Annotated in this window: 47 protein-coding genes (1 of these 47 only partly in view); 15 read left to right on the top strand and 32 right to left on the bottom strand. The window is 67.4% G+C overall.

Going from position 1 to position 43,543, the window contains the following annotated elements; genetic code table 11:
• The 4 genes from QMG28_RS13240 to QMG28_RS13225 all read left to right on the top strand — a co-directional run.
• On the top strand, window positions 1-255 hold a 255-nt coding region (locus tag QMG28_RS13240), incomplete at its 5' end, for a hypothetical protein (RefSeq protein WP_281842782.1).
• A gap of 37 nt (window positions 256-292) precedes the next feature.
• Complete coding sequence (gene pdhA / locus QMG28_RS13235) at window positions 293-1,282, top strand: pyruvate dehydrogenase (acetyl-transferring) E1 component subunit alpha (protein ID WP_281842781.1); 990 nt, start codon at window positions 293-295, stop codon at window positions 1,280-1,282.
• Window positions 1,283-1,295: 13 nt separating this feature from the next.
• Window positions 1,296-2,666 (top strand): pyruvate dehydrogenase complex E1 component subunit beta, encoded by a 1,371-nt coding sequence (locus QMG28_RS13230; protein ID WP_281842780.1) that lies wholly within the window; start codon window positions 1,296-1,298, stop codon window positions 2,664-2,666.
• Window positions 2,667-2,676: 10 nt separating this feature from the next.
• Window positions 2,677-3,975 carry a pyruvate dehydrogenase complex dihydrolipoamide acetyltransferase gene (locus tag QMG28_RS13225; protein WP_281842779.1) on the top strand — a complete coding sequence of 433 codons (1,299 nt, stop codon included), beginning with the start codon at window positions 2,677-2,679 and terminating at the stop codon, window positions 3,973-3,975.
• Window positions 3,976-4,039: 64 nt separating this feature from the next.
• Here QMG28_RS13225 and QMG28_RS13220 read toward each other — a convergent pair whose 3' ends face one another.
• The gene (locus tag QMG28_RS13220) at window positions 4,040-4,618 is read right to left on the bottom strand and encodes a Tll0287-like domain-containing protein (RefSeq protein WP_281842778.1); all 579 of its coding nucleotides are present in this window, start codon (window positions 4,616-4,618) and stop codon (window positions 4,040-4,042) included.
• A gap of 391 nt (window positions 4,619-5,009) precedes the next feature.
• Window positions 5,010-5,819 (bottom strand): serine O-acetyltransferase, encoded by an 810-nt coding sequence (gene cysE / locus QMG28_RS13215; protein WP_281842777.1) that lies wholly within the window; start codon window positions 5,817-5,819, stop codon window positions 5,010-5,012.
• A gap of 76 nt (window positions 5,820-5,895) precedes the next feature.
• Here cysE and QMG28_RS13210 point away from each other — a divergent pair, with 76 nt between their 5' ends.
• Window positions 5,896-6,234, top strand: a complete 339-nt coding sequence (locus tag QMG28_RS13210) for a TraR/DksA family transcriptional regulator (protein ID WP_281842776.1) — start codon at window positions 5,896-5,898, stop codon at window positions 6,232-6,234.
• 67 nt (window positions 6,235-6,301) lie between these two features.
• Here QMG28_RS13210 and infC read toward each other — a convergent pair whose 3' ends face one another.
• Complete coding sequence (gene infC, locus QMG28_RS13205) at window positions 6,302-6,946, bottom strand: translation initiation factor IF-3 (protein WP_434784444.1); 645 nt, start codon at window positions 6,944-6,946, stop codon at window positions 6,302-6,304.
• A 97-nt stretch (window positions 6,947-7,043) separates the two neighbouring features.
• Here infC and QMG28_RS13200 point away from each other — a divergent pair, with 97 nt between their 5' ends.
• Both QMG28_RS13200 and QMG28_RS13195 read left to right on the top strand, forming a co-directional pair.
• The gene (locus QMG28_RS13200; RefSeq protein ID WP_281842775.1) at window positions 7,044-7,790 is read left to right on the top strand and encodes a hypothetical protein; all 747 of its coding nucleotides are present in this window, start codon (window positions 7,044-7,046) and stop codon (window positions 7,788-7,790) included.
• 92 nt (window positions 7,791-7,882) lie between these two features.
• Entirely contained in the window at window positions 7,883-9,037 is a 1,155-nt protein-coding gene (locus QMG28_RS13195) for a tetratricopeptide repeat protein (RefSeq protein ID WP_281842774.1), read from the top strand.
• On the opposite strand, the gene QMG28_RS13190 is transcribed toward QMG28_RS13195, so the two are convergent.
• The 19 genes from QMG28_RS13190 to QMG28_RS13100 all read right to left on the bottom strand — a co-directional run bounded on the left by QMG28_RS13190 (window position 9,034) and on the right by QMG28_RS13100 (window position 23,789).
• Window positions 9,034-9,318, bottom strand: a complete 285-nt coding sequence (locus QMG28_RS13190; RefSeq protein WP_281842791.1) for a helix-turn-helix domain-containing protein — start codon at window positions 9,316-9,318, stop codon at window positions 9,034-9,036. The two genes, QMG28_RS13195 and QMG28_RS13190, sit on opposite strands and share 4 nt — an antisense overlap.
• Window positions 9,319-9,384: 66 nt before the next feature.
• Complete coding sequence (locus QMG28_RS13185; protein WP_281842773.1) at window positions 9,385-9,600, bottom strand: hypothetical protein; 216 nt, start codon at window positions 9,598-9,600, stop codon at window positions 9,385-9,387.
• A gap of 61 nt (window positions 9,601-9,661) precedes the next feature.
• Window positions 9,662-9,943 carry a DUF7742 family protein gene (locus tag QMG28_RS13180; RefSeq protein WP_281842772.1) on the bottom strand — a complete coding sequence of 94 codons (282 nt, stop codon included), beginning with the start codon at window positions 9,941-9,943 and terminating at the stop codon, window positions 9,662-9,664.
• Between the two features lies 1 nt (window position 9,944).
• Entirely contained in the window at window positions 9,945-13,883 is a 3,939-nt protein-coding gene (locus QMG28_RS13175) for a baseplate multidomain protein megatron (protein WP_281842771.1), read from the bottom strand.
• Window positions 13,884-13,886: 3 nt separating this feature from the next.
• Complete coding sequence (locus QMG28_RS13170; RefSeq protein WP_281842770.1) at window positions 13,887-14,324, bottom strand: NlpC/P60 family protein; 438 nt, start codon at window positions 14,322-14,324, stop codon at window positions 13,887-13,889.
• On the bottom strand, window positions 14,321-15,208 hold the full coding sequence (locus tag QMG28_RS13165; protein ID WP_281842769.1) for a phage/gene transfer agent baseplate hub protein: 888 nt from the start codon (window positions 15,206-15,208) through the stop codon (window positions 14,321-14,323). Before QMG28_RS13165 ends, QMG28_RS13170 begins: the two co-directional genes overlap by 4 nt.
• Window positions 15,208-15,840, bottom strand: a complete 633-nt coding sequence (locus QMG28_RS13160; RefSeq protein WP_281842768.1) for a DUF2460 domain-containing protein — start codon at window positions 15,838-15,840, stop codon at window positions 15,208-15,210. Before QMG28_RS13160 ends, QMG28_RS13165 begins: the two co-directional genes overlap by 1 nt.
• A 12-nt stretch (window positions 15,841-15,852) precedes the next feature.
• Window positions 15,853-16,515, bottom strand: coding sequence for an RcGTA-type gene transfer agent tail tape measure protein (locus tag QMG28_RS13155; RefSeq protein WP_281842767.1), 663 nt, complete (start codon window positions 16,513-16,515; stop codon window positions 15,853-15,855).
• A gap of 6 nt (window positions 16,516-16,521) precedes the next feature.
• Window positions 16,522-16,722 carry a rcc01693 family protein gene (locus QMG28_RS13150; protein WP_281842766.1) on the bottom strand — a complete coding sequence of 67 codons (201 nt, stop codon included), beginning with the start codon at window positions 16,720-16,722 and terminating at the stop codon, window positions 16,522-16,524.
• Entirely contained in the window at window positions 16,719-17,042 is a 324-nt protein-coding gene (locus QMG28_RS13145) for a gene transfer agent family protein (protein WP_281842765.1), read from the bottom strand. The genes QMG28_RS13150 and QMG28_RS13145 overlap by 4 nt, the downstream gene beginning before the upstream one ends.
• Before the next feature lie 2 nt (window positions 17,043-17,044).
• Window positions 17,045-17,458, bottom strand: coding sequence for a phage major tail protein, TP901-1 family (locus QMG28_RS13140; RefSeq protein WP_281842764.1), 414 nt, complete (start codon window positions 17,456-17,458; stop codon window positions 17,045-17,047).
• 28 nt (window positions 17,459-17,486) lie between these two features.
• A complete protein-coding gene (locus QMG28_RS13135) occupies window positions 17,487-17,897 on the bottom strand; it encodes a DUF3168 domain-containing protein (RefSeq protein WP_281842763.1) in 411 nt (136 codons plus the stop codon).
• Window positions 17,894-18,232 (bottom strand): head-tail adaptor protein, encoded by a 339-nt coding sequence (locus QMG28_RS13130; RefSeq protein WP_281842762.1) that lies wholly within the window; start codon window positions 18,230-18,232, stop codon window positions 17,894-17,896. The genes QMG28_RS13135 and QMG28_RS13130 overlap by 4 nt, the downstream gene beginning before the upstream one ends.
• Entirely contained in the window at window positions 18,229-18,822 is a 594-nt protein-coding gene (locus QMG28_RS13125; protein WP_281842761.1) for a head-tail connector protein, read from the bottom strand. The genes QMG28_RS13130 and QMG28_RS13125 overlap by 4 nt, the downstream gene beginning before the upstream one ends.
• A gap of 156 nt (window positions 18,823-18,978) precedes the next feature.
• Window positions 18,979-20,163, bottom strand: a complete 1,185-nt coding sequence (locus tag QMG28_RS13120) for a phage major capsid protein (RefSeq protein WP_281842760.1) — start codon at window positions 20,161-20,163, stop codon at window positions 18,979-18,981.
• Window positions 20,160-20,741: an HK97 family phage prohead protease gene (locus QMG28_RS13115; RefSeq protein ID WP_281842790.1), complete on the bottom strand. Its 582-nt coding sequence runs from the start codon at window positions 20,739-20,741 to the stop codon at window positions 20,160-20,162. The genes QMG28_RS13120 and QMG28_RS13115 overlap by 4 nt, the downstream gene beginning before the upstream one ends.
• A gap of 55 nt (window positions 20,742-20,796) precedes the next feature.
• The gene (locus QMG28_RS13110; RefSeq protein WP_281842759.1) at window positions 20,797-21,975 is read right to left on the bottom strand and encodes a phage portal protein; all 1,179 of its coding nucleotides are present in this window, start codon (window positions 21,973-21,975) and stop codon (window positions 20,797-20,799) included.
• Window positions 21,976-22,159: 184 nt separating this feature from the next.
• Complete coding sequence (locus tag QMG28_RS13105; RefSeq protein ID WP_281842789.1) at window positions 22,160-23,521, bottom strand: DNA-packaging protein; 1,362 nt, start codon at window positions 23,519-23,521, stop codon at window positions 22,160-22,162.
• Window positions 23,433-23,789 (bottom strand): hypothetical protein, encoded by a 357-nt coding sequence (locus QMG28_RS13100; RefSeq protein WP_281842758.1) that lies wholly within the window; start codon window positions 23,787-23,789, stop codon window positions 23,433-23,435. The genes QMG28_RS13105 and QMG28_RS13100 overlap by 89 nt, the downstream gene beginning before the upstream one ends.
• Before the next feature lie 395 nt (window positions 23,790-24,184).
• Between QMG28_RS13100 and QMG28_RS13095 the strand changes: the two genes are divergently transcribed.
• The 3 genes from QMG28_RS13095 to QMG28_RS13085 all read left to right on the top strand — a co-directional run bounded on the left by QMG28_RS13095 (window position 24,185) and on the right by QMG28_RS13085 (window position 30,327).
• The gene (locus tag QMG28_RS13095) at window positions 24,185-27,073 is read left to right on the top strand and encodes a hypothetical protein (RefSeq protein ID WP_281842757.1); all 2,889 of its coding nucleotides are present in this window, start codon (window positions 24,185-24,187) and stop codon (window positions 27,071-27,073) included.
• A 93-nt stretch (window positions 27,074-27,166) separates the two neighbouring features.
• A complete protein-coding gene (locus QMG28_RS13090) occupies window positions 27,167-28,387 on the top strand; it encodes a PAS domain-containing protein (protein WP_281842756.1) in 1,221 nt (406 codons plus the stop codon).
• A 53-nt stretch (window positions 28,388-28,440) separates the two neighbouring features.
• On the top strand, window positions 28,441-30,327 hold the full coding sequence (locus tag QMG28_RS13085) for a monovalent cation:proton antiporter-2 (CPA2) family protein (protein WP_281842755.1): 1,887 nt from the start codon (window positions 28,441-28,443) through the stop codon (window positions 30,325-30,327).
• 6 nt (window positions 30,328-30,333) lie between these two features.
• Here QMG28_RS13085 and cobT read toward each other — a convergent pair whose 3' ends face one another.
• Window positions 30,334-31,353 carry a nicotinate-nucleotide--dimethylbenzimidazole phosphoribosyltransferase gene (gene cobT, locus QMG28_RS13080; RefSeq protein ID WP_281842754.1) on the bottom strand — a complete coding sequence of 340 codons (1,020 nt, stop codon included), beginning with the start codon at window positions 31,351-31,353 and terminating at the stop codon, window positions 30,334-30,336.
• A gap of 73 nt (window positions 31,354-31,426) precedes the next feature.
• On the opposite strand from cobT, the gene cobS reads away from it, so the two are divergent.
• Entirely contained in the window at window positions 31,427-32,182 is a 756-nt protein-coding gene (cobS, locus tag QMG28_RS13075; protein ID WP_281842753.1) for an adenosylcobinamide-GDP ribazoletransferase, read from the top strand.
• Window positions 32,183-32,263: 81 nt separating this feature from the next.
• Here cobS and QMG28_RS13070 read toward each other — a convergent pair whose 3' ends face one another.
• The 5 genes from QMG28_RS13070 to QMG28_RS13050 form a co-directional block, all read right to left on the bottom strand.
• A complete protein-coding gene (locus QMG28_RS13070; protein WP_281842752.1) occupies window positions 32,264-32,773 on the bottom strand; it encodes a CarD family transcriptional regulator in 510 nt (169 codons plus the stop codon).
• Window positions 32,774-33,050: 277 nt separating this feature from the next.
• A complete protein-coding gene (gene fdxA / locus QMG28_RS13065; RefSeq protein ID WP_281842751.1) occupies window positions 33,051-33,383 on the bottom strand; it encodes a ferredoxin FdxA in 333 nt (110 codons plus the stop codon).
• A gap of 51 nt (window positions 33,384-33,434) precedes the next feature.
• A complete protein-coding gene (locus QMG28_RS13060) occupies window positions 33,435-33,788 on the bottom strand; it encodes an RNA-binding S4 domain-containing protein (protein WP_281842788.1) in 354 nt (117 codons plus the stop codon).
• 42 nt (window positions 33,789-33,830) lie between these two features.
• Complete coding sequence (locus QMG28_RS13055) at window positions 33,831-36,752, bottom strand: helicase-related protein (RefSeq protein ID WP_281842750.1); 2,922 nt, start codon at window positions 36,750-36,752, stop codon at window positions 33,831-33,833.
• Between the two features lie 18 nt (window positions 36,753-36,770).
• Window positions 36,771-37,322 (bottom strand): tetratricopeptide repeat protein, encoded by a 552-nt coding sequence (locus QMG28_RS13050; protein ID WP_281842749.1) that lies wholly within the window; start codon window positions 37,320-37,322, stop codon window positions 36,771-36,773.
• 148 nt (window positions 37,323-37,470) lie between these two features.
• On the opposite strand from QMG28_RS13050, the gene QMG28_RS13045 reads away from it, so the two are divergent.
• From QMG28_RS13045 to fghA, 4 genes are all read left to right on the top strand, one after another.
• Complete coding sequence (locus tag QMG28_RS13045) at window positions 37,471-37,761, top strand: SCP2 sterol-binding domain-containing protein (protein WP_281842748.1); 291 nt, start codon at window positions 37,471-37,473, stop codon at window positions 37,759-37,761.
• A gap of 2 nt (window positions 37,762-37,763) precedes the next feature.
• A complete protein-coding gene (locus tag QMG28_RS13040) occupies window positions 37,764-38,708 on the top strand; it encodes an alpha/beta fold hydrolase (protein ID WP_281842747.1) in 945 nt (314 codons plus the stop codon).
• 69 nt (window positions 38,709-38,777) lie between these two features.
• Window positions 38,778-39,887: an S-(hydroxymethyl)glutathione dehydrogenase/class III alcohol dehydrogenase gene (locus tag QMG28_RS13035; RefSeq protein WP_281842746.1), complete on the top strand. Its 1,110-nt coding sequence runs from the start codon at window positions 38,778-38,780 to the stop codon at window positions 39,885-39,887.
• Window positions 39,887-40,732, top strand: coding sequence for an S-formylglutathione hydrolase (gene fghA / locus QMG28_RS13030; protein ID WP_281842745.1), 846 nt, complete (start codon window positions 39,887-39,889; stop codon window positions 40,730-40,732). Before QMG28_RS13035 ends, fghA begins: the two co-directional genes overlap by 1 nt.
• Window positions 40,733-40,806: 74 nt before the next feature.
• Here fghA and QMG28_RS13025 read toward each other — a convergent pair whose 3' ends face one another.
• The 4 genes from QMG28_RS13025 to QMG28_RS13010 all read right to left on the bottom strand — a co-directional run.
• Window positions 40,807-41,718 carry a pirin family protein gene (locus QMG28_RS13025; protein ID WP_281842744.1) on the bottom strand — a complete coding sequence of 304 codons (912 nt, stop codon included), beginning with the start codon at window positions 41,716-41,718 and terminating at the stop codon, window positions 40,807-40,809.
• 103 nt (window positions 41,719-41,821) lie between these two features.
• A complete protein-coding gene (locus QMG28_RS13020; RefSeq protein ID WP_281842743.1) occupies window positions 41,822-42,457 on the bottom strand; it encodes a TadE/TadG family type IV pilus assembly protein in 636 nt (211 codons plus the stop codon).
• Window positions 42,458-42,470: 13 nt separating this feature from the next.
• Complete coding sequence (locus QMG28_RS13015) at window positions 42,471-42,992, bottom strand: TadE/TadG family type IV pilus assembly protein (RefSeq protein ID WP_281842742.1); 522 nt, start codon at window positions 42,990-42,992, stop codon at window positions 42,471-42,473.
• Window positions 42,993-43,025: 33 nt separating this feature from the next.
• Window positions 43,026-43,543, bottom strand: the 3' portion of a protein-coding gene (locus tag QMG28_RS13010) for a Tad domain-containing protein (RefSeq protein WP_281842741.1). It continues 1,195 nt past the right edge of the window; 518 of the gene's 1,713 nt are visible here — the last part of the coding sequence; its start codon lies beyond the right edge, outside the window — the gene reads right to left on this strand; its stop codon occupies window positions 43,026-43,028.

Raw genomic sequence — 43,543 nt, 5'->3', positions numbered from 1 at the left:
GGTTTTCCGGTTTTCCGGTTTTCCGGTTTTCCGGTTTTCCGGTTTTCCGGTTTTCCGGTTTTCCGGTTTTCCGGTTTTCCGGTTTTCCGGTTTTCCGGTTTTCCGGTTTTCCGGTTTTCCGGTGAAACGGGCCACTCGGCCGAGCGGCGCGCAAGCCCTCAAATGCCGCTATTCCCCACCCGCATGGCAGCTTTCCAGCCCCCGAAGCAAAACCCCCTCGCCTGCCCGGGCATTTTGCGGTATAAAATAGTTTAATACTAAACCAATTCACTCACCCGTGAGGAGGATGCGAATGGCCGCCGCCAAGAGCACAAAGAAATCAAACACTTCCAAGGAAGAACTGCTCACCTATTACCGCGAGATGCTGCTCATCCGCCGATTCGAGGAAAAGGCCGGCCAGCTCTATGGCATGGGGCTGATCGGCGGGTTCTGCCACCTCTATATCGGCCAGGAAGCCGTGGTGGTCGGGCTCGAAGCCGCCGCCGAAGAGGGCGACAAGCGCGTCACCTCCTACCGCGACCACGGCCATATGCTCGCCGCCGGGATGGACCCGAAAGGCGTGATGGCCGAACTCACCGGCCGCGAGGGCGGTTATTCCAAGGGCAAGGGCGGCTCGATGCACATGTTCTCGGTCGAGAAGCACTTCTATGGCGGTCACGGCATCGTCGGCGCGCAGGTGCCGATCGGCGCCGGCCTCGCCTTCGCCGACCGGTACAAGGAAAACGGCCGCGTCACCTTCACCTATTTCGGCGATGGCGCGGCGAACCAGGGCCAGGTTTACGAAACCTTCAACATGGCCGCGCTGTGGAAGCTGCCGGTGATCTTCGTGATCGAAAACAACCAATATGCCATGGGCACGGCGCAGGGCCGTTCCACCTCCACCCCCGATATCTACACCCGTGGCGAAGCCTTCGGCATCCCCGGCGAAGCGGTCGACGGGATGGATGTGCTGGCGGTGAAGGAGGCGGGCGCGCGCGCCGTCGCCCACTGCCGCGCCGGCAAGGGCCCCTATATCCTTGAGATGAAAACCTACCGCTACCGGGGCCATTCGATGTCGGACCCGGCCAAGTACCGCACCCGCGAGGAAGTCCAGAAAGTGCGCGAAACGCAGGACGCCATCGAACATGTGCGCGAGCTGATCCTGCAGGGCAAACATGCGGGCGAGGATGAGCTCAAGGAAATCGACAAGGAAATCAAGGGCATCGTGAACGAAGCCGCCGATTTTGCCCGCGAGAGCCCGGAACCGGGCCTCGACGAGCTCTGGACCGACATCTACGCCTGAGGAGACATCACAGATGGCAACCGAAATTCTCATGCCAGCCCTCAGCCCGACGATGGAAGAGGGCACGCTGGCGAAATGGAACGTGAAAGAGGGCGATACCGTCACCGCCGGGGACGTGATCGCCGAGATCGAAACCGACAAGGCGACGATGGAATTCGAGGCGGTCGATGAAGGCATCGTCGGCAAGATCCTCATCGCCGAAGGCACCGAGGCGGTGAAGGTGAACACCCCCATCGCCGTGCTGATCGAAGAGGGCGAAAGCGCCGAGGATGCCGCGGCCTCCGTCACCGCCGCCCACGACGTCACCCACGAACAGGGCGCGGGCCATCACCCGGAACCGGCGGCGGCCAGGCCGGTGGAGACCGTGGTGCCGAGTGATCCCGAGATCCCCGAGGGCACCAAGATGCGCGAGATGACGGTGCGCGAGGCCCTGCGCGATGCGATGGCCGAAGAGATGCGCGCCGATGACAGCGTGTTCCTGATGGGCGAGGAAGTGGCCGAATACCAGGGCGCCTACAAGGTCAGCCAGGGATTGCTCGACGAGTTCGGCGCCAAGCGGGTGATCGACACGCCGATCACCGAGCACGGCTTCACCGGCCTCGCCACCGGCGCGGCGATGGGGGGCCTGCGCCCCATCGTCGAATTCATGACCTTCAACTTCGCCATGCAGGCGATCGACCACATCATCAACACCGCCGCCAAGACGCGCTACATGTCGGGCGGGCAGATGTCGGTGCCGGTGGTGTTCCGGGGCGCTTCGGGGGCGGCTGCCCGCGTTGCCGCCCAGCACAGCCAGGATTACGCGGCATGGTATGCGCATATCCCCGGCCTGCATGTCGCCATGCCCTACTCCGCCGCCGATGCGAAGGGCCTGCTGAAAACCGCGATCCGCTCGGATACGCCGGTGGTCTTTCTCGAAAATGAACTGCTCTACGGCCATTCCTTCGAGGTGCCCGAGCTTGACGATTACGCCATTCCCTTCGGCAAGGCGCGGATCTGGCGCGAGGGGACGGACGTGACGCTGGTGAGCTTCGGCATCGGCATGGATTACACGCTGAAAGCCGCCGACAAGCTGGCCGAACAGGGCATTGCAGCGGAGGTGATCGACCTGCGCACCCTGCGCCCGCTCGACACCGCCACCGTGATCGAAAGCGTGAAGAAGACCAACCGCTGCGTCACCATCGAAGAGGGCTGGCCGGTGGGCTCCATCGGCAACCATATCTCGGCGGTGCTGATGCAGGAAGCCTTCGACTGGCTCGATGCGCCGGTGATCAACGTCGCCGGGAAAGACGTGCCGATGCCCTATGCCGCCAATCTCGAAAAACACGCGCTGATCACGGTCGACGAGGTGGTCGAGGCCGCCAAATCCGTGACCTACCGGTAAGGAGGGAGAGATGCCCACACAAATCCTGATGCCCGCGCTCTCTCCCACGATGGAGGAAGGCACGCTGGCCAAATGGCTGGTGAAAGAGGGCGATACCGTCGCCTCCGGCGATGTGATCGCCGAGATCGAAACCGACAAGGCGACGATGGAGTTCGAAGCCGTCGACGAAGGCACGATGGGCAAGATCCTCGTGGCCGAGGGCAGCGAGGCGGTGAAGGTCAACACCCCCATCGCCGTGCTGCTCGAAGAGGGCGAAAGCGCCGACGATATCGGCGATGTCGAGGCAGCACCAGCCCCCGCCGCGGATAGCAAAGCCGAAGAAAAGGCCGCGGAAAAGGCGCCCGAAGCCCCTGCCCCGGCAGCGGCCCCCGCCGCGCCGCAACGCGCCGATGGCGCGCGCATCTTCGCCTCGCCGCTGGCGCGCCGGATCGCCAAGGACAAGGGGCTCGACCTGGGCGAAATCGCCGGCTCCGGCCCGCGCGGGCGGATCGTGAAGGCAGACGTGGAAACCGCAGAGCCGGGCCCGGCCAAAGCCGCCGCCCCTGCCGAGGCGGCCCCGAAAGCCACGATGCCCGCCGGCGCCGATGCCGCGCAGGTGATGAAGATGTACGAGGGCCGCGCCTACGAAGAGGTCAAGCTCGACGGGATGCGCAAGACGGTCGCCGCGCGGCTCACCGAGGCCAAGCAGACCATCCCGCATTTCTACCTGCGCCGCGATATCCTGCTCGACGATCTGCTCGCCTTCCGTGCCCAGATCAACGCCCAGCTGGAGCCGCGCGGGGTGAAGCTCTCGGTCAACGATTTCATCATCAAGGCCAGCGCGCTGGCGCTGCAACAGGTGCCGATGGCCAATGCCGTCTGGGCCGGCGACCGGATCCTGAAGCTCACCCCCTCCGACGTGGCGGTGGCCGTGGCGGTGGATGGCGGGCTGTTCACGCCGGTGATCCAGGATGCCGAGGTCAAATCGCTCTCGGCCCTGTCGGCGGAGATGAAAGACCTCGCCACCCGCGCCCGCGACCGCAAGCTGATGCCGCATGAATATGTCGGCGGCAGCTTCGCCATCTCCAATCTCGGCATGTACGGGATCGAAAACTTCGATGCCGTCATCAACCCGCCGCACGGCGCGATCCTCGCCGTGGGTGCCGGTGTGAAAAAACCGGTGGTGAAAGAGGATGGCGAGCTTGGCGTGGCCACGGTGATGAGCGTGACGCTCTCGGTCGACCACCGGGTGATCGACGGCGCCCTTGGCGCCGAGCTTCTCGCCGCGATCAAGGACAATCTCGAAAACCCGATGGCGATGCTGGCCTGACCAAGCCCCGCCAAGGGCGCAGACAAACGCCCCGGCCTCGACGCGAGGCCGGGGCTTTTTTGCGTCAGTCCAGTACCTTGGTGAGCGTGAACACCCCGCGCATCTGGCCGAGCGCGAAGCCCCGCGCCATGTCGTCCGGGTAGAGTTCGGCCAGCCTGGCGACCACGTCGGGCTTCACCTCATCGCCGCCATGGCAGTTGAGGCAGGCCTCGCCGGTGGGGATCGCCTTGACCATGCGGAAGACGCGCGTGCCGTTTTCCTCGACGATCTCGGCCTTCGCCAGTGTCTCGGCGGCCTCACCCGCCGCCTCGCGGGCCACGAAATCCTCGATGGCGGCGGCGGTATAGGCGTCGGGCGCATTGTCCGGGCTGCGCAGCTTGTGGCTGGAGCGCCCGATCGTCCAGGCGCTGTCGGCAGAGGCCGCGGCGGCAATCGCCGGGGCCTTTTCGTTGCAGACCGATATCGCGTTGACCGGCCCGCCCGCCTGAATCGCGGCGCGCAACTCGCCCTGCAAGGTGCCGGAGAAGCTCTGGATCAGCGCCCCGGCCTCGCCGGTCAGCGCGTCGATGTCATCCGCCGCCATGGCGGGCAACGCCATGCAACCCAGCGCCCCGACAGAGGCCGCCATCATCAATCGTTTCATGTTTGTCTCCCATGAAGTTACCTCGCGCGCTTCGTGACCATGCCACGGATAGGTTACGCCCGCCGGCGCGGGTTCCGTCGCGCAAATGGCGCGCTGCGACAAACTGTCTGGGCCAATGGCGCGCGACAGGCCAATTTTCAGGGATGAGCGGCGACAAACAAAAAACCCCGCCGGCTGCGGTTGGGGCAATCCGGCGGGGTAAATTTCATCGGTCTCAGACGACCGCAATCGCCACAAGGAACAGGGCCGAGAAGCCGGCCACGGTGGCGATCCACATACGCAGCATGTTCGTCTCCCACGTCAGTGAACGGGCGGAGACTGGAGCGAGTCGCAAAGCCTGTCATCAACCAGTGTGAAATCAGGAGGTTATCGGCGGAACTTCGCCAAAAGGTCAGCAGCCTTCATCGAGTGTCTGACGCATTTCGGCGGAGGGATGCTCGCAGCCCGCGCCGCCCACCACCTTGGCGGGCACCCCGGCCACGGTGGTGGCGTCGGGCACATCTTCCAGCACGACCGAGCCCGCCGCGATCCGCGAGCAGCAGCCGACACGGATATTGCCCAGCACCTTGGCGCCTGCCCCGATCAGCACCTCGTTGCCGATCTTGGGATGCCGGTCGCCGTCTTCCTTGCCGGTGCCGCCGAGCGTGACCGAATGCAGCATCGAGACATTGTCGCCGACCACCGTTGTCTCGCCGATGACGATGGAATGGGCGTGGTCGATCATGATCCCTTTGCCGATCTTCGCGGCCGGGTGAATGTCGATCCCATAGACCTCGGAGGCGCGCATCTGGTGGAAAAAGGCCAGATCCTTGCGGCCCCGCTTCCACAACCAATGCGAGACGCGGTAGGCCTGCATCGCCTGGAATCCCTTGAAATAGAGGATCGGCTGCAGCAACCGGTGGGTGGCCGGGTCGCGTTCCAGCACCGCCATCAGATCGGCGCGCGCGGCCTCGGCCAGAGTGGGATCGCTGGCATAGGCTTCATCGGCCACCTCGCGCAGCACCAGCATCGACATCTCGTTCGACGCGAGCTTGGCGGAAATCCGGTAGGACAGCGCCTTTTCCAGAGAGCTGTGATGCAGCACGCAGGAATGGATCAGCCCGCCCATCAGCGGCTCACGGCCCACGGCCACCTCGGCCTCGGCGGTGATCCGGTCCCAGACCGGATCAATGACAATCGGTTTTGCGCGGGTCTCGGCCATGCGGCCCTCCTGTTCTTGCCGGGCTTATATACGACAGATATGGTCGGATTTCCAAACGCAAAGGCGTGACACCGCGATGGATCAGGAAAAACGCGCCGGATACCGCGCACGGCTCGCCGCGATGCTGGCCGGGCTCGACACCGAAGACGCGCTCGGGGCCGAGGGGCAGAAGACCGTCGAGCTCGATCAAGGCGCCGTCGGCAGGCTCAGCCGGATGGATGCGCTGCAGGGCCAGGCGATGGCCCACGCCACCCAGGCGCGCCGCGCCGCCACCCGCCAGCGCATCGCCGCCGCCCTCGCGCGGATGGACGAAGGCGAGTTTGGCTATTGCACCGAATGCGGCGAAGAGATCGCGCCCGGGCGGCTGGATTTCGATCCGGCCATACCCACCTGCATCTCCTGCGCGCAGGGCTGAGGCGCATCGCGGCGCAAAAAAGCCCCCGCCAACCAGCGGGGGCTTCCGGCATCCGGTCAGACCCGGATTATTTCGACAGCGGCCCGATCATCATGATCATCTGGCGGCCTTCCATCTTCGGCATGTTCTCGACCTTGCCGAGTTCCTTCACATCCTCGGCCACCCGTTCGAGCAGCTCGCGGCCAAGATGCTGGTGGGCCATCTCGCGGCCACGGAACCGCAGCGTCACCTTCACCTTGTCGCCTTTTTCAAGGAACTTCACCACGTTGCGCATCTTGACATCGTAATCATGCGTGTCGGTGTTCGGGCGGAACTTGACCTCTTTGATCTCGATCGTCTTCTGCTTCTTGCGGGCCTCGGCTTCGCGCTTCTGGGTCTCGTACTTGAACTTGCCGAAATCCATGATCTTGCAGACCGGCGGGGCGGCGTTGGGCGAGATTTCGACCAGGTCGAGGCCGGCTTCTTCCGCGAGCTGCATTGCGCGCTCCGGCGTGACAACACCGATATTTTCGCCTTCGGCTCCGATCAGCCGGATTTCAGGGGCGCGGATTCGGTCATTGACCCGGGGGCCAGTATCACGAGTCGGCGGGGCATTGTGCGGTCTGCGGGCTATGGTGGCGATCCTTCTGTGGTTTTCGCAAGTCTTCGGGCGCAGAAGGTAAAGCCCGGACCCCCTGCTTTCAAGCCGATTTCTGCCAAGGGGAAGCGGCATGCAAGGCTCCCCTTGCTCTTGCCCCGTGGAAACGGTTTGAACGATGCAGGAGAGACGGGGCGCGGGGTGCGCCCTGCCGGACAGAGAGGATTGGGTCATGAACAAGACGTGGATTGCAATTATCGTAATCGCCGTCGTGGCTATCGGCGGCTACGCCTGGTGGAACGCCCAGAATGACAAGCTGATGTCGGACCAGGCTCAACCGGTCGAACCGGCGGCGTCGACCGAGACCGAGACCGCGCCGCAGGACGATGGCGCGGCGGCCGAAGAGGAAACCGGCTCGATCGCCGACGAAGCGGCTGAAGCCGTTGAAGACGCTGCCGGCGCGGCGGCCGATGCGGTCTCCGATGCCGTCGAGGGCGCGGCCGAAATGGCGGACGATGCGGCAAACGCCGTTGAAGACATGGCCGAGGAGGCCACCGACGCGGTGACCGGCGCCGCCAGCGACGCCGCCGATGCGGTGGGCGAAGCCGTCGATGCGGCGGGCGATGCGGCCTCCGACATGGCCGACGACGCCGCCGGGGCCGCGAACGACGCCATGGATGCGGCCGATGACGCGATGGACGCTGCCGGCGATGCAATGGACAGCGCCGGCGACACGATGGAGAGTGCCGGCGACACGGCGGCTGACACCGCCACCACGATGGCCGACGAAGCGATGTCGGTCACCGATCTGCTGTCGCCCGAAAGCTTCGACGCGGCCAAGCTCATCGAGACGGTGCGCGCCAGCGATCTCGGCGAGGCGCAGAAAACCGCGCTGATCGGCGCGATCGAGCAGGCCGGCGACAACCCGGATCTCATTCCGGGCGTGATCGACCAGATCAAACAGGCAATGGGGCTCTGACCGCCCTGCGGGAGCCGGGGCAGCCCGGCTCCCGAACCCATGTTGCACCCACTGCGCGCTGGCCATAGGGTCGCCGCGTCGAGGGAGTGATGATGCGCGATTTGAAGCCTGGGATTCTGTTTTCTGTCATAGCACTGGCTGTTGCCGCCGCGCCCGCCTCGGGGCAGGACGGGTCGGCGATTACCAATCCCCCATCCGCAGGCGCGCCGGGGCTGGAGCATGACATCACGCTGACCGTTCCCCTCTCGCCTGAGGTGGACCCTGCCATCGCCGACGACGTGGCCTATATCGTCGCGGCGGGCTGGCTGGCGAAAGGCCCGCCACCCGCGGTGGACGGCCCGGCTGACGCGGCCACCAAGACGCCGCGCGCAGCGGCAACCGAAACCGCCCCCCTTCCCGTCCCCGACAGCGCCGACGCCACGCCAGAACCCCCGGCGATGCCGGGCGAGCCTGAAGAAAGCTATGCGCTCGGCCTCGCTCTGGTGGCCAACGGCGCCGAAGCCGACGCCGCCACCGCGATCAACGCCTTCCGTATCGCCGCCGAAGCCGGGATCGCCGGCGCGCAGTTTGAGCTGGGCTGGGCCTACGAGACCGGGCGCGGCACCGATGCCTCGATCCCCGATGCGGTGCGCTGGTACGAGAAGGCCGCGGCGGCGGGCGAGGCGCGGGCGATGAACAATCTGGGCTGGCTGCTGGCGCAGGGCCAGGGCCTGCCGCGCGACGTCGCCCGGGCCCTCGCGCTCTACACCGAGGCAGCCAATGCCGGCGAGGCGAGCGCGATGGGCAACCTCGCCTGGATGATGGAAAACGGCATCGGCATGGCGCAGGATCTCGACGGCGCCGCGCGCTGGTACCGCCGCGCCGCCGATGCGGGCGATACCCAGGCGATGCTGAGCCTCGGCAATCTCTATCTGGTGGGCGACGGCGTGACGCAGGATACATCCGAGGCCATCGCCTGGTTTGCCCGCGCCCGCGCGGCGGGCCGGGTCGAGGCGCTCTCCTATATCGGCGAGGTCTTCGAAAAATCCCCCGACCGGCGCGATCCCGACCGGGCCGCCGGCTTCTACCTGCGCGCGCTCGAAAGTGGCGATAACTGGCCCGAAACCCGCGCTTCGGCCGCCTGGGACGGCGACACCGCCATCGCGCTGCAACGCCTGCTCGCGGCCCGCGCGCTCTATTCCGGCCCGCTCGACGGCAAGGTCGGCCCCGGCACCCGCGCCGCCATGCGCCGGCTGCGCTCCAACTAGGCGGCGCGCTGCGGGCCGGACGACCGGCTTGCCTCGCCAAGCCGCAACGCGATGGCGAGCGCTTGGGTCAACTCCGTTACACTGAGGCTGAAGACCACCTCGGCACCGCGCCGATGCCGGCGCAGCAGACCGCCGCGTTCCATCTCGCGCAGATGATGGGCGAGCGACGAGTCTCGCAGCCGGGTACGATCGGCAAGCCTTCGAAAGCCACGCCCGGCCCCCGGATCCTGCGCGAGAAGACGAAAGATCATCGCCCGCCGTGGATGGGCAAGGGCCTTCATGCTGCGTGCCAGGGATTGGTCGTCAATCATCGTAAACCTTTCCGAATGTACATGGTTCGTTCCGGATCAATTCATGACGGGAAATGGTTTCGGAAAGATTGACAGGGCAGGAAAACCGGCGAAGCGGATCACATTCCGGTTTTCCGGTTTTCCGGTTTTCCGGTTTTCCGGTTTTCCGGTTTTCCGGTTTTCCGGTTTTCCGGTTTTCCGGTTTTCCGGTTTTCCGGTTTTCCGGTTTTCCGGTTTTCCGGTGAAAACTGCTCCTACATCATTGTTTGTCAATAACTTTCTCAAGCACGCTGAAAGCCGCGTCCCGGCGAGAGACCCTTTAATACAGCCAGTCTCACCGCGCCCGCGCCACCAACGCCTGCAGCACCAGCCCCAGGCACGCCGCATAATCCGGATCGTCGAGATAGGGCTCGGCCATGCGCGGACGCGACATCGCCACGCTCATCAGGCTGCCGCAGCCCAGATGCGGATGCGCGCGGCCGGTCGTCTTGCGGTAGCTATCGGCCCGGTCCGCCTCTTCCAGCATCCTGGCGAGGAGCATGGGCCGCGCCTCCGGCGGGGCGGCAAGCAGCGCCAGCCCCGCCATGGTCAGATCGCCGTGCAGAACCGGGCGCATCTCACCCCGCCACCGCGATCCGGCGGAACGGGCCGGAGCCGACCCGCGCCGAAACCTGCGCCACCTCGATGGCGAAGGGTCCGCTCACCCCATCAGCCGCGCGCATCGCGGCGCTGTATGTCCAGGCCGGGGCCGTCACCTCGGCCTCGCGCAGCACACTCTGCCCCACCATCACCCGCAGGGTGTAGCGTTCGGCCTCCTCGCCCAGCGGCACCTCTGCCGAAAGCCAACCGTCACCGTCGATCCGGGTGCGGCGGATCCAGCTCACCGCCAGATCGCCGCCCGCCCAGCGCGCCGTGAGGTGCACCGGCGCGAGCGGCCGCAGCCCCACCCCCTCGAAGGCATGGGCCGCGTGTATATAGGTCTCGTCGTCATAGCTGCGCGCGGCGGGGCCGATGCGGAAATCGCGTTCCAGCCCGCGCAGGCCAGCCGGGTGCGGGATCTGCGCGACCGCACCATCGAGCATCACCAGGTAGGAGCCGGCGGGCCAGACTTCCGGCATCAGCGCATCTGTCCCCGCTTGCCCGCGCAGCCGGCCGGTGATCTCCCACAGGTCCTCGTCCACCAGCTCGGCGGTGGTGAACTGAAACACCTCCCAGTTGCCGGGGCTGCCATCGCCGATGGCCGCCGCATTGGCGCCGGAAAGCACCCGCGACAGCGCGGCGGACGACAGATCGCCCGAACTCATCCGCACCCGCAGCGCCGGGCCACGGTCGATCACGCCGGCGCGCGCGCGGGGCAGCGCCGTCTCGCTCACTCCGATCCGGGCGGCCACGCCGGCCAGATGGATCAGCTTGTAGCCGGCCTCCCCCTGGCCGCGATACACCGCGACCGGCCCCGGCCAGGGCAGCGCCGTCACCGCCAGATGCGGCGCATGGGGCACCTCCTCGCCACTCAGCAGCGGCAGATCGAGGAACAGCGGCAGCACCGGCACGGGCGGGGTGTAATCCGGCATCTCCACCGCCAGCTCCAGCGCCTCGGCGGGGCGAAAAACGCCCGGCTCCACCCGCACCGCGCGGGCAAGCGCGCCCATCCCCTGCTCCAGATGGTCAATGCGGAAATTGCCCGCCCCTCCGGGCAGATCGAGCCGCACCACATCGCCCGCGCGCCAGCCAAGGCCGGAGGGCGGCAGGGCGAAGCGCGCGCCGTCGCGCGCCACCCGCGCCTCGGCCAGCCAGCGCTCGGTGATCGCGCGCCCCTCGGCCCCGGTGAGCACCATCGCCAGCTCGCTTTGAGACACCGCGTGCGTTGCCTCGTCGGGAAAGATCGCCTCGACGGCCCGGGTCTCGTAGCCCGCATCCGCCTCGATGAAGTTGAGCCGCACCCGCCCCGCCGTCTCGGCCTCCGGCGCACGGGAGACTTCCATATGGCCTTCCAGTTCCTCGTTCAGCGCCAGCCGCGCCTGATCGAGCCCGCCATCGGCCAGCCCGGTGCGGCTGAAAAACGTCAGAACGCCATCGCGCTCGGCGGCTTCGAAGCCATGCGCCAGCATCAGCGGCTGCAGCGCGTTGCGCCCGCCCGTCACCTCGTTCACCGCATAGCCGCGCACCACGCCGTAGAGGCGCGACACATCATGCGCCGCCACACCGGAACGGGTGCAGATCTCGCTCGCCACCGAAGCGAGCGAGCGGTTCGCCTCACGCCCGTTCAGCCAATGGCCGCGCCGGTAATTGTCACCGTCCGACCACAGGCCCCGCCGCGCCGGAAACCACGGGAAGGGCCGCGCGTCCCAGGCCCAGACATGGGCGCGGCTCATATCGAGCATCCGCACCCCGCTTTCGGCATCCACCGGATTGTTGGCCGGATCGGCCCAGAACTCGTTCAGCGCCCGCAGATAGCGCATCTGGATGAAGTCGTCGCGCGTGCCGTCGGAGTATTTCGGCAGGGTCGATTCCGAGCTTTTCGGGTCGAGGAACTTGTTGGGCTGGTTGGTGCCCTTGTCGATCGCGGCGCAACCGATCTCGGTAAACCAGATCGGCTTCGATCCGGGCACCCAGTCGGTCGGTTGCGCCGCGCGCGCGCCGTCTACCCGCTGGTGATGGGCATTCCGCCACCAGCCCGGCAGATCCTTGTAGCGCCAGACCCAGGGTTCGTCATGCGCGCCATCGGTGATCGGCGTGCGCAATTGTAGCGCCTCGGCCTCGGGGGCGTGATAATACCAGTCATAGCCCTCGCCGCCGAGGATATTGGCCTTGAGATAGTCGAGATCGTAGATCGAGCCCCAATGCGCGTCGGCGTGATCCGCCCCGTCACGCCAGTCGGAGAGCGGCATGTAATTGTCGATACCGATGAAGTCGATCTCATCATCGGCCCAGAGCGGATCGAGGTGGAAGAACAGATCGCCATTGCCCGGGTGAAAGCCGAAATATTCCGACCAGTCGGCGGCATAGGAGATCTTCACCCCCGGCCCCAGCACCGCGCGCACCTCGCCCGCCAGCGCGCGCAGCGCCGCCACCGCCGGGAACACATCGCGCGCGCTGCGGATCTGCGTCAGCCCGCGCAGCTCGGAGCCGATCAGAAAGGCATCCACCCCGCCCGCCGCCTGGCACAGATGCGCGTAATGCAGGATGAACCGCCGGTAGGACCATTCGTCCGGCCCGCTGTAGCTCACATCATTACCGGAAACGGCGAAGTCGCCCCGCGTGGCGGTGCCGAAAAACGCCGCCACCTCCGCCGCCGCCGCGCCGGTCTGGTCGGGCGACCCCGCCACACCGGGCGCGCGCGAGGTGGTGATCCGCCCGCGCCAGGGCAGCACCGGCTGGCCGCTGTCGCCCGTCCAGGGGTTCAGCAGCCCGTTGCCCGCCATCTGCGTCATCAGGATGAACGGGTAGAAGGTCACCGCCTTGCCCGTCTGTTTCAGCGCCCGGATCGCCTGCACCACCGAGCGATCGGTGGGGGTGCCGCCATAGACGGGCCTGCCGCCATCGCGCGGCACCAGCCCCGCGCCCGCGCGCCCCAGCCCCGATACGCGCCACGGCATCTCGTGCCCGTCATCCTCATGGCGCTCCACCAGCGGCCTGATCTCGCATCGGTGGCAGCGCAGATCGTCGCCGAACCACGACACCACGAGCGAGGCCGCCTCCAGCCCGGGCAAAGCCTCGTCGAGCATCTCCAGCGAGGCGGCGAAATCGGTCTTGCCGAGCGGCGTGTTCTCGTTCAGCGGGCGTTTCTCGCCCGGCTTCGTCCCGGCATGGATCCGGCGCGTCGCCAGCGCGTATTCGCCGGTGCCCGGAATGATCGCCACCGCCTTCGTGCCCCGCGCGATCTCGGCCACTTCGTCGGGCTGCTCGGGGCGGATTACCTCGAAATTCAGCACCGGCACCCGGTTGCCGAAGGCGGTGATGTCGAGATCCTCGATCACCACATAGGCCACGCCGCGATAGGCCGGAACATTGCCCGCCCCCTTCACCGCCTCGATCTTCGGATCGGGCATCTGGCTTTCGCTGCCGGGGTAGACGCGCATGTTGAGCCGCTCCGGCGCGATCTCGTCGCCATCGGCCCAGACCCGGCCCACCCGGGTGATCTCGCCCTCGCAGAGCGCGATGGCCAGGCTCATCGTGTAGCGGTACTCCACCGTGGTCGTGCGGCTCGTCCCCTGCGCGGCGCCGGTCAGCACCCCCTTGCCGGAGCCGCCGTCGCTTTCCTCGCTGACGGTGGCATGCTCCTTCACGCCGGAACTCCAGATCACCTGCCCGCCCATCCGCATCCGGCCATAGACCCGGGCAATCGGCGCGCCCTCCGACACGCCGGTGAGGCGGAAGCGGTCCACCTTGCCCTGCTCCACCGTTTCCGAGCCGCCGCCCATCACCGCCTGGTCGATCATCGAGCCGGCAATCGCACCCGCCGCCCGTCCGATCACCACCGACGAAAGCCCGAGAAATCCGCCGCCGACAGAAGCCCCGATCGAGGCGCCCACCGCCGAGAGAACAATCGTCGCCATGTCTTACCCCTTTGAAGGAAACCTGAAATACGCCACGACCCGCCGCGCCCAGGGCGGCGTCAGCGGGCTTTCCAGCACCGCATGGCCGGAATAGGCATGGATAAAGCTGGGCGCCGCCCCGGTTTCGGCGAGAATACCCAGATGCTTGGCCACCGCGCCGCGCCGCATCCGGAAAACCATCACGTCGCCCGACCGCTCTGCGCCGGGAGGCACCGGATCGAGCCAGGCCGCTGCCGCACGCAGCAAAAGCTCCTCGCCCCCCGCCTCCGACCAGTCGGGCGTATAGGCAGGCACCGCCACCGGCTCGCCGCCCAGCACCTCGCGCCACACGCCCCGGATCAGCCCGAGGCAATCCGCCCCCGCCCCCCGGCACGAGGCCTGATGCACATAGGGTGTGCCGATCCAGCCGCGCGCCGCCGCCACGATCGCATCGCCACTCATTTGCCGCCCCGCTCGCTCGCCACGCCGGTACGCCGCACCGGCAGGGAAACCTGCCGATCCTCGCCCGGAATATCCGGAAAGCCCCGGAAGTTCAGAAGGTTGCCAAACTTCGCCTTGCAGGTGGCGGCGGTCTTGTCGCAGCCGGCCTCCAGCCGCACGGCATCGCCCGGCGCAATCTCCGCCCGCAGGCTCTCCCACAGCTCGATGCCGCGCAGCCCGCCGCTCAGCGTATCGCGCCGGATCACGCCCACGAGCCCCGCCGCCGCGCCGCTCTCGACCACCAGCCGCCCGCGGGCAAACCAGCCATCGGCAAAGCCCGCAAACCCGCCCAGCCGCATCACCCGCTGGTCCTCAAGCGCCAGAACCTCGCCGCTGCCGGAAAACGCCGGATTGCCCAGATCAGCCCGGCAGGCCCCATCGCCCAGAACGGCGGCGCATTGGGTCTGGTAGACCCGGCCCTGAAGCCGGTTCAGCGCCTCGCTCAGCCCCACCAGTTCGGCCTGAAACGCACCGCCCGCCCGGGTGATCTCGCCCAGCGTGCCGCGAAACTGCATCACCCGCTGCTCCGGCGCCGCCCAGTTGACGAGCCACGCCTCCACCGCCGCGCCGTCGAAGCGCCCGGCGCGGATATCGGCCTCGCTCACCGCCGCATCCGACAGCGCCCCCAGCGCCTCGGAATTGTCGATGGACAGCCCGGTGGTCTGCTGCAAGGCCCGCGCCGTCAGCCCGGTATCGGCCTTGAAGGCGATCCCGCCAAAGGCGATGTCGCGGTCATGATCGGTGAAGCCGTAAACCGTGCCGTCGCGCCGGGTCAGCGCCCAGCAGCGCGCCAGCGTGGTCACGCCCGTGTCCAGATGCGCCTGGAATGCGTCCGCCAGCGCCATCAGATCCGCAGCTCCACCACCGGCACCGAGGGCACATCGCCCGCCTGAAACGAGGCGACCGAGGTCTGGATCCGGTCAGTGTCGAAGCGCACCGGCACGTCGAACTCGAAGCCCGCCGTAATATCCGCTCCCGCGGCGGGCGCATCGGCAAAAGTCACGATGCCGGTGGTCTCGTCCACCGTGTAATGCACCGTCTCGATCAGCGGATCGCCCTGAAGCCCGAGCTTCACGCTGCCCGCCACCGGCTTCCGGATCGGGCGGGCATAGCCGTGCGCGCCCGATTTGTAGGTCTTGATCAGTTGAAACGCCGTGGTCTCGCCATCGCCCCAGGCGATAAGCTGGTCCTGATAGGCCGCCGCCCTCGACGGCAGGCCCGATTTGAAGTCGGCCCAGTCCTTCCAGCGAAAGCCGAAAAGCTGGCCTTGCCGCGCCTCGAAAAAGGCGATCAGCACCTCCACATCGTCGAGCGAACGCATCGACACGCCCGCATCGTAGCGCCGGCGCGAATGCGCCCAGGGCGTGTTGCGTTCCTCGTAGCCATTGGCCAGCGTCACCACCTCGGTGCGCCGCTCGGGGCCGCCCACCGAGCCGAAGCTCAGGCTCGGCGGAAACCGGATTTCATGAAAATTCATCGCCTCGCCTCCTCAGTTGTAACGCTGGCCGCGCGCGATGGCCCGGCTCACCTCGGCCGCGATCTGGCCCTTCGAGCGGCGGAACCCTTCGGCATCCGGCGTCGAGATATTCATCGTCACGTTCACCGGCCGGCCGCCGCCCTGCACCTGCACCCCAAGCTTGCCATTGGCCCCGCGCGCCAGCGGCATGATCGCCTCCGGCCCCGCCTCGCCCATCAGCCCGGTGCCGCCGCGCATCGGAAAAGTCACCGGCCCCGAAACGATCCCGCCCCGCGCAAAGGGCATCACCCGCCCCTGGCTGAAGGCCGCGCCGTTTGCATAGGGCAAGAGGCTGTTCATCAGCCCGCCCACCGCCTCGGCCAGAAGCCCGCCCGCATGGTCGGTCACCGGCTTCACCGAAGCGTCGTAGACCGTGTCGATCATCGCCTGACGTACCGACTGGAGCGCGTCGCTCAACGTCAGGCTGCCATCCACCAGCCCATCCACCGCGCCTTTCAGCCCGCGCGAAAACCCGCCCGAGAGCACGCTCACATCGGTCGAGATTTCATCGACCGTCGCGCCCATCTTCTTCAGCTCGGCGCTGAAGGCCGCCGTCATCTCGCCCGCATCCTGCAAACTGCCCTTGAGCGAGGCCATTTCGTCGTCGAACCCGTCGAGGAACTCCAGATCAGCCATGTCCCGTTACTCCGTATCCTGCCCCGACCCGTGGTCGGGAAATGCCCGCGCCAGCTCTTCCAGCCGCGCCCGGCCCAGCGGCGATTCCGCCCCGTCCCGGCCCAGCAGCACCAGCAGCTCCGCCGGGGTCAGCGCCCAGAACTCCGCCGGTTTCAGCCCCAGCCCGCGCAACCCCAGCCGCATCAGCCCGGCCCAGTCGAACCTCACTGTTCGGCCTCCGCCGGGCCGAAAGCCCGCGCCAGCAACTGCCCCGCCGCCTGCGCCGCCGCCACCGGCCCGCCGGCGATCTCGGCGGCCAGCAGATCGCCCGCACTCCCCCGCCAGCCGCCACCACGCAGCCCCGCCACGATCAGCGCCAGCACGTCGCGGGTGGAGAAATCCCCGCCCTCGAACCGCTCCACCAGCGCCACCAGCGAGCCCGTCTCAAGGCTCTCCTCCAGCTCCGCCAGCGCGCCGAGGGTAAGCTTCATCACCCGCCGCTCGCCGTCGATCACCAGCGCCACCTCGCCCGCCCAGGGATTTGCCATGCTCAGAGCGCCGTGAAGTCGAGCGCGCCCGCCGAGGCCATCGACAGCTCATAGCTCGCCTCGCCGTTATAGCTGCCCGCATAGTCGATCGAGGCGATCATGAACGGCCCCTCGATGATCCCGAAATCGGGCACGATCACCTGAAAGCGCGGCACCTCGCCGTCGAAGAAGATCTGCCGCGCCCGCTCGTCGGTGGCCGCATCGCGAAACACGCCCGAGCCCGAGATCGCCGCCGATTTCACCCCCGCGCCGCCGAGCAATTCACGCCAGCCGCCCTGGCTTTCGAGGCTGGTCACATCCACCGTCTCGGCGTTGAAGCTGATCCGCGTGGCCCTGAGCCCCGCGATGGTTTCGAAAGAGCCCGCATTATCCATGTCGAGCTTGATGAGAAGATCCTTGCCGTTCTGCGCGGTCATGGTGAAAACTCCGTTTGAGAATAAGTTGTTAGCTGTCCTGCACCCGGGCGCGGAACTTCAGGTCGATACGACGCATATCGGCGTCCTGAACCCGGCGCGCCCGCGCGCGGTAGAAGTTGAGATAGACCAGCGCGCCGCGCGCGAGCGGCAGTTCGGCATCCACCAGCGCATCCGACACCGCCGTTGCCACCTCCTTCGCGGTCGAAAACCCCGCCGCATCGGTCACCACGCTCACGGTGATCTCGTGCAGCGCGCCATGCCCGGTCTTGTCCGACGCCTCGCGCACGTCCTCGGGGCCAAGGCTCACATAGGTGCCCGAGACGATCCCCGGCGGCACCGCGTCATAGATCGCCCCCGCCACCAGCCCGCCCAGCACCGGATCGGCCACCAGCGCCTGATACACCGCCTGTTGCAGCGCCACCGCCACGCCATAGCTCATTGGCTCACCTCCTCTTGCGCGAAACAGCTCAGGTACTGCGCGCCCGCATCCGCCTCGGTGACGGCGAGAATGCGAAACACCCGTTGCCCGGCGCGAAACCGCTGCTCCGGCACGGGGCGCGAAGGCGCGCCCTCCGGCGCCGCCCGCACCGTGATGCGCAAGGGCAGCGTCGCCACGGTCATGAGTTCCACCGCCCGCTCGCGCCCCGCCCCCGGCCTGATTTCGGCCCAGAGCGTGCCCAGCACCTCCCAGGTGGTGGCAAAGCCCCCGGCCCCGTCCGGCAGCCGCACCGGCGCTTCCAGCACCAGCTTTCGGTTCAACACCGGCCCTTTCACGCCGCACCTCCGCCAAACAGCCGCACATTGCGCCAGCGCGCCATCAGCGCCTGCGCCGCCTGCGGCAGCGCCTCGCCCGCCCCGGTCCCCCGGTTCTCGTAGAATTGCGCGGCAAGGAGCAAAACGGCCTGCGCCAGATCGGCGGGCACCGCCTGCCAGTCCGGGCCAAACCCGGCCTCGAAGCCGATCACCGCGCGCCCGCCCACCGGGATCACCGGCAGGCTCAGCCCCGCCGCCACCAGCGCCGGGCGGTGCAGATCTGTCTCCAGCCGGTAGCGCGTAGACGCGATCGCCTCCTCCTGGTCGTGGCGGTCGAGGATGCTGAGGCCGGTGATCGCGCGCACTGGCGCGACGGGCAGCACCTGCCGGGCAAGATCGCGCCAGGCGGTCACGCTCCAGCTGAAGCTGCGCGCGATCAGCGCCTTGCCGGTGCGCGCCTCCACACTGGCCAGTGCCGCGCGCAGATAGGCGTCCAGCACCTCGTCCTGCACCCCGTCATCGGCAAACCCGGTGCCAAGCCGCAGGTGGTCCTTGAATTGCGCGACCGGAAGCGCCGTGCCCGGCACCGGGGTCTGCTCGGTTAACATCATGGTTCTTCTCCGAAATTCGGGCCCCTCGCATCGCGGGTGAGGTGGGCGCGCCGCCAGCGTCGCTCGGACGGAGGGGAGCAGCTAGACAACGCCGGCCATCCGGCGCGCCCACCATCCGCGCCCGCCAGAAGCAGGCGCGGAGCCGGTCGCCGGGCCTCAGGAGGCCGACAGTTTCATCAGCTTGATCGCGGCAAAGTCGCTCACATCGCCGCCGACGCGCTTGGTGGCGTAGAACAGCACATGCGGCTTGGCCGAGAACGGATCGCGCAGGATGCGGGTATCGGGGCGCTCGGCCACGGTGTAGCCGGCAGCGAAATTGCCAAACGCGATGGGTGTGGCATCTGCGCCGATATCGGGCATGTCCTCGGCGATCAGCACCGGATAGCCCATCAGCCGCGCGGGTTCCCCCGCCGCCAGACCGTCCGACCACAGGAAGCGGCCATCGAGATCCTTCATCTTGCGCACCGCGCCCGCCGTCTTCGAATTCATCACGAAGGAGGCGCCGGCACGGTATTCGGCATCGAGCGCATAGACGAGATCAATGACCGTATCGGCATCGAAATCGCCCGACACGCCGGAGGCGACATAGCCCAGCGCCCCCCAGACCCAGGCCGCATTCGCCACGGCCGGGTGGGTGAGGAAGCCGGTGGGCTTGTCCACCCCGTCGCCATTGATGAAGGCATCGGCTTCAGCGCGGGCGAATTTGTCGGCGATCCGGCCCGCCAGCCAGCTCTCGATGTCAAAGGCGGCATCGTCGAGCAGGCGTTGGCTGGCCTTAGGCAGCGCCGACAGCTCGTGCAGCGGGATCGAGATCCGCTCGATGCTCGGCGTCGAGGTCTCGCTCACCGAGCCGGACTCGGTGGCCCAGCCGCTGCCCACCTCGCCGTGGTCGATCAGCACGTCATAGGAGGTGGCCTCCACCTTCACCACATTGGCGATGGCGCGGATCGAGGCGGTGGAGGAAAGCACGCTGGCGATGCTCGCCGCCGTCTCCGGATCGACGAGATAGCCGCCATCCGAGGCCACGGCGGTATTCAGCGCCTTGCCTTCCAGGTGCAGCCCGCGCAGCCCGTCATCATCGCCCGAGCGCAGATAGGCTTCAAACGCTTTCTTGTGCGGCGCATCAAGGTCGTGCCCGGCCGCAAGCGCCGGGCGCACAGTGGTGAGGTTTTTCCGATCCAGCATGGTCAATCGCTCTTCCTGGTTGTTGATCCGTTTGTGAATGTCGTCGTGAAATGCTTTGATATCGCTGATGAAACCGGCCAGCGCGGTCTTCACCTCCGCAGTCGGCGCCGGCAGGGCAGCGGCCCCGTTCTGAGCGGTATTCGCCTCGTTGCTCATGATTTGTCCTCCACAGGGGTCAGATCGCTGGCGCGGAACCCGTCGGCCAGCATCCGGCGCGCGCCGTCAAAAACGCCCGCCAATTCGCGCAAGGCACACGCCTCCGGGCTCTCGCCCTTGGCCCCCACCCGCGCACTCGGCAGCATCGGGAAGGTGACAAGCGACACCTCCCAAAGCTCCAGCTCGGTCAAGAGCCGCCGGCCCTTGTCGTCCTTCGTGGCCTTCACCGTGCGGTAGCCGATGGAGAGCCCGTCAATCGCCCCCGCCCCGATCAGCGCCGCCGCCTCGCGCCCCTTCGCCACATCGGCGAGGATACGGCCCTTCACGAACAGCCCCCGCCCGTCCTCGCGCACCTCGTCCCAGACGCCGATGGGCTGGGCCGGATCGTGCTGCCAGAGCATCTTCACCTGCCCACCCCGGGCCGCGAGCGCGGCGAGCGAGCGGGCATAGGCTCCCGGCGAAACGATATCGCCGCCCCGATCCACCTCGCCGAAATAGCTCGCATAACCTTCGATCTTCAGCCCGTCGGCCACCGCTTCCGTGTCGCCCAGCGCCACGAACTTATGTTCAAGGCCCATCTCGTTGAAATCGCCCATGTTCTTTCCTTGTTTCATGATCGGAACAGCCCCCGGATCAGGCCCCGCCCAGCTTCGGCAGCCCCAACAGCCCCCGCTTTTCGTCCTCAGTCAGAAAATCCGCCGCGCTCACCCGCGCCCATTGCTGGTCGCGCTCCGCCGCCAGCGCCGGCACCTGGTCGAGATCGGGCTTCAGCGCCACCGCCTCGCCGGAGAAGCCGCCCAGCCAATGGCCGAGCGCCGCGCTCACCTTGCTCACCAGCGGCAGCACCGTGAGCCGGTAGAAGGCCCGGTTGGCCTCCTGATAATTGGCGTAAGTCATGTCGCCGGGGATGCCGAGCAGCATCGGCGGCACGCCGAAAGCGGTAGCAATCTCGCGCGCGGCGGCTTCCTTGACCTTCTGAAATTCCATATCCGAGGGGCTGAACCCCATCGGCTTCCAGTCCAGCCCGCCTTCCAGCAGCATCGGCCGCCCGGCATTGCGCGCGCCCATGTGATAGGCTTCCATCTCCGCCAGCAGCCGGTCGTATTGCTCGGGCGAAAGCGTGCCTTCCCCGTCGGCCCCGGAATAGACGATCGCCCCCGAGGGCCGCGCCGCATTGTCCAGTAGCGCCTTGGACCACGCCGAGGCGGCATTGTGCACGTCGATCGCGGCGGCGGCAGCCTGCAGCGCCGACAGACCGTAATGGTCGTCCTGCGGGTGGAACGCCTTGATATGACAGATCGGCGCCGCGCCCTCGCCCAGCGTAAAGCGGTGCCTCTTCGCCCCCACCGTGTAATCGTAAGCCACCGGCCAGCCATCCGGCCCCGGCACCAGGCTCATCCGGTCCGAGCGCAGCACATGCAGCTCCGCCGGCACTCCCGTCTCGCCGCCTACCGCTTCCACATAGGCATTGCCCGAGAGCAGGATCTGCCCGAACAGCGCCTCGAACAGCTCGGCGCGGCCCTGAAGCGGGTTGGGCCGGGCGATCAGATCGAGCACCGGATGGGCCTCGAACCGCGTCGTGGCGTCCTGCAGCACGAGCGGCAGCGCGGCGGCGGCCTCGGCGATCAGCTTGACGGCCCGAAAGCCCACCGGGTTACCGGCAAACCCGGCGCGCGTCAGGCTCGCCGTGTCGCGCGGGCTCCAGGCCACCCGGCCCGAGCCGGCATAGGCGATCACCGGGCCGGTGGCCGATGCCTTCGCCTCCGGCGCACCCGCCGCCCCATCCCGCCTGAAAAAGTCAAACATCGCCATCCCGTCTCGCTCCTCGTCTCGCCTGTCCGGGCCGGCGCGCCGGCACAGCCCTCCCGCCCGGCCAGGGCGCATCGCCCCGGCCGCCGCTCGTCTCATCTCATTCGGTGTCGCGCCTGCCCTGGCATCACCGCCGGGGCTCAATGTCGCGATGGGGGCACTTTCCCACCGCCGGTTAAAAAAGTGTTTAACCCAGCGCGCGCAGCTGCGGATTGCCACTCCGTTTGCGCGCCGGCACGATCAGCACTTCGTGAATCGCCCAGACCAGCGCATCCACCCGGTCCGGGCTGCCCTTACCCTCGTAGCCATGCGCCGTCATCCGGCACATCTGGTCTTCCAGATCGGCCAGCCCGCGCAGATGCTTCACCCGTCCCTGCTCGTAAAGCGCCGCCACCGGCTCGGCCCGCGCCACCTTGCCCTTGCTCGCGCGCACCGCGCGAAACGGCACCAGCGGGTCGATCTGGCGGATCAGCTCTTCCACCAGATCGCCGCCCTGGTTGACCTCTGCCACCAGCCGCTCCGCCCCGTGCTGCTCCATCGCCGCCAGCGCCGCCTCGGCCCAGACCGTGGGCCTGACCGCCGGCAGGCTCGCATCCTCCAGCACCACCGCCTGCCACTCCCGTGGGCCGCCCCTTGTCACCACGCCCACCACGACGATCCCCGCCTCGTCCGAGCCCTTGTGCCCGGTCACCGGCGGATCGACCGCCACCACCACCCGGTCGAAGTCCGGCGCGATATCCAGCCGCGCCGCCTCCAGCCCCGCCGAGGTCCACAGCGCCCCTTCGGCGTCCTCGATCAGCAGCCCTTCCAGCTCCTGCCGCCCCTGCCGGGTGCCGCCGTAGCGCGCCTGCACCTCCGCCAGAAAGCTCCGCGCCAGATTCGCCCGGTTTGCTTCGGTCGGCGCATGGGTCGTCACCGTCGAGGGATTGGCGAGGATCGCCTTCAGGATGCCCACATTGCGCGGCGTGGTGGTGATCACCTGCTGCGGATGCTCGCCCAGCCGCAGGCCGAATTGCAGCATGTCCCAGGCCTCTTCGGCCTTCTTCCACTTCGCCAGTTCGTCAACCCAGGCGGCATCGAATTGCGGCCCCCGCAGCGCCTCCGGCTCATGCGCCGAAAACACCTGCGCCACCGCGCCGTTAGGCCAGACCAGCCGCCGCCGTGTCGCCTCCCAGACCGGGCGGCGGTCCGGCGGCGAACAGGCGAGGATGCCACTGTCGCCAAACACCATCACTTCGCGCGCCTGATCCAGCGTCTCACCCACCAGCGCCACCCGGGCGGCGCGGCCCGGATCGCCCGGCCGCGCCCCCTCTACCTGCATTCGCACCCATTCGGCCCCGGCGCGGGTTTTCCCCGCGCCGCGCCCGCCCATGATCACCCAGGATCGCCAGTCGCCCTCCGGCGCAAGCTGATGCTCCAGCGCCCAGAACTCCCACAGCCACGGCAGCGCCAGCAGCGCCTCATCCGTCAGCCCCTCCAGAAACGCCGTCCGCTCCACCACGCTCGCGGAGGCGATCAAGTCTGCGCCCGATCTCAGCGCGCGCCGCATCGAGGTCGAGCCCCGCGCCGCCGCCGGATGTGTCACCAAGTTTGCCATCGAGTTTGTCAATGCGCTGCCTTTCGTCAAATACGGTCTGGATTGCCTTGCGCAGATCGGCGGCAAGAGCCTTCGCCTTGCCCTGCGCCCCGTCCTGCCGGGTTTCGATCTCGCCGATCACCTCATCCAGCGCGGCGAGCACCCGTGTCAGGTTGCGGGCCGCCAGTCCGAGCATCTCGGCGTGATCGTTGTCCTGTTGATCCGGGCCTTTTGTGTTCATTCTTCTTGTTTTTGCCTCTCTGTTTGCCCTCCGCGCCGGACATGAAAAAACGGCCGCGGCGAAAACGCCGGGCCGTTGAGTCAGATCTTCTAGCTTGGCAGAATAGCTACCCTGAGGCGTTCCAAAAGTCAATCTCACCCGCTCTGGTTGCGTTCTGGCGGTTTACACAAAATCAACGCCGCGCGACCAAATCCCCCGCGCCGCGCGCCGCGCCGCCAACCGCGAAATTCCCCGCCTTTCCCATATGTTCGCCGCCGTTCCCCGCGTGAATCGGACGGAACCCGCCAAGTGCCCGCAACCGCCCGGCTTGGTCTTTCCTTGTCCGTCTGACTGCGATAGGTTCCAACACGCGCCCGGAGCCCCGTGGCGCGGGGGACGTGTACGGCCGTTAGCTTATGAAACCGAATTTCGCGCTCGATCTCAGCCATGAGGGCATCAACCTTCTGCACCGCTCCAAGGGCGGGTGGACGCTGGTGGGCTCCGTCGCGCTGGACGATCCCAACCTGAGCAGCAACCTCGAAGAGCTGCGCCGCTCGGCGGCAATGCTGGAAAGCGGCGGCTTCACCACCAAGGTGATCGTCCCCAACAGCCAGATCCTCTACACCACCCTCGCCGCCCCCGGCCCCGACGACATTGCCCGCGAAGTCCAGATTCGCGCGGCGCTCGACGGGCTGACGCCCTATCCGGTAGGCGATCTGGTCTTCGACTGGCGCGCCCAGGGCGACGAGGCCCGGGTCGCCGTACTGGCGCGTGAGACGATGGACGAGGCCGAGGCTTTCGCCGCCGACTACAAATTCAACCCGGTCAGCTTCGTCGCCCGCCCGCCGCGCGGCGAGTTTTCCGGCGAGCCCTTCTTCGGCAAAACCCGCGCCGCCACCCGCCTGCTCGCGCCCGGCGAGCGGATCGAGCCGGATGCCAGCCCGGTGCCGCAAAACCCGAAGGCCAAGGAGCTTCCCGCCGAGGCCCGGATTGACACGCCACAGGACGACATGGCGCCGCCCGCGCCGGAGCCTGCCCCCGAGCCTGAGCCGGTCGAAACACCCGCCGCGCCGGGGCCGGACCTCGACGATCCCTTTGCCGAACTCGACAAGCTCGCCGCCGAACTGTCGGGTGACGGCGAAACCGGCGCCGCGGCGGACCCCGCACCAAAGACCCCGCCCCGCCCCAAACGCAAGGCAGACGACACACCCCGCGTGGCCGCCCCGGTGCTTGCCCCCTTCCCGCCCACGCCGGACGACGAAAGCAGCAAGCCGCGGCCCTTCATGCCGCAGCCCGAAGCCAAGGCGAAGCCTGCCAAACCCAAGCCCGCGCCAAAGGCCGACGAACCCCGCTTCGTCCCCCCCGCGCCGCCCGCCGACGAAGCGATTACCGAGGATACGGCCTCCGTGGCGCCCGGCCCGACTGAGAGCGATACAGGCCCCAGCGAACCGGTCCCGTCTTTCAGCAGTATCCGCCATACGGATGACAGCAAGGCGGGCAACGACGCCTCCGCCAACCGCCTCGCCGGGCTGAGCCCGCGCATCGGCGCGGTCGACACCGACGACGATGCCGACAGCGCCGCGCCGCGCATTCCGCCCGCCCCGGTGCCCTCGCATGACCGGATTCGCGCCGGCATGGCCGATGCGCTGTCCAAACCCCTGCCACGCCCCGGCAAATCGCCCGAGCCCGAGCCGAAGGGCTCCGGCCTCTTCGCCCGGCTCTCCGGCTCCGCCAGCACGGCGGCGGAACGCGCCGGCACCGCCATGCGCGACCGCAACGCGCGCCGCACCGAAGAAAAGGCCGCAGCCGCCGAGGCAAGGGCAGCCGAAGCGGCGCAAGAGGCAGCGGTTGCGGAAGCCAGACCGGCGCCGGAGCCGAAACCCCCCAAGCCCGAGCGCAAAGGCCGCTTCGGCCTCAAGCGCCCCCCGACCGAGGCCGATACACGGCGCAGCCGCGAAGCCGAGGCGATGACCGTTTTCGGAGCGCGCCGCGCGCAGACCACTACATCGCGGCCGAAATACCTTGGCCTGATCCTGACGCTCGTGCTCCTGCTGCTGATGGCCGCCATCGCACTCTGGTCCACCTTCCTGGTCGATGACGGCGAGGTCAGCCTGTTCAACCCCGGCCCCGGGGTCGCCACCGAAACCGCCGATGCGGAAGCGCTGCCGACGCCCGAAGACGAGGCCGTCGCCGATGAGGGGGCGGAAGCCGTTTTCGCCAATACCGCCGAGGTGCTCTCGCCCGAGGCTGCCGAGGCGCGCTATGCCGCGACCGGAATCTGGCAGCGCGCGCCCGATGCCCCGAGCCCGCCCGAATCAACCCGGCTCGATCAGCTCGATATCGCCGGCCTCGCCCCGGTCGAGCCGAGCCGCCCGCCCGCTTCCCTGCCCGAACCCGCAGACGGCGGTTTGCGCGAGGCGGCGCTGGCCGATCCGGTGCCGCCCCCGCCGCCCGGCACCACCTTCGACCTCGACGCCGACGGTCTCGTCGTCGCCACGCCGGAGGGCGCGCTCAGCCCCGCCGGCATTCTGGTCTATTCCGGCCGCCCCGCCGTGGTGCCCCCGGCGCCGCCCGCCGGGCTGTTCCCCGAAGCGATCACCGAGCCCGCACCGGACCCGGCCGCCGAAATCGTGCCGGAGGCCGAAACCGAAGCCGAAGCCGCCGACGCCCAGCCGATTGCCGCGCTCGACATTCCGCGCACCCGGCCGCGCGCGCGCCCCGCCGATCTGGTCCCGCCGCCGGCCGAGGAAGGGGCCGTCGCAGACGGCACCACCCCGGATGGCGACGCCCAGCTCCTGCGCCCCAACGCCCGCCCCGACGACGCGCTGCCCGAAACCGATACCGCCGCCATCGACGCCGCGATCGAAGACGTGGTGCAGGCCGCGCTCGTCAACCCGACCGAACTGGCCGTTGTGGCCTCTGCCGTGCCGAGCCACAGGCCCTCGAATTTTGCCACCATCGTCGATTCGGCCATGGCCAGCGCCTCCGATGGCTCCGCTGTGGTCGCCGCATCTGCCCCCGCGGCCGCAGCGGCGACCGTCACCCCCGCCATTCCCACCAGCGCCTCCGTCGCCACCCGCGCGACCACCGAAAACGCGCTGAACCTGCGCGAGATCAACCTGATCGGCATCTATGGCAGTTCGAATTCCCGCCGCGCCCTCGTCCGGCTGAAAACGGGCCGCTACGTCAAGGTCGAGGTCGGCGACCGGCTCGATGGCGGCCAGGTCACCTCGATCTCGGCCAACCGCCTGACCTATCAGAAGGGCAGCCGCACTTACGCGCTTGAAGTTCTGCCGCTGGGCTGAGGCCGGACCAGGCTTAACCGCACGGTAACCGCTCTGCCCTATGCAGGGGCTGCGGGGCGATGACGCGCTTCGCCGATCCAGCGGAGTTGGCCCGTGAGTTTTGTCGAAAAGCGCAAGGAATTCCGCCCGGCGCGGGGCGAGGCCCCGTTCGGGCTGGACGAGGTGTTCTTCTCGCGCACCGATCCGCGCGGCGTGATCCAGGCGGGCAATTACGTGTTCCGCCGCGTCGCCGCCTATGAGTGGAGCCAGTTGATCGGTGCCCCGCACAAGGTCATCCGCCACCCCGACATGCCGCGCGGCGTCTTCTGGCTGATGTGGAACCGGCTACAGGCCGGCCAGCCAATCGGCGCCTATGTCAAGAACCGCGCACAGGACGGCCTGCATTACTGGGTCTACGCCGTGATCGCCCCGATCGACGGCGGGTATCTGTCGGCCCGTATCAAACCCACCAGCGCCCTGCGCGACCGGATCGAACGGGAATATGCCATGCTGCGCGCCGCCGAGCGCGACGATGGCCTGACGCCGGAAGCCAGCGCCGAACGCCTCTGCGCGCGCCTCGGCGAGCTGGGCTTCCCCGATTACGAAACCTTCGCCGCCCACGCTCTGGGCGAAGAGCTTCTTGAGCGCGACCGCGGCCTGTCGCTGCCCGGCGATCCGCGCATGTGCGCGCTGCGCATGATGCGCGACGCCGCCAGTCACCTGGTCGACGAAACCGCCGCGCTCAGCAAGGAATTCCGCGCCATGCGCACCATCCCGCACAACATGCAGGTGCTCGCCTCGCGGCTCGAACCCACCGGCGGCCCGGTTTCGACCCTGTCGATGAACTACCGCGCGATCTCGCACGAAATGTCCGACTGGTTTGCGCAGAACGTGGTCGGCTCCGGCGCCACCTTCACCCGGATTCTCGGCACCGTCTACAGCTCGATGTTCCTCGAAGGCATGGCGCGGATTCTGCGCGAGAGCGATCAACAGCTCCAGATCGAGCGCCGCGCCCTCGGCACGCTCGACATCCAGGCCGAGCGCCGCATTCAGGCCGAGCAGGCGGCGTTGTTCACCGCGCGGTCACGGACCGGGCTCGCGCAGGTGCGAGACGAGGCCGGGCGCATCCTGCGCGCCTGCGAGGTGATGCAGCGCCATGTTCTCGGCCTCTCCTCCACCCGCGTGCTGTGCAAGATCGAAAGCCGCCGCACCGCCGGCGCGCAAGACGCGCTGTCGGGCATCATCGGCCAGCTTGGCGATTTTCAGGAACGCATCACCGTCCGGCTCGAACGGATCGAGGCCGAGTGCCGTCAGATCCTGGCGCGCACCGGGTAGCGCGGCGGGCATGCCGGCTTGCCAAACCGGCCCCCGGTTGCGATATCGCCTGTATGGAAAGCTTCCTGCTCGATGCCACGATCTACCTTGCCGCCGCCGTGATCGCCGTTCCGATCGCGGCGCGTCTCGGCCTGGGGTCGGTACTGGGCTACCTGCTTGCGGGCCTGGTCATCGGCCCGATCACCGGCATCGCCTCGTCGGCCACCGCAGATCTGCAGCATTTCGCCGAATTCGGCGTGGTGATGATGCTGTTCCTGATCGGTCTCGAACTCGAACCGCGCACGCTCTGGGCCATGCGCCACAGGCTGATGGGGCTTGGGGGCCTGCAGATCCTGCTCACCACCGGGGTGATTTTCGTCGCCGTCATGGCGCTCGGTCAGGGCTGGCAAACCTCGCTCGCCGTCGGTATGACGCTGGCGCTCTCCTCCACCGCCATCGTGTTGCAGACCCTCAGCGAAAAAGGCCTGATCCAGACCGCAGGCGGGCGCAGCACCTTCTCGGTCCTGCTCACCCAGGATATCGCCGTCATCCCGATGCTGGCGCTCCTGCCGCTTCTGGCCATCGCCCCCACCGAAGCGGCCGACACGCTCAAGCACAGCGGCGAAACCGCCACCTTCAGTCTGGTCGAGGGCCTGCCGGGCTGGGGTGTCACCCTCGTCACCCTCGGCGCGGTGGCGGCGGTGATCTTCGGCGGGCGCTACCTCATCCGGCCGCTGTTTCGCTACATCGATTCAGCGCGCCTGCGCGAAATGTACACCGCCTTCGCCTTGCTGATCGTCGTCGGCATCGCCGTGCTGATGGATCTTGTCGGCCTCTCGCCGGCACTTGGCACCTTTCTCGCCGGGGTGATCCTCGCGGGCAGCGAGTTCCGCCACGAGCTGGAGACCGACATTCAGCCCTTCAAGGGCCTGCTGCTGGGGCTGTTCTTCATCACGGTCGGCGCCGGGATCGACCTTGTGGGCTTCCTCGCCGATCCACTGCGCCTGCTCGCTCTCACACTCCTGCTGATGGCCGGCAAGGCCGCCGTGCTGGCCATCCTCGGGCGCGCCTTCGGGCTGCGGCGGCGCGATCACTGGCTGTTCACGCTGGGGCTGGCGCAGGCCGGGGAGTTCGGCTTCGTCCTGATCACCTTCGCGCTGCAACAGGGTGTGGTCACCGAGCCGATCGGCGCCGATCTTCTCACCATCATCGCCCTGTCGATGCTGCTCACCCCGCTCGCCTTCATCGCGCATGACCTGCTCAGCCGCCGCCGGCAGGAGCGTACCGAAGTGCCCGAAGCCGACGAGATCGACGAACAGCACCGTATCATCATCGTCGGATCGGGCCGGTTCGGACAGGTGGTCAACCGCCTCGTGCGCTCCGCCGGGTTCGAGACCACCCTGCTCGACCACGATCTCAAGCGCGTCCAGTTCATGCGCCGCCTCGGGGTCAAGACCTTCCTTGGCGACACGACCCGGATCGACCTGCTGCGCGCCGCAGGGCTGGCCACGGCGAAGATTCTCGTCATCGCGATCAACAACCCTGAAGGCGCGGTGAATATCGTGCGTCAGGCCAAGCGGATGAACCCCGATGTGCTGGTCATCGTCCGCGCCCGCGACCGCGCCCATACCTACGAGCTGTTGCAGGCGGGGGCCGATCACGTGGTGCGCGAACTCTTCGACAGTTCCCTGCGCGTCGGCCGCTACGTGCTTGAAAACGTTGGCTTGTCTGAATACGAAGCAGCACAGGCCGAGAAGATCTTCTACCAGCACGACCGGCACACGATCCGCGAGTTGCGCGAGCTGTGGAAGCCCGGCGTGCCGACATCGGAAAACCAGGCCTATCTCGACCGCGCGGTCCAGCTCGAACACGATATTCAGTCTGCCCTGCTCACCCAGCTCATGACCGACGATGCGCTGGAGCGCGAACAGGCCGCCCGCGACGCCGAGGGCGATACCTGAAGCGTTTCAACCGTCCGACACGCCCGCTTCCGCGAAGGTCGCCATGCCGGAATGGCAGGCGACCGCGCCCCTGAGCACACCGATCGCCAGCGCCGCGCCCGAGCCCTCGCCCAGCCGCATCCCCAGCGACAGAAGCGGCGCCTTGCCGAGCGCGCCCAGCACCCGCCCATGGCCCGGCTCTTGCGAGACATGTCCGGCCACCGCATGATCCAGCGCCCCCGGCACCGCCCGCTCCAGCGTGGCGGCCGCCGTGCTGCAGATGAACCCATCCAGGATCACCGGAATCCGCTCGATGCGGGCGCGGGCAATCGCCCCCGCCATCGCCGCCAGTTCTCGCCCGCCAAGGCAGCGCAACGCCTCCAGCGGGTCACCCACTGCACCCGGATTGGCGGCAAGCCCCTCGGCCACCACACCCGCCTTCAGCGCAAGCCCGGTATCGTCCACCCCGGTGCCGCGGCCCACCCAATCCTCCGGCGCACCGCCAAACAGCGCATGGGCCAGCGCGGCAGCGGAGGTGGTGTTGCCGATGCCCATCTCGCCGGTCACCAGCAGATCGGCGCGCGGATCGACCGCCACCCAGCCCGCGGCGAGCGCCGCCACCAGCTCCGCCTCACTCATCGCCGCACCTTGGGTAAAATCCGCCGTCGGCCGGTCAAGCTCCAGCGCCACCACATCCATCGTCGCGCCGAACGCCTTGGCCAGTTGGTTGATCGCCGCCCCCCCGGCGTTGAAATTCGCCACCATCTGCACCGTCACCTCGGCGGGAAAGGCCGAAACCCCGCGCGCGGTCACGCCATGATTGCCAGCAAAAACAATGACCTGCGGCGCATCAATCTGCGGCCGCGCGTCACCACGCCAGCCCGCATACCAGATCGCCAGATCTTCCAGCCGCCCCAGCGCCCCCGGTGGCTTGGTCAGCTGACCATTGCGCGCCGCCGCCCCGGCCCGTGCCGCCTCGTCCGCGCCGGGCGCATCGCTCAGAAGCGCGCGAAACGCCTCAATGGTCGAAAACGGGGCCTGCGCCATCACATGTCTCCTGTTGAACCAACCGTCCGTCCCCATTACCGAATGAGACGGAAAGGCAAAACCGGAAACCGCCATGTCAGACCCGAAACCCGACCTCGCCCGCCCCGGCGACATCGCCGAAGCCCTCGCCCTGCTCACCCGCCTGCCAGTCCGCGCCGGCCCGCCCCGCGGCGCCGCTGCCGCCTGGGCCTGGCCGTTGGCCGGGCTGGCCGTGGCCCTGATCGCCGGTCTGGCCGGCTGGATCGCCCTCGCCTTCGGCGTGCCGGTGGGCGTTGCCGCCGGGCTGGTGCTCGCCGCACAGATCGCCGCCACCGGCGCGTTGCATGAAGACGGGCTTGCCGACAGCGCCGACGGGCTCTGGGGCGGCCATGATCCTGCCCGGCGGCTCGACATCATGAAAGACAGTCATATCGGCTCCTATGGCGTGCTGGCGCTCGGGCTGTCGCTGCTGCTGCGCTGGTCGGCACTCAGCGCGCTCATTGGCGCGGGCTGGCTCTTTGCCCCGCTGATCGCCGCCGCCGCCCTGTCGCGCGCGCCAATGGCGGTGCTCGCCGCCGCCCTGCCCAATGCGCGCGGCTCCGGCCTTTCGTCGCATGTCGGCGCGCCCGATCAGGCCACCGCCACGCTCGCCGTTGCTCTCGCCGCGCTGCTGGCCCTGCTCGCGGTCGGCTGGGCGATGCTCGCGCCGCTGTTCTGGGTGGCGCTTGCCGGGATCGCCATTGCCGCACTCGCCAGAGCCCGCATTGGCGGGCAGACCGGCGACATCCTCGGCGCAAGCCAGCAGCTTGGAGAGATCGCCGCACTCGCGGCCCTCGCTTCGGCGCTGTAGCCCGGACCTCTGCCAGGAACGCGGCTCAAACGAAAACCGCCGTCCCAAAGGACGGCGGTTTCTATCCCTGTCCGGGGCCGGTCAGGCGGCGCGCGAGGTCAGCACGTCATCGACCTTCTTCTGCGCCGCAATCTCGTCGCCACCGGCCACGGCAGCCACTTCGCGCGTCAGCCGCTCCAGCGCCGCTTCGTAAAGCTGGCGCTCGGAATAGCTCTGCTCGCGCTGATCGTCGTTGCGGTGAAGGTCGCGCACCACTTCGGCGATCGAGATCAGATCGCCCGAGTTGATCTTCTGTTCGTATTCCTGCGCACGGCGCGACCACATGGCCCGCTTCACCCGCGCCTTGCCCTTGAGCGTGTCCATCGCCTTCGAAACGATATCGGGGCTCGACAGCCCACGCATCCCCACCTCGGTCGCCTTGTTGGTCGGCACCCGCAGGGTCATCTTGTCTTTTTCGAACGAGATCACGAACAGCTCAAGCGAAAGACCTGCGATTTCCTGCTCCTCGATCGAGATGATCCTGCCCACCCCATGCGCAGGATAGACGACGAACTCATTAGGGCGGAAATCCAGCTTTTTGGCCTTGCTCATATGTTTATTTGTCCTTTTGCAATTCCCGGACAGCCAGGATCACAGGCGTCAGAAAAAACCGGTGGCGGGCCTGGCCTGCCACTCATACATTTTCATCTTCCAGTGTTTATGCGCGCCAAATGGTGCAGCCCCAACCAACGCGCTCAGGCCTCCGGTTCCATACCGAGAATGGAATATAACACAGAATCACCGGAGAATCAAAACACCGCTGCAGCGCGGCAAGCGCCGCTCCGGTCTGTCGGCCAGTTTCGGCGCCGGCCCCGCACCATGCTCCGCCTCAGCCGCCGGCTTTCTCGGAGAAGTACTTCTCCAGCTTACCATCTTCGCCGTCACGCTCCTCGGCCTCGGGCAGCGGGTCTTTCTTCGACACGATGACCGGCCACATCTCCGCATATTTGCGGTTGAACTCGACCCAGGCGGCGGCTTCCGGCTCGGTATCGGGGCGAATCGCGTCCGCCGGGCATTCCGGCTCGCAGACGCCGCAATCAATGCATTCGTCCGGGTGAATCACCAACATGTTCTCGCCCTCGTAGAAGCAATCCACGGGGCAAACTTCCACGCAGTCGGTGTATTTGCAGGCGATGCATTTGTCGTTGACGATATAGGTCATGGGTCACCCCGAAAGCCGTTGACTCAAGTTTAGCTAACCGGCTTGACCGGATCATTCAAGCTGAGAGGGATCAAAAAGCCGGGCGTTGCGACGATCTTTCCCACTCGGCCTGCCCTTGCCCTCGTAGCGCGGGGCGGCAGGGGCAGGATCGGACGGCGGCGAGAGGTCTTCGTAAAGCGTCTGCGCCTCTGACGCCGGGCCGCGCCGCGCGCTCAGGCCCAGCACCTTCACCACCCGGATGCGGCGGCCTTGCGGAAAGGTCAGCACATCGCCCGGCCCCACCGATTGCGCCGGCTTGTGCACCTTCGCGGCATTCACCCGCAGATGCCCGCCCGAGATCACTTTGGCCGCCAGCCCCCGCGTCTTGAAGAAACGCGCATGCCACAGCCACTTGTCGGCGCGCATCGTGGCGCGCGGCGTTTTCGGCTCGGCGGGAGCCTGCGCCACCTACTTCTTGTCCTTCAGCCCCATCAGCGCCGCGGCGAAGGGGTTGTCGGGGTCGATGGCCTTTTCCTTGCGTGGCGGACGGGCTTCGAAGTTCTGTGCCTTACCGCCACCGCCCTTCGGGCCGCCCTTGGGCCGGCGCGGTTTGCCGCCCTTGGCGCCACCGCCGCTCTGCTGGCCGCGCGGCTTGCCGCCCCGGCCACCGCCGCCACCGCCCTGGCGCATGCCAAAACCGCCCCAGGTGAAGGTGAAAAATACTTCCGGCCCGTCGCCCGGCCCGATATTGGTCTCGGCCTCGCTGACGCCCTGCGCGCCGGGATGCGGCTCGGTTTCGTCATCGTCGTCCACATCCGGCTGCGCCTCGACCGAGGAAAAGCCGGAGCCTTCCAGATGGTCGACATGCAGATGTTTGGAATGGCCTGCACCATCGGCCTCGGGGATCGCCTCGACCTCGCTCACGCCATGTTCGCCCGGATGCGGCTCCGGCGGACGGTCGGCCCAGGGCTGGGCCTCGGCTTCCGAATAGCCGGTGGAACCGGCATCGTGATCGGCAGGCTTGGTCTTGGCGCGCTCGCCCCGGTCGGCCTTGTAGCCAAGGCCCTGCATCAGATCGGCGAATTGCTCCAGCGTCATGCCGGTGATCGACAGCATGTCGGGGTTGGCCTCGAAGCCGCCCCGGCTGTCCTGCGCGCGCAACTGGTCGGCCAGCCGCTCCAGCATGTCGATGCGGATCGCCCGCGCGCCGGCGGGACGATAGCCCGACAGCGCATAGACCTCGTGGTCGATCCCGTCGACGACCGGGATCGTCACCAGCCCCGCCGGCGGCGCCTCGGCGAATTCCGCCGCGCCGCTCGTCAGCCCCCAAAGCACCAGCCTGAGCCGCGTCGGTGCGGGCTTGAGCAGCGCGGGCAGGAAAATGGTGAACTGGCCAAAGCGCACGCCATGCTTGCGCAAGAGCCCGCGCGCATCCTGATCGAGCGCCTTCACGTCCTGCGCCACCTTGTCGCGCGGGAGGATCCCCATCGCCTCGACAAGCTGGAAGCCGAAGCCGCGCGCCAGCCCGGTCAGCCCCTCGTCCTTCTGGATCGTGACAAGCGGCTCGAACAGCGCGGCCACCTTGCGGTCGATGAAATGCTGCAGCCGGCGGGCCACCTTCTCGGCCACCTCGGTGCCGGCCTCCTCGTCGACAAAGGCCTCGACGCGCGGCTTGAGCGCATCGTCGCCCTTCACCAGCTTGCCGATTGCGTGTTCGCCCCACATCAGCCCGCCCTGCTCGGTGAAATCCAGCTCGGTATCGGGCGCGTTGTAGAACCGGTCGGCGCGCAGCGAGAATTCCGGCGCCAGCGCGCTCACCGCGGCGGCGCGCAGGGTCTTGGCCTCTTCCGGACTTGCCGACGCATCCTGCCGGAACCGAAACCCTTCAAGACGGCCCAGCGCTTCGCCTTCCACCGTCACTTCGCCCTTGTCGTTCACCTCGGCCACAAGGCTCTCCTTCTGCTTCAACCGCCGGAGCAGCACGCTGGTCCGCCGGTCAACAAATCTCTGCGTCAGCGCGGCGTGAAGCGCATCCGACAGGCGGTCTTCTACCGCACGTGTCTCGCCACGCCAATGGTCAACATCGGCCAGCCAGCCATTCCTTTGCGCGACATATGTCCACGTCCGGATATAGGCCAAACGTTTCGACAGCGTGTCAATATCGCCGGCCGGCCGGTCGATCCGGGCCACATGCCCGGCAAACCAGTCTTCGGGCACCTGCCCGTGCTCGTGCAGATCGCTGTAGATCTTCGCCAGCAGGCTTGCATGTTCGGCATGGCTGATGCCACGAAAATCGGGGATGCGGCACACATCCCACAAGAGCCGCACCGAGGGGCCGTCGGAGGCGCGGGCGCGGATCACGTCATCTTCGGCCAGCGCCTTCAGCGCCATCAGGTCATCGGCCTCGCGCGCCTTGACCAGCCATTCGTCGTCAGGGCTCTGCTCAAGCGTGCGGATCAGCGCATCGACGGTGCCGAAGGTCAGATCGGAATTGCGCCAGTTGAGCTTTTTGAGCGGCGTAAAGCGGTGCTCCTCGATGGCGGCGATCACCTCCGCCTCCAGCGGCGGCGCCTCGCCCGTCACGCCAAAGGTACCATCCGAGCGATAGCGCCCCGCCCGGCCCGCGATCTGCGCCAGCTCGTTGGGCGCGAGCCGCCGCATCCGCCGCCCGTCGAACTTAGAAAGCGCCGAAAAAGCGACGTGGTTCACGTCGAGGTTCAGCCCCATGCCGATCGCGTCGGTGGCAACGAGGTAATCCACGTCGCCGTTTTGATACATCGCCACCTGCGCATTGCGGGTGCGCGGGCTGAGCGCGCCCATCACCACCGCCACGCCACCCTTCTGACGGCGCATCAACTCGGCGATGGCATAGAGATTATCCACTGAAAACCCGACGATAGCACTACGTGGCGGCATCCGGCTCGTCTTCTTCGATCCGGCATAGCCAAGCGCGCTGAACCGCTCGCGCCGCATGAACTGCGCCCCCGGCACCAAAGCGGCAATCGCCCCGCGCATCGTCTCGGCGCCGAGAAACAGCGTCTCATGGGTGCCGCGCGCTTTCAGCAGCCGGTCGGTGAACACATGCCCGCGCTCGGGATCGGCGCAAAGCTGGATCTCGTCGACGGCCAGAAAATCGGTGCCCAGCCCCTCCGGCATCGCCTCGACGGTGCAGACCCAGTATTGCACCCGGTCGGGCACGATCCGCTCTTCGCCGGTGACCAGCGCCACCACGCCCGGCCCCCGCACCTCAACGATCCGGTCATAGACCTCGCGCGCCAATAGCCGCAGCGGCAGGCCGATCACGCCGCTGCGGTAGCCGAGCATCCGCTCTATGGCATAGTGGGTCTTGCCCGTATTCGTGGGGCCCAGAACCGCGGTGATCCGCGACATGCCGCCTCCTGCCCGAGGTCAGATCGTTTCGCCCTGAAGCTCTTCATCAAGGCGTTCCATCGCCTCTCTTAGATCGGGCTGGTGGGGATGTATAGCAAGCGCGGCCCCATAGGCACGCACTGCGCCCTCGGCATCGCCGGTTTCCTCAAGGATCAGACCAAGCCCGGTCAGCGCCCCGAAATGGCGCGGCTCCAGCGTGAGCACCCTGGCGATATCGGCCATGGCCGGGCCGACCAGCCCGGCCTGATAATAGGCGGTCGCCCGCGCATTGTAGCCCTCGGCGAAGTCGGGCGCATTGTCCACCAGCGCGGTCAGATGCTCGATGGCGGCATCGAACTGGTCGGCGGCCAGCGCCTCGCGCCCGCGCTCCAAGAGATAATCCATCGCCGCTGACCCGGAGCGCGACCACAGATCCCAGATCCGGTCCTCGATCCGCGCCCAGTGGGCCGCATCGCCCGTCTCGTCGCCACGAAGCGCCTCGAACAGCCGGTCCAGCTCGTCGCCATCCTCAGCCAGCGCCGGGGCGGCGAGGCCGAGAAAGACCGCGAAGAGAACTGCAAACCGTGCCATGCGCCGAGCCTAGCGCAAGCACCCCCGGTTTGCCCATCACCTTCGCGTGGGCGATATCCTTGCGTCACTTTCCGCAATTGCGGTTCCGCGCCGCCGCGCCAGACGTTAAGGTCGCGCCGAACCCGATGATCTCGCAAGGGAGCCTGAGATGAGCGATGTAATCGAAGCGGCGGTTGCCGCGCTGAACGAAAAACTTGGCGGCAGCGGTTTCGACGCCGTGGCGAAATTCGTGCTCGACGGTGTCGGCGCGATCATGGTCGACGGCGCCGGCGCCCGCGCGGGCGACGACGAGGCCGACGTGACCCTGACCGCCTCGCCGGACGTGTTCGAATCCATGCTCGGCGGCGATCTGAACCCCACCGCCGCCTTCATGTCGGGCAAACTCTCGGTGGACGGCGACATGGGCGCGGCGATGCGCCTCGGCGGCCTGCTCGCCTGACCATGGAGGCCGCGCCCTATTACGAGGACGTGGCCGATGCACCGCCGGGCGGCCAAGCCTGGTGGTGCAACACGCGCGACGGCATGCGCATCCGCGTCGCCGTCTGGCCGGTGCCCGAGGGCATCGCGACGCAGGGCACGGTGCTGCTGTTTCCCGGCCGCACCGAATATATCGAAAAATACGGCCCCTCCGCGCGCGCCTATGCCTCGCAGGGCTTCGCCACCCTCACGCTCGACTGGCGCGGACAAGGGCTGACCGCGCGCGCGATGGAAGACCGGCGCCTTGGCCATGTGATCGACTTTGCCGAATACCAGACCGACCTTGCCGCCGCGCTCGATCTGGCCCGCGCGCTCGATCTGCCCCGCCCCCGGTTTCTCGTCGCCCATTCGATGGGCGGCTGCATCGGCCTGCGCGCGCTGCATGAAGGGCTCGATGTGCGCGCCGTCGCCTTCTCGGCCCCGATGTGGGGGATGCAGATGGAGACGTGGGAGCGCCCGCTTGCCTGGCTGAGTGCTCTGGCCGCCCCCCTGCCCCCGATCGGCCGCAAGCTCACCCCGCGCACCGATCTCGACCACGCGCTCTACGCCGATCCGTTCGAGGGCAACGATCTCACCACCGACCGCGCGATGTGGGATTTCATGCGCGCCCAGCTCGACACCTACCCCGATCTCACCCTTGGCGGCCCCACCATCCGCTGGCTGCGCGCGGCACTCTTCGAAACCCGCGCGCTGAGGCGCCTCGCGCCGCCGAACCTGCCCGCGCTCACCTTCCTCGGCACCGGCGAACGGATCGTCGAACCCGGCCCGGTCAAGCGTCTGATGCGCCGCTGGCCCGGCGGGCGGCTTGAGCTGATCGAGGGCGCGGAGCACGAGATCATGATGGAACGCGCCCCCGTGCGCGACCGCTTCCATGCCGAAAGCGCGCAGCTTTTTCTCACACACCGCTAGGGTTTCGTTGGACAGATTGTCGCAGGCCCGCGTATCTTGCCCCGAATTCAGTTACCAGGGAGATGCCCGATGAAAACCCGTGCCGCAATCGCTTTCGAGGCGAAACAACCGCTTGAAATCGTTGAGCTTGACCTCGAAGGCCCGAAGGAGGGCGAAGTGCTGGTCGAGATCATGGCCACCGGCATCTGCCACACCGACGCCTATACGCTCGACGGGCTCGACAGCGAGGGTATCTTCCCCTCGATCCTCGGCCATGAGGGCGCGGGCATCGTGCGCGAGGTCGGCCCCGGCGTGAAAAGCATCAAGCCCGGCGATCACGTCATCCCGCTCTACACGCCCGAATGCCGCGAATGCAAAAGCTGCACCTCCGGCAAGACCAACCTCTGCACCTCGATCCGCGCCACCCAGGGCAAGGGCGTGATGCCCGATGGCACCTCGCGCTTCTCCTACAAAGGCGAGACGATCTATCACTACATGGGCTGTTCCACCTTCTCGAACTTCACCGTGTTGCCCGAAATCGCCGTTGCCAAAATCCGCGACGACGCGCCTTTCGACAAAGCCTGCTATATCGGCTGCGGCGTGACCACCGGGGTCGGCGCGGTGACCAATACCGCGCAGGTCGAGGTCGGCTCCAACGTCATCGTCTTCGGCCTCGGCGGCATCGGCCTCAACGTGATCCAGGGCGCGCGCATGGTCGGCGCCGACAAGATCATCGGCGTCGATATCAACGACGACAAGGCGAGCTGGGGCGAGCGCTTCGGCATGACGCATTTCGTGAATCCGCTCAAGGTGAAGGGCGATCTCGTCGCCCATCTTGTCGACCTCACCGATGGCGGCGCCGATTACACCTTCGACTGCACCGGCAATACCGACGTGATGCGCACCGCACTTGAGGCTTGCCACCGCGGCTGGGGCGTGTCGACGGTGATCGGCGTGGCCGAGGCGGGCAAGGAGATTTCCACCCGCCCGTTCCAGCTCGTCACCGGAAGGGTCTGGAAGGGCTCGGCCTTCGGCGGCGCCAAGGGGCGCACCGACGTGCCGAAGATCGTCGACTGGTATATGAACGGCAAGATCGAGATCGACCCGATGATCACCCATGTGCTCACGCTCGACGAGATCAACAAGGGGTTCGACCTGATGCATGCCGGCGAGTCGATCCGCTCCGTGGTGGTGTTCTGATGGCGCTTGCGCAGGTCTCGGCCTCGAAGGCGCATGGCGGGGTGCAGGGCGTCTACCGCCATGCCTCCGCCGCGACCGGGACAGAGATGGAGTTTTCCGTCTTCGTGCCCGACCATGCGCCGGGGGCAAAGCTGCCGGTGGTCTGGTATCTCTCCGGCCTCACCTGCACGCAAGCGAACGTGACCGAGAAGGGCGAGTTCCGCGCCGCCTGCGCCGAACACGGGCTGATCTTCGTCGCCCCCGACACCTCGCCGCGCGGCGACGGCGTGGCCGACGACCCCGACGGCGCTTACGATTTCGGCCTCGGCGCGGGCTTCTACCTCGACGCGACCGAAGCCCCCTTTAGCGCCCATTACCGGATGCGCCACTATATCGAAGACGAGCTGCCGGCGCTGATCGCCGAGGCCTTCCCCGCCGACATGGCGCGCCAGTCGATCATGGGCCATTCGATGGGCGGCCACGGCGCGCTGACCGTGAGCCTGCGCAATCCCGGCCGCTTTCGCGCCGTCTCGGCCTTCGCCCCCATCGTGGCCCCCTCCGAGGTGCCCTGGGGCGAGAAGGCCTTTGCCCGCTATCTCGGCCCCGACCGCACCGCCTGGGCCCAGTACGATGCCTGCGGGCTGATCGAAGCCGGCGCGCGCCTGCCCGAAATCCTCGTCGATCAGGGCACGGCGGACGGGTTCCTCGCCGAACAACTACGCCCGCAACGCCTCGCCGATGCCTGCGCCGCCGCCGGGATCGACCTCACCCTGCGGATGCAGGAGGGGTATGACCACTCCTATTACTTCATCTCCAGCTTCATGGCAGACCATCTCGGCTGGCACGCGGCGCGGCTCAAAGGCTGAGCCGCCCGCCCCTTCATCCTTGCAAAATACTCCGCAGGGGGTCCGGGGGATGCGAAATCCCCCGGCCTCTCCGCTCAATGCGCCGGGCGGATGAACGTGCCGTTCTTCAGATCGGTGACCGCCTGCAGAATCTCCTCGCGGGTGTTCATCACGATCGGCCCGTGCCAGGCCACCGGCTCGCGGATCGGCGCGCCGGAGACGAGCAGAAAGCGCACGCCCTCCTCGCCCGCCTGCACATTGATCTCCTCACCCGCGCCGAAGCGCACCACGGTGCGGTTGCCCGAGAGGTCGCGGATATTCACCTCCTGGCCGCGCAACTCCTTCTCCAGCAGCACGCCCTCGGGGGCGCTCGCATCGGTAAAGGCGGCGGCACCGGCGAAGACATAGGCAAAGGTGCTCTTGTAGGTATCGACCCTCAAGGTCTTCTTCACCCCCGGCGGGATCGAGATATCAAGGTATTGCGGATCGGCGGCGATGCCGTCGACCGGGCCCGACTTGCCCCAGAAACTGCCGACGATCACCCGCACGGCGGTGCCGTCGTCATCGACCTCCACCGGAATGTCGCTGCCCTTGATGTCCTGATAGCGGGGCGCGGTCATCTTCAGGCTCGATGGCAGGTTGGCCCAGAGCTGGAAGCCGTGCATCTGGCCGGCGGCGTTTCCGGTGGGCATTTCCTGGTGCATGATGCCGGCCCCCGCCGTCATCCATTGCACATCGCCCGCACCGAGCGTGCCGCGGTTGCCGAGGCTGTCGCCATGCTCCACCGTGCCTTCCAGCACATAGGTGATCGTCTCGATCCCCCGGTGCGGGTGCCACGGAAAGCCGCGGATGTAATCCTCCGGCGCATCGCCGCGGAAATCGTCGAACAGCAAAAACGGATCGTATTCACGCGGATCGTGAAAGCCGAAGCCGCGATGCAGTTTTACACCGGCGCCCTCCATCGTAGGCACCGCCTGATTGGTCGAAACAACGGGACGAAGTGACATAGCCGTCTCCTTTCATCGCTGAAAGGTAGGCGCTGGGGCCGTGCACGGCAATCTCAGCAACGGCGCAAGACTTGTGCGGCGGCGCACAAAGCGCCGCCGGCCCTCAGCTCGCGCCGCAGCCGATCCCGTCGAAGCAGAGCTGCGGGGCAAAACGCGGCCGCGTCATCACGACATCACGGAAGGTCTGATCGCCGATTCCGGTCAGTTCAGGGGCGAAGACAGGCTGGTAGTCCATCGTGGTCTCGACGATGATCACCCGCTCGCCCGAGGCGATCATCGGAATGATGTCGTCGTAGTAGATCATCAGGTTCTCGTCCGAAATGGCCGGCTGGTCGTCTGTCCCGCGCGACCAGTCCACCGAAAGCTCGCGGTCCTCATCCGTCGCATCCGGCGAGACGGCGCAATTCAAGCTGCAATGCACCACCGTCACCCGGATCCAGGATGTATCGTCGGCCCGGGTCAGGTAGCGGTAGAGGTTGCGCGCGCCGGTGATGTAATCCATGTCGATCGTGTTGAGCTCACGCGAGAGCAGATCCGACACGGCGTAGTTCGCTTTCAGCGCAAGGTTCTTCACGCGATAGACGTCGAAATAGGCGTAGGTCGCCAGAAAGGCCCAGAACAGCATCGGCGCCACCAGCACGGCCTCGACCGACATGCTGGCGCGCTCGTCGCGGCCAAACCGGCGGGCGGCGGCAGAGACGGGCGCCAGCGCCCGGCGGATCATGTGAGATATCGTCATTCCCCTCCCCTCCTTACGGTTCGTTCACGAAGGTGGACGAGGCGATCAGCTGCACACCGCCGCTCGGGTCCTTCGGCAGTTCGACCACCATCCTGGTCGTGTCGAAGAACGGGTCGACGATCGCGCAGGCGCGCACCAGCATCACGTCGTTCACGCTGCCCGGGTTGAACGCCACCGCCGGCTGGATTTCTGCGTCGCGGTCGACACAGGTGACACCGGATGCCGGCAGCACCCAGGTGGTGGTGGAGATCGGCGTCAGCTCGATCATCATCGAATTCAGGCAATTCGGGAAGACCAGCGCGTCGTTGCAGACCTCGCGCTTCAGTTGCTCCGCCGTCGCCGGCTCCAGATTGCCCAGCCGCAGCGTGCGCACGCTCAGATCGAGCGCGCGGTCCAGCAACACCGCCCGGGTGAGATAGACCGACACTTCGAAGGCCGAAAGAAAGATCGTCATGATCGCGGGAAACAGGATGACGAATTCGATCGTCGCGTTTCCGTCATCCCGCGCCACCGCCCGTTTCAAGCGTTGAAACATGGTGCCTGCTCCTGCCCAAAGCATGTGCATCCCCTAGTTCACGAGTCTCAGTTTCGAAATCTCGCGCGCGATCGAGGCGAAGGCATCGGTCAGATCGAGCCCGTTCACATCGAAATAGTGGCCATCCGAGGTAGCGCAGTCCCTCAGCACCGCGCGGTCGCCGTAAGAGGTCTCGAAGCCGACGGTGAAAACCTGAATATTCCGTGCTTTCGCGGCATCGCAGATATCGAGCAGCCGGTCGTTCTTGCCGCTTGTGCCGATCGAAGTTCCCGGATCGCCGAGGAAGCTGAACTGCTCATACCAGGCCCAGGTTTTCACCTCCCAAAGCTGCGGGAAGGTGTACTGCATCGCGCCGTTCCCCGGCTCGGTCACATCGTTGCAGGTTGTCACCCAACGCCAGCCATTCCAGCTCTGGCTGCACGCCTGGTAGGTACCCGTCCCGTAGGGATGGTCGAGATATTCGCCGTCGATCGCATCGTCATACGGGTGCTTGATGTAGTATTCGTCACGCGACGGGTTGTAGATCGAATAGACGTAGTCGCTGCCGCCCC

Source organism: Sinisalibacter aestuarii (genome assembly GCF_027923545.1).
Classification (GTDB): domain Bacteria; phylum Pseudomonadota; class Alphaproteobacteria; order Rhodobacterales; family Rhodobacteraceae; genus Sinisalibacter; species Sinisalibacter aestuarii.
This window is presented reverse-complemented; position numbering and strand designations above follow the sequence as displayed.

Coding starts and splice junctions, on each gene's coding strand:
- QMG28_RS13085 (WP_281842755.1), top strand. CDS start 28,441: ATGGAAAGCTTCCTGCTCGATGCCACGATCTACCTTGCCGCCGCCGTG.
- fghA (WP_281842745.1), top strand. CDS start 39,887: ATGGCGCTTGCGCAGGTCTCGGCCTCGAAGGCGCATGGCGGGGTGCAG.
- QMG28_RS13170 (WP_281842770.1), bottom strand. CDS start 14,324: ATGAGTGGCGATGCGATCGTGGCGGCGGCGCGCGGCTGGATCGGCACA.
- QMG28_RS13125 (WP_281842761.1), bottom strand. CDS start 18,822: ATGATGTTAACCGAGCAGACCCCGGTGCCGGGCACGGCGCTTCCGGTC.
- QMG28_RS13015 (WP_281842742.1), bottom strand. CDS start 42,992: ATGTTTCAACGCTTGAAACGGGCGGTGGCGCGGGATGACGGAAACGCG.
- QMG28_RS13175 (WP_281842771.1), bottom strand. CDS start 13,883: ATGGCGACGATTGTTCTCTCGGCGGTGGGCGCCTCGATCGGGGCTTCT.
- QMG28_RS13035 (WP_281842746.1), top strand. CDS start 38,778: ATGAAAACCCGTGCCGCAATCGCTTTCGAGGCGAAACAACCGCTTGAA.
- QMG28_RS13100 (WP_281842758.1), bottom strand. CDS start 23,789: ATGAACACAAAAGGCCCGGATCAACAGGACAACGATCACGCCGAGATG.
- cysE (WP_281842777.1), bottom strand. CDS start 5,819: ATGGCCGAGACCCGCGCAAAACCGATTGTCATTGATCCGGTCTGGGAC.
- fdxA (WP_281842751.1), bottom strand. CDS start 33,383: ATGACCTATATCGTCAACGACAAATGCATCGCCTGCAAATACACCGAC.
- QMG28_RS13200 (WP_281842775.1), top strand. CDS start 7,044: ATGAACAAGACGTGGATTGCAATTATCGTAATCGCCGTCGTGGCTATC.
- QMG28_RS13225 (WP_281842779.1), top strand. CDS start 2,677: ATGCCCACACAAATCCTGATGCCCGCGCTCTCTCCCACGATGGAGGAA.
- QMG28_RS13230 (WP_281842780.1), top strand. CDS start 1,296: ATGGCAACCGAAATTCTCATGCCAGCCCTCAGCCCGACGATGGAAGAG.
- QMG28_RS13045 (WP_281842748.1), top strand. CDS start 37,471: ATGAGCGATGTAATCGAAGCGGCGGTTGCCGCGCTGAACGAAAAACTT.
- QMG28_RS13040 (WP_281842747.1), top strand. CDS start 37,764: ATGGAGGCCGCGCCCTATTACGAGGACGTGGCCGATGCACCGCCGGGC.
- QMG28_RS13110 (WP_281842759.1), bottom strand. CDS start 21,975: ATGGCGATGTTTGACTTTTTCAGGCGGGATGGGGCGGCGGGTGCGCCG.
- QMG28_RS13060 (WP_281842788.1), bottom strand. CDS start 33,788: ATGCGCGCCGACAAGTGGCTGTGGCATGCGCGTTTCTTCAAGACGCGG.
- QMG28_RS13120 (WP_281842760.1), bottom strand. CDS start 20,163: ATGAGCAACGAGGCGAATACCGCTCAGAACGGGGCCGCTGCCCTGCCG.
- cobS (WP_281842753.1), top strand. CDS start 31,427: ATGTCAGACCCGAAACCCGACCTCGCCCGCCCCGGCGACATCGCCGAA.
- QMG28_RS13165 (WP_281842769.1), bottom strand. CDS start 15,208: ATGGCGCTGGCGGACGCATTCCAGGCGCATCTGGACACGGGCGTGACC.
- QMG28_RS13135 (WP_281842763.1), bottom strand. CDS start 17,897: ATGAGCTATGGCGTGGCGGTGGCGCTGCAACAGGCGGTGTATCAGGCG.
- QMG28_RS13020 (WP_281842743.1), bottom strand. CDS start 42,457: ATGACGATATCTCACATGATCCGCCGGGCGCTGGCGCCCGTCTCTGCC.
- QMG28_RS13155 (WP_281842767.1), bottom strand. CDS start 16,515: ATGGCTGATCTGGAGTTCCTCGACGGGTTCGACGACGAAATGGCCTCG.
- QMG28_RS13025 (WP_281842744.1), bottom strand. CDS start 41,718: ATGTCACTTCGTCCCGTTGTTTCGACCAATCAGGCGGTGCCTACGATG.
- QMG28_RS13070 (WP_281842752.1), bottom strand. CDS start 32,773: ATGAGCAAGGCCAAAAAGCTGGATTTCCGCCCTAATGAGTTCGTCGTC.
- QMG28_RS13140 (WP_281842764.1), bottom strand. CDS start 17,458: ATGACCGCGCAGAACGGCAAGGATCTTCTCATCAAGCTCGACATGGAT.
- QMG28_RS13180 (WP_281842772.1), bottom strand. CDS start 9,943: ATGCGCCCGGTTCTGCACGGCGATCTGACCATGGCGGGGCTGGCGCTG.
- cobT (WP_281842754.1), bottom strand. CDS start 31,353: ATGGCGCAGGCCCCGTTTTCGACCATTGAGGCGTTTCGCGCGCTTCTG.
- QMG28_RS13145 (WP_281842765.1), bottom strand. CDS start 17,042: ATGGCAAATCCCTGGGCGGGCGAGGTGGCGCTGGTGATCGACGGCGAG.
- QMG28_RS13195 (WP_281842774.1), top strand. CDS start 7,883: ATGCGCGATTTGAAGCCTGGGATTCTGTTTTCTGTCATAGCACTGGCT.
- QMG28_RS13050 (WP_281842749.1), bottom strand. CDS start 37,322: ATGGCACGGTTTGCAGTTCTCTTCGCGGTCTTTCTCGGCCTCGCCGCC.
- QMG28_RS13160 (WP_281842768.1), bottom strand. CDS start 15,840: ATGAATTTTCATGAAATCCGGTTTCCGCCGAGCCTGAGCTTCGGCTCG.
- QMG28_RS13115 (WP_281842790.1), bottom strand. CDS start 20,741: ATGGGCCTTGAACATAAGTTCGTGGCGCTGGGCGACACGGAAGCGGTG.
- QMG28_RS13095 (WP_281842757.1), top strand. CDS start 24,185: ATGAAACCGAATTTCGCGCTCGATCTCAGCCATGAGGGCATCAACCTT.
- pdhA (WP_281842781.1), top strand. CDS start 293: ATGGCCGCCGCCAAGAGCACAAAGAAATCAAACACTTCCAAGGAAGAA.
- QMG28_RS13220 (WP_281842778.1), bottom strand. CDS start 4,618: ATGAAACGATTGATGATGGCGGCCTCTGTCGGGGCGCTGGGTTGCATG.
- QMG28_RS13210 (WP_281842776.1), top strand. CDS start 5,896: ATGGATCAGGAAAAACGCGCCGGATACCGCGCACGGCTCGCCGCGATG.
- QMG28_RS13105 (WP_281842789.1), bottom strand. CDS start 23,521: ATGCGGCGCGCGCTGAGATCGGGCGCAGACTTGATCGCCTCCGCGAGC.
- QMG28_RS13055 (WP_281842750.1), bottom strand. CDS start 36,752: ATGTCGCGGATCACCGCGGTTCTGGGCCCCACGAATACGGGCAAGACC.
- infC (WP_434784444.1), bottom strand. CDS start 6,946: ATGCCGCTTCCCCTTGGCAGAAATCGGCTTGAAAGCAGGGGGTCCGGG.
- QMG28_RS13190 (WP_281842791.1), bottom strand. CDS start 9,318: ATGAAGGCCCTTGCCCATCCACGGCGGGCGATGATCTTTCGTCTTCTC.